Origin of the sequence: Brevibacillus fluminis (genome assembly GCF_003710825.1) — a bacterium.
Taxonomy (GTDB): domain Bacteria; phylum Bacillota; class Bacilli; order Brevibacillales; family Brevibacillaceae; genus Brevibacillus_D; species Brevibacillus_D fluminis.
This window is the reverse complement of record NZ_RHHQ01000019.1, coordinates 57672-114307: the sequence shown is the minus strand read 5'-3', so window position 1 is coordinate 114307 and position 56636 is coordinate 57672. Positions and strand designations below refer to the sequence as shown.

At 50.9% G+C, this 56636-nt stretch carries 61 protein-coding genes (2 of these 61 cut by a window edge); 5 read left to right on the top strand and 56 right to left on the bottom strand.

Going from position 1 to position 56636, the window contains the following annotated elements:
• From EDM56_RS23140 to EDM56_RS23115, 6 genes are all read right to left on the bottom strand, one after another.
• On the bottom strand, window positions 1-76 hold the beginning of the coding sequence (locus EDM56_RS23140; protein WP_122920295.1) for a pilus assembly protein. 101 nt of this gene lie to the left of the window's left edge; 76 of the gene's 177 nt are visible here — the first part of the coding sequence; the start codon lies at window positions 74-76; the stop codon falls past the left edge of the window.
• A gap of 69 nt (window positions 77-145) precedes the next feature.
• The gene (locus tag EDM56_RS23135; protein WP_122920294.1) at window positions 146-1054 is read right to left on the bottom strand and encodes a type II secretion system F family protein; all 909 of its coding nucleotides are present in this window, start codon (window positions 1052-1054) and stop codon (window positions 146-148) included.
• Window positions 1055-1058: 4 nt separating this feature from the next.
• Window positions 1059-1970: a type II secretion system F family protein gene (locus EDM56_RS23130; protein ID WP_246009500.1), complete on the bottom strand. Its 912-nt coding sequence runs from the start codon at window positions 1968-1970 to the stop codon at window positions 1059-1061.
• A 10-nt stretch (window positions 1971-1980) separates the two neighbouring features.
• Window positions 1981-3471 (bottom strand): TadA family conjugal transfer-associated ATPase, encoded by a 1491-nt coding sequence (locus EDM56_RS23125; protein ID WP_122920293.1) that lies wholly within the window; start codon window positions 3469-3471, stop codon window positions 1981-1983.
• A 13-nt stretch (window positions 3472-3484) separates the two neighbouring features.
• Window positions 3485-4888: a CpaE/TadZ family protein gene (locus EDM56_RS23120; protein WP_246009499.1), complete on the bottom strand. Its 1404-nt coding sequence runs from the start codon at window positions 4886-4888 to the stop codon at window positions 3485-3487.
• Window positions 4885-5622 carry an RcpC/CpaB family pilus assembly protein gene (locus tag EDM56_RS23115; protein ID WP_122920292.1) on the bottom strand — a complete coding sequence of 246 codons (738 nt, stop codon included), beginning with the start codon at window positions 5620-5622 and terminating at the stop codon, window positions 4885-4887. The genes EDM56_RS23120 and EDM56_RS23115 overlap by 4 nt, the downstream gene beginning before the upstream one ends.
• A 147-nt stretch (window positions 5623-5769) precedes the next feature.
• Between EDM56_RS23115 and EDM56_RS23110 the strand changes: the two genes are divergently transcribed.
• From EDM56_RS23110 to EDM56_RS23095, 4 genes are all read left to right on the top strand, one after another.
• On the top strand, window positions 5770-6435 hold the full coding sequence (locus tag EDM56_RS23110) for a PspA/IM30 family protein (protein ID WP_122920291.1): 666 nt from the start codon (window positions 5770-5772) through the stop codon (window positions 6433-6435).
• A 73-nt stretch (window positions 6436-6508) separates the two neighbouring features.
• Complete coding sequence (locus EDM56_RS23105; protein WP_425456355.1) at window positions 6509-6895, top strand: DUF350 domain-containing protein; 387 nt, start codon at window positions 6509-6511, stop codon at window positions 6893-6895.
• Between the two features lie 21 nt (window positions 6896-6916).
• Window positions 6917-7423: a DUF4178 domain-containing protein gene (locus EDM56_RS23100; protein ID WP_122920289.1), complete on the top strand. Its 507-nt coding sequence runs from the start codon at window positions 6917-6919 to the stop codon at window positions 7421-7423.
• Window positions 7424-7438: 15 nt separating this feature from the next.
• The gene (locus EDM56_RS23095) at window positions 7439-8209 is read left to right on the top strand and encodes a DUF4247 domain-containing protein (RefSeq protein WP_122920288.1); all 771 of its coding nucleotides are present in this window, start codon (window positions 7439-7441) and stop codon (window positions 8207-8209) included.
• A gap of 115 nt (window positions 8210-8324) precedes the next feature.
• Here the strand turns inward: EDM56_RS23095 and EDM56_RS23090 are convergent, their stop codons facing one another.
• The 15 genes from EDM56_RS23090 to EDM56_RS23020 form a co-directional block, all read right to left on the bottom strand.
• Window positions 8325-9242, bottom strand: coding sequence for a DUF7916 family protein (locus EDM56_RS23090; RefSeq protein ID WP_122920287.1), 918 nt, complete (start codon window positions 9240-9242; stop codon window positions 8325-8327).
• A 78-nt stretch (window positions 9243-9320) separates the two neighbouring features.
• Window positions 9321-10766: an N-acetylglucosamine-specific PTS transporter subunit IIBC gene (gene nagE, locus EDM56_RS23085; RefSeq protein ID WP_122920286.1), complete on the bottom strand. Its 1446-nt coding sequence runs from the start codon at window positions 10764-10766 to the stop codon at window positions 9321-9323.
• A gap of 131 nt (window positions 10767-10897) precedes the next feature.
• Window positions 10898-12607, bottom strand: coding sequence for a phosphoenolpyruvate--protein phosphotransferase (gene ptsP, locus EDM56_RS23080; protein ID WP_122920285.1), 1710 nt, complete (start codon window positions 12605-12607; stop codon window positions 10898-10900).
• Between the two features lie 27 nt (window positions 12608-12634).
• Window positions 12635-12898 (bottom strand): HPr family phosphocarrier protein, encoded by a 264-nt coding sequence (locus EDM56_RS23075; protein ID WP_122920284.1) that lies wholly within the window; start codon window positions 12896-12898, stop codon window positions 12635-12637.
• Window positions 12892-13656: a glucosamine-6-phosphate deaminase gene (gene nagB, locus EDM56_RS23070; RefSeq protein ID WP_246009498.1), complete on the bottom strand. Its 765-nt coding sequence runs from the start codon at window positions 13654-13656 to the stop codon at window positions 12892-12894. The genes EDM56_RS23075 and nagB overlap by 7 nt, the downstream gene beginning before the upstream one ends.
• Window positions 13653-14822 carry an N-acetylglucosamine-6-phosphate deacetylase gene (nagA, locus tag EDM56_RS23065; protein ID WP_122920283.1) on the bottom strand — a complete coding sequence of 390 codons (1170 nt, stop codon included), beginning with the start codon at window positions 14820-14822 and terminating at the stop codon, window positions 13653-13655. The genes nagB and nagA overlap by 4 nt, the downstream gene beginning before the upstream one ends.
• Window positions 14823-14835: 13 nt before the next feature.
• Window positions 14836-15333 (bottom strand): PTS sugar transporter subunit IIA, encoded by a 498-nt coding sequence (locus EDM56_RS23060; protein ID WP_122920282.1) that lies wholly within the window; start codon window positions 15331-15333, stop codon window positions 14836-14838.
• Between the two features lie 197 nt (window positions 15334-15530).
• Entirely contained in the window at window positions 15531-16382 is an 852-nt protein-coding gene (glcT, locus tag EDM56_RS23055; protein WP_122920281.1) for a glucose PTS transporter transcription antiterminator GlcT, read from the bottom strand.
• Between the two features lie 207 nt (window positions 16383-16589).
• A complete protein-coding gene (locus EDM56_RS23050) occupies window positions 16590-17354 on the bottom strand; it encodes a type III pantothenate kinase (RefSeq protein ID WP_122920280.1) in 765 nt (254 codons plus the stop codon).
• 13 nt (window positions 17355-17367) lie between these two features.
• Window positions 17368-18216: a carboxylating nicotinate-nucleotide diphosphorylase gene (gene nadC, locus EDM56_RS23045; protein WP_246009497.1), complete on the bottom strand. Its 849-nt coding sequence runs from the start codon at window positions 18214-18216 to the stop codon at window positions 17368-17370.
• A complete protein-coding gene (nadB, locus tag EDM56_RS23040) occupies window positions 18213-19820 on the bottom strand; it encodes an L-aspartate oxidase (protein ID WP_122920278.1) in 1608 nt (535 codons plus the stop codon). Before nadB ends, nadC begins: the two co-directional genes overlap by 4 nt.
• A gap of 126 nt (window positions 19821-19946) precedes the next feature.
• The gene (locus EDM56_RS23035) at window positions 19947-20363 is read right to left on the bottom strand and encodes a Fur family transcriptional regulator (protein WP_122920277.1); all 417 of its coding nucleotides are present in this window, start codon (window positions 20361-20363) and stop codon (window positions 19947-19949) included.
• 21 nt (window positions 20364-20384) lie between these two features.
• Window positions 20385-21224 carry a metal ABC transporter permease gene (locus tag EDM56_RS23030; protein ID WP_122920276.1) on the bottom strand — a complete coding sequence of 280 codons (840 nt, stop codon included), beginning with the start codon at window positions 21222-21224 and terminating at the stop codon, window positions 20385-20387.
• Between the two features lie 98 nt (window positions 21225-21322).
• Complete coding sequence (locus EDM56_RS23025) at window positions 21323-22099, bottom strand: metal ABC transporter ATP-binding protein (RefSeq protein WP_122920275.1); 777 nt, start codon at window positions 22097-22099, stop codon at window positions 21323-21325.
• A gap of 17 nt (window positions 22100-22116) precedes the next feature.
• Window positions 22117-23100, bottom strand: coding sequence for a metal ABC transporter substrate-binding protein (locus EDM56_RS23020; protein ID WP_246009496.1), 984 nt, complete (start codon window positions 23098-23100; stop codon window positions 22117-22119).
• A 233-nt stretch (window positions 23101-23333) separates the two neighbouring features.
• Here EDM56_RS23020 and EDM56_RS23015 point away from each other — a divergent pair, with 233 nt between their 5' ends.
• A complete protein-coding gene (locus EDM56_RS23015; RefSeq protein ID WP_122920274.1) occupies window positions 23334-23819 on the top strand; it encodes a PCYCGC motif-containing (lipo)protein in 486 nt (161 codons plus the stop codon).
• A 66-nt stretch (window positions 23820-23885) separates the two neighbouring features.
• Here the strand turns inward: EDM56_RS23015 and clpP are convergent, their stop codons facing one another.
• The 35 genes from clpP to rsmA form a co-directional block, all read right to left on the bottom strand.
• Complete coding sequence (clpP, locus tag EDM56_RS23010; RefSeq protein ID WP_122920273.1) at window positions 23886-24467, bottom strand: ATP-dependent Clp endopeptidase proteolytic subunit ClpP; 582 nt, start codon at window positions 24465-24467, stop codon at window positions 23886-23888.
• 23 nt (window positions 24468-24490) lie between these two features.
• A complete protein-coding gene (locus EDM56_RS23005; RefSeq protein ID WP_122920272.1) occupies window positions 24491-24763 on the bottom strand; it encodes a hypothetical protein in 273 nt (90 codons plus the stop codon).
• Window positions 24760-25314 carry a helix-turn-helix domain-containing protein gene (locus tag EDM56_RS23000; protein WP_425456354.1) on the bottom strand — a complete coding sequence of 185 codons (555 nt, stop codon included), beginning with the start codon at window positions 25312-25314 and terminating at the stop codon, window positions 24760-24762. The genes EDM56_RS23005 and EDM56_RS23000 overlap by 4 nt, the downstream gene beginning before the upstream one ends.
• A gap of 254 nt (window positions 25315-25568) precedes the next feature.
• Window positions 25569-26513 (bottom strand): quinolinate synthase NadA, encoded by a 945-nt coding sequence (gene nadA / locus EDM56_RS22995; protein WP_122920270.1) that lies wholly within the window; start codon window positions 26511-26513, stop codon window positions 25569-25571.
• A 121-nt stretch (window positions 26514-26634) separates the two neighbouring features.
• Window positions 26635-27495 carry an HAD family hydrolase gene (locus EDM56_RS22990; protein ID WP_122920269.1) on the bottom strand — a complete coding sequence of 287 codons (861 nt, stop codon included), beginning with the start codon at window positions 27493-27495 and terminating at the stop codon, window positions 26635-26637.
• A 142-nt stretch (window positions 27496-27637) separates the two neighbouring features.
• Window positions 27638-29545 (bottom strand): ATP-dependent zinc metalloprotease FtsH, encoded by a 1908-nt coding sequence (ftsH, locus tag EDM56_RS22985; RefSeq protein WP_122920268.1) that lies wholly within the window; start codon window positions 29543-29545, stop codon window positions 27638-27640.
• A gap of 70 nt (window positions 29546-29615) precedes the next feature.
• Window positions 29616-30155, bottom strand: coding sequence for a hypoxanthine phosphoribosyltransferase (hpt, locus tag EDM56_RS22980; RefSeq protein WP_122920267.1), 540 nt, complete (start codon window positions 30153-30155; stop codon window positions 29616-29618).
• Window positions 30152-31582, bottom strand: coding sequence for a tRNA lysidine(34) synthetase TilS (gene tilS / locus EDM56_RS22975; RefSeq protein ID WP_122920266.1), 1431 nt, complete (start codon window positions 31580-31582; stop codon window positions 30152-30154). Before tilS ends, hpt begins: the two co-directional genes overlap by 4 nt.
• The gene (locus EDM56_RS22970; RefSeq protein WP_122920265.1) at window positions 31554-32015 is read right to left on the bottom strand and encodes a threonine/serine exporter family protein; all 462 of its coding nucleotides are present in this window, start codon (window positions 32013-32015) and stop codon (window positions 31554-31556) included. The genes tilS and EDM56_RS22970 overlap by 29 nt, the downstream gene beginning before the upstream one ends.
• A 4-nt stretch (window positions 32016-32019) precedes the next feature.
• Window positions 32020-32769: a threonine/serine exporter family protein gene (locus tag EDM56_RS22965; RefSeq protein WP_122920337.1), complete on the bottom strand. Its 750-nt coding sequence runs from the start codon at window positions 32767-32769 to the stop codon at window positions 32020-32022.
• Window positions 32770-32868: 99 nt separating this feature from the next.
• Window positions 32869-33876, bottom strand: coding sequence for a protein kinase domain-containing protein (locus tag EDM56_RS22960; RefSeq protein ID WP_246009495.1), 1008 nt, complete (start codon window positions 33874-33876; stop codon window positions 32869-32871).
• A complete protein-coding gene (locus EDM56_RS22955) occupies window positions 33770-34543 on the bottom strand; it encodes a vWA domain-containing protein (RefSeq protein WP_122920263.1) in 774 nt (257 codons plus the stop codon). The genes EDM56_RS22960 and EDM56_RS22955 overlap by 107 nt, the downstream gene beginning before the upstream one ends.
• Before the next feature lie 95 nt (window positions 34544-34638).
• Window positions 34639-37113, bottom strand: a complete 2475-nt coding sequence (gene spoIIE / locus EDM56_RS22950) for a stage II sporulation protein E (protein ID WP_122920262.1) — start codon at window positions 37111-37113, stop codon at window positions 34639-34641.
• Window positions 37114-37531: 418 nt separating this feature from the next.
• Window positions 37532-37909: a S1 RNA-binding domain-containing protein gene (locus EDM56_RS22945; RefSeq protein ID WP_122920261.1), complete on the bottom strand. Its 378-nt coding sequence runs from the start codon at window positions 37907-37909 to the stop codon at window positions 37532-37534.
• A gap of 20 nt (window positions 37910-37929) precedes the next feature.
• On the bottom strand, window positions 37930-38241 hold the full coding sequence (locus EDM56_RS22940; protein WP_122920260.1) for an FtsB family cell division protein: 312 nt from the start codon (window positions 38239-38241) through the stop codon (window positions 37930-37932).
• A 25-nt stretch (window positions 38242-38266) separates the two neighbouring features.
• The gene (gene yabQ / locus EDM56_RS22935) at window positions 38267-38839 is read right to left on the bottom strand and encodes a spore cortex biosynthesis protein YabQ (protein ID WP_122920259.1); all 573 of its coding nucleotides are present in this window, start codon (window positions 38837-38839) and stop codon (window positions 38267-38269) included.
• A complete protein-coding gene (gene yabP / locus EDM56_RS22930; RefSeq protein ID WP_122920258.1) occupies window positions 38836-39120 on the bottom strand; it encodes a sporulation protein YabP in 285 nt (94 codons plus the stop codon). The genes yabQ and yabP overlap by 4 nt, the downstream gene beginning before the upstream one ends.
• A 190-nt stretch (window positions 39121-39310) precedes the next feature.
• The gene (locus EDM56_RS22925; protein WP_122920257.1) at window positions 39311-39604 is read right to left on the bottom strand and encodes an RNA-binding S4 domain-containing protein; all 294 of its coding nucleotides are present in this window, start codon (window positions 39602-39604) and stop codon (window positions 39311-39313) included.
• 12 nt (window positions 39605-39616) lie between these two features.
• A complete protein-coding gene (gene yabN, locus EDM56_RS22920; RefSeq protein ID WP_122920256.1) occupies window positions 39617-41083 on the bottom strand; it encodes a bifunctional methyltransferase/pyrophosphohydrolase YabN in 1467 nt (488 codons plus the stop codon).
• Window positions 41084-41115: 32 nt separating this feature from the next.
• A complete protein-coding gene (locus EDM56_RS22915) occupies window positions 41116-42750 on the bottom strand; it encodes a putative polysaccharide biosynthesis protein (protein WP_122920255.1) in 1635 nt (544 codons plus the stop codon).
• Between the two features lie 175 nt (window positions 42751-42925).
• The gene (spoVT, locus tag EDM56_RS22910) at window positions 42926-43468 is read right to left on the bottom strand and encodes a stage V sporulation protein T (protein ID WP_122920254.1); all 543 of its coding nucleotides are present in this window, start codon (window positions 43466-43468) and stop codon (window positions 42926-42928) included.
• A 229-nt stretch (window positions 43469-43697) separates the two neighbouring features.
• Complete coding sequence (locus EDM56_RS22905) at window positions 43698-44771, bottom strand: peptidylprolyl isomerase (RefSeq protein ID WP_122920253.1); 1074 nt, start codon at window positions 44769-44771, stop codon at window positions 43698-43700.
• Window positions 44772-44785: 14 nt separating this feature from the next.
• Window positions 44786-48358, bottom strand: a complete 3573-nt coding sequence (mfd, locus tag EDM56_RS22900; protein WP_122920252.1) for a transcription-repair coupling factor — start codon at window positions 48356-48358, stop codon at window positions 44786-44788.
• Between the two features lie 125 nt (window positions 48359-48483).
• Entirely contained in the window at window positions 48484-48714 is a 231-nt protein-coding gene (locus tag EDM56_RS22895) for an anti-sigma-F factor Fin (RefSeq protein ID WP_122920251.1), read from the bottom strand.
• 61 nt (window positions 48715-48775) lie between these two features.
• Window positions 48776-49354, bottom strand: coding sequence for an aminoacyl-tRNA hydrolase (gene pth / locus EDM56_RS22890; protein ID WP_122920250.1), 579 nt, complete (start codon window positions 49352-49354; stop codon window positions 48776-48778).
• 94 nt (window positions 49355-49448) lie between these two features.
• Window positions 49449-50072: a 50S ribosomal protein L25 gene (locus EDM56_RS22885; protein WP_122920249.1), complete on the bottom strand. Its 624-nt coding sequence runs from the start codon at window positions 50070-50072 to the stop codon at window positions 49449-49451.
• A gap of 80 nt (window positions 50073-50152) precedes the next feature.
• The gene (locus EDM56_RS22880) at window positions 50153-51103 is read right to left on the bottom strand and encodes a ribose-phosphate diphosphokinase (RefSeq protein WP_122920248.1); all 951 of its coding nucleotides are present in this window, start codon (window positions 51101-51103) and stop codon (window positions 50153-50155) included.
• Between the two features lie 29 nt (window positions 51104-51132).
• Window positions 51133-52512: a bifunctional UDP-N-acetylglucosamine diphosphorylase/glucosamine-1-phosphate N-acetyltransferase GlmU gene (glmU, locus tag EDM56_RS22875; RefSeq protein ID WP_122920247.1), complete on the bottom strand. Its 1380-nt coding sequence runs from the start codon at window positions 52510-52512 to the stop codon at window positions 51133-51135.
• Between the two features lie 162 nt (window positions 52513-52674).
• Entirely contained in the window at window positions 52675-52962 is a 288-nt protein-coding gene (gene spoVG, locus EDM56_RS22870) for a septation regulator SpoVG (RefSeq protein WP_122920246.1), read from the bottom strand.
• A 112-nt stretch (window positions 52963-53074) separates the two neighbouring features.
• Window positions 53075-53461, bottom strand: coding sequence for a RidA family protein (locus EDM56_RS22865; RefSeq protein WP_122920336.1), 387 nt, complete (start codon window positions 53459-53461; stop codon window positions 53075-53077).
• Between the two features lie 21 nt (window positions 53462-53482).
• Window positions 53483-54301 carry a pur operon repressor gene (purR, locus tag EDM56_RS22860; RefSeq protein WP_122920245.1) on the bottom strand — a complete coding sequence of 273 codons (819 nt, stop codon included), beginning with the start codon at window positions 54299-54301 and terminating at the stop codon, window positions 53483-53485.
• Between the two features lie 57 nt (window positions 54302-54358).
• Window positions 54359-55237 (bottom strand): 4-(cytidine 5'-diphospho)-2-C-methyl-D-erythritol kinase, encoded by an 879-nt coding sequence (gene ispE / locus EDM56_RS22855; protein WP_122920244.1) that lies wholly within the window; start codon window positions 55235-55237, stop codon window positions 54359-54361.
• 230 nt (window positions 55238-55467) lie between these two features.
• Complete coding sequence (locus EDM56_RS22850) at window positions 55468-55659, bottom strand: small, acid-soluble spore protein, alpha/beta type (protein ID WP_122920243.1); 192 nt, start codon at window positions 55657-55659, stop codon at window positions 55468-55470.
• Between the two features lie 139 nt (window positions 55660-55798).
• Window positions 55799-56071, bottom strand: coding sequence for a biofilm formation stimulator Veg (gene veg, locus EDM56_RS22845; protein WP_122920242.1), 273 nt, complete (start codon window positions 56069-56071; stop codon window positions 55799-55801).
• Between the two features lie 147 nt (window positions 56072-56218).
• Window positions 56219-56636 carry the 3' portion of a 16S rRNA (adenine(1518)-N(6)/adenine(1519)-N(6))-dimethyltransferase RsmA gene (rsmA, locus tag EDM56_RS22840; RefSeq protein ID WP_122920241.1) on the bottom strand. Its footprint extends 479 nt past the window's final position, so only the last 418 of its 897 coding nucleotides appear in the window; its start codon lies beyond the right edge, outside the window; its stop codon occupies window positions 56219-56221.

Genomic DNA, 56636 nt, shown 5'->3' with positions numbered 1-56636 from the left:
TAATCACCATCTCAACAATCGTTACCGCATCCTCCTCCCTCATAAACCGCTGTACATACCCAATAACTGCGTTCATGTTCAACCCTCCTTTGGCTATATCCTGAATTTGCCAAAAGACAGTGGGGTCGTGCAAAAATATTTCTTGCTACAGCTTTTCTCCAATCCCCATGAATGCAGGCCCCATCACCAAAAACATCAAGGGAATTCCCATAAACACGATGAGAAAAGGCAATAATCTCACCTGAAGCCGATTGATCCCGGCCTCAGCCTCGCTCTCCTGCTGCCTCAGTTGCTCCTCCACTTGATCCGCAAGCAGCTTGGAAATGCTGATTCCTTTCGTCAGCGCTTCATTGATCTCCAGCGCAATCGCCACAAATCCGTCGACCTCCCAGCGGTATGCAGTCTCCTCGAGCGCTTTGCGCCAGTTTCCGTATTGCCTTTCCTCTACATCCATCCAGGCAAGCTCGCGACCGAGACGAGATGGATCGCGCCGCGCCGTAGCCTTCACCGCCGAATGGATCGGCATGCCTGCCTCGACCAGTGCTTGGACAATGCTAAAAAAAACCGGAATCTGCTGCTGGATCTCCTGTTTGGCTTTTTTGTCTGCCCATTCAAGGTATTGTGTGGGCAAAAGAAAAGCGACCAACGCCGCAATGAGCGGCAATAATTGGTCGTAGGAAATGTTTTGTCCCATTTGAAAAGCAAAATACAAATAAATGAGCGCGGCCAACACCAGTAAAGCACCGCACAGCTTGGCCAGCACAATCTCCTCAAGTGTCGTCTTCCACCGCAATCGCACCAGACTAGCCGAGACCTGCTGCTTGTCCACCCCTACATATCGGATAAGCCTCTCCATTACATGTGGATTACGTGTCAGCAGAGAAAGACCAGGCAGGTTCCGCCTGTTTTTTGCAAAGCTGTCTGTAAACCGCGCGTTCTGTTCAATTTCAATGCGGTTGTGCAACCCAGACTGCTGCACGCCGCTTGACCGAAATGCGCCGGGTAAATACACCAGCAGCACAGCAACTCCCAACCCAATTACTGCGATCAGCATTAGTTCACCCTCCTCGGTAAGCTTGTTTCAAAGCGATGAATCGAATCAATTCGCCGCCCAACAATATCATGAGAAACGCGCCCAAAATCAAAAATCGTCCGCTCATGGTTGCCAGCAGCGGATCAAAATGGTGAGGATTATTAAGAAACAACGTTGCTACAAACACAAAAGGCATGGCTGAAAGCAGGTTAACCTGCGCGAGGATTTGAGACATCGCCGCCCGTTGCTTACGAAGCAACTGTTTTCTGCGCAAAATGGCACCGGCCGCTTGATCCAACGTTTTTGCCATATCTCCGCCAAGCTCTCGCTGAACTTGCACGATTGTTGAAAGATAGGAGATATCCGCCGAACCTGTCCTGGCATAGAAATCGGCCATTGCCTTGTCCAAGGGCACCTGACCGCGCAGCAGCTCAACCACGCGCAGATACTCTCTCGCCACACGCTTTTCCACGAATGCGTGATGGGCAACCTGCTCGAAAGCCATCAAATAAGAAGGCGACGTACGGAGCGAGCTCGCCATAATTCGAACTGCCCTCAAGTTTCCGGCTTCAAACCGCTCCTTGTGCTTTGCGCTCTTATATCCGATCACCCTCTCGCTGAAAATGATCCCGGCAAAAAGGGCCGGGATCGGCATCCACCATGATTGCAAAACCATTCCGCACAACAAATAAAAAGCCATTCCAGAAAAAGCCCCAATCAGCGCATACTGCCCCAACGTCACATTCGACTGGGACTGGCGTAGCCGTCTCGCCAATTTTTCACGCACTGAAAGTCGCCCCTGCTGCACTTGCACCATCACAGCATGGTCCCTCTGTGAATCAATCAACCTTGCCCATAGAGAGCTAGGCAGACAAATGAGACAAATTGCCACCGCCAACAATCCCACACATATGATCGGCAACGCTTCAGCAATCATCGGTATCCCCCTAGGCGCGGATCGGCGTAGTGAAAAAGACTTTGTCCATCTCCTCTGCGCGCAGCCCTTTCGCGATCCAGCTTCGAATCAGCCGTTCCGGTTTATATCCAGTCCATCGATAGTGACCCACTACCCGACCGTTCACAACATCTGTCGGCTCATACACGTAAATATCCTGAAGGTAGACCCGCTCTGGCACCACATGCTTTACGTTGCACGTTCGCCGTATGCGCTCCTCATGCGAATCACCCGTTCCTACCACCTCTGTGATCGCTACCACTTTACGGCTTCCGTCTTCCTCAAATCGTTTTACTTGCACGATCAGCTGCAAGGCTGAGCCGATCATGAGATTGCGCTCAAAGCTACTGTATTTTTCATCCGATTTCGCAAAAAGAATGGGCAATGTCGAATCGACCAGAGCCCGTGGGGAATTGGCATGAGCGGTGCTCCAGCTGCCTGGATGATCGGTATTCATGGCCCAAAACAAATCGACAATCTCCCCTCCCCGCGACTCTCCGACGATGATGACATCTGGTCTTTTCCGCAAAGACAACCGCACGCAATCTCGGATCGAATAGCCTCCTTTCCCCTCGTGGTTGGGCGGCTTTGCCAAAAAACGGCGGACATACGGATGTTGCAGCTTTAGCTCCAGCACATCCTCGATCGTAATCACGCTCAAATGATCGGGAATGAACGCGGAGATCAGGTTCAGCAGATGAGTTTTTCCGGAACCCGTCCCCCCGCTAACAATGCCGGAAGCCCGGCCCAATCCAACCGCCCATTTCAAAAATTGCAGCATCGGCGGACAAATGGATCCGTATCTAACATAATCCGACTCAGTCAGTAGATCGCGGTGTTTACGTATGGTCAGCATATGACCGTCTGGCGAAATGACACGATGGGAGGCGGCGATTCGCGAGCCGTCCGGAAGCTGGGTATGCAGCTCTGCTTTCGTTTCATTAAACTCGCGACCCATCGATGAGGCGATTTGCTCGATCAGTCGCAACAGCTCCTCTTCATCTCGAAAAACTTTCCCTGAAATTGCTTCCAGCCTGCCCAAGCTTTTGCGTTCTACAACAAGCTGATCGTAGCGGTGAAACATGATTTCGGTGATGTCATCATCGGCCAAAAGCGGGTCCAACGGCCCCCAGCCGACCAGCTCGTGAAGCAGCTTACGCGCGAGTTGTTCCAGCTGATAACCCACTATCGGCGCTTTCATTTCCAGCAGCAAGCGGATATCCTTTCCCAACTCATCCAGGAACTCTATGCTCTCTTTTTCTTCCCATAGCCTTGTCCCGTATTTTTCAACAATCTGCACCTTCACTGCAGATTCGATATCCTTCGATACGATCGCCTCTACCTCATGCGCACTCCCGCCAAAAGCTGATTCGCCGATCATCGCCGGGACGCGCCCACTTTGCCTTCCCGTTTGTCGCAGATCGTACAGCATGGATGGTGTTTGCTGCGTAAGCCCTAACAATCGATTCCGGTAAAATGACATGGAAACCTCCCCTTTATCTGCGCAGCCAACTCCACATGGAAGAACGCGCTTTTTCCTTCGGCTTAGCCGTTTTTTTTGCCGCTGTTTCATCCTCCATCGTAACGATTGATTTGGCCAGCTTCTCGATTGCATCCCTGGCCGCCGACCGTTGCTGACCCAGCATAATCGGCATCCCTGCATTGATCGACCGCTTCACTTCATCGTCATCTGGAATGGAAAAGATCGTTTTCCCCGGATGCAGCTGAAAATACGCGCGAATCTCCTCGAGCGTGAACATTTCCTTGCGTTGGAGTCGATTGATGCATACTTGAATGCGTTCCTCGGGGTATTCCGCTTCGCGTAAAAGCTTGAGCAGGCGCTGGATGTTTTCGATCGCATCCACGACGGGCGTCCCCACCAGAACCACCCGTTGAGAAAAAAACAGTGCTTGAATCGTTGCATCCGATGTATCCGGAGCCGTATCGATCAGAATGACATCGTAATCGCTCTGTTTCAGCGTTTCGAGCATCACATACAAATGGTAATCCTTGATCTCAAAGCTTTGCCTGATCTCTCGCGGTGAAGTCAGGATGTGGAGGCCCGACTGCTCGTGCACCACAATGAATGGCTCGACCTCATCGGCACCCAAGCGAAGGGAGGTGGCATAATCCTGCCATTCCTGCGGGCCTGCTGTCTCGCTGTCGATTCCTTCCCGCTGCATCATGGCCACAATCTGTTGATCGATCGCTTGCGCCCATGTGAACAAATTGGGCGTCCGCGGCAAATTCAGCGAAGTCGCAAATGTCCCCAAATCCAGGTTGAAGTCGACCGCCAGCACTTTCAGTGGACGCCCATTTTGCGGTACCTGCCGGAAATACACAGCCAATTCCCGAGACAGAAACGTCTTGCCCACACCCCCTTTTGGCCCATACACCGTGATCAAATGCTTTGGCTTTTCCTTTTTTGCTAGATAGGCAGGTGTCGCAACCGGGGATTCAGCGACTGCAAATGCAGACGGTGAAGATTGCATCGGTACGAGGGGCGCACCCGTCCCCATACCGGATTGCATATAGGAAGAAGGCGACGGTTGCATGGAAAGCAGCTCTACTTGTTCCGGCTGAACCGGTTTGGCCAACACCCAGATCTGCAAATTGCGCAAGAACGGCTCCCAATGCAGTTCTTTTGCAGAACATGTTGCAATGACCGTCACTTGCGGGCACACGAATCGGATCTGCTGGCACAGAACCCCGATCTCCGCTTGGCGCAAGCTACCGACCAGAATCAGGTCCGGTTGTTCCGTTTGCAGCACCTTCCACACGTCTTCGATTTGATGCGCCTCGCCGATCACCGATAAAAATTGACTGGCGATCATTCGCTGCTTCAATTCCGTGAGGGCAAGCACATCTTCATCGATCAGCACCAAACGTTTTTTTATCATTTTGCTATGTCTCCCCCTTCACTCCACCGCTTCTTCGTCCGCATCAACGCCGCTGCAAATACCTCATCTCCAATTCCGGCCCCTTTTTTGTCCAATGCCGATGCCCTCCCCAGATGAATTTTCCCGTAATGCAGCGCATGTGTAAGCAGAACCGCTTCCTGAACTTTCAGCGCGATTGTCACGCCGCTGAGCTGCGGTTCCGCCGTCTCGAACTCCCGCTGCAGCGCGATGATCGGCATCTCACGCAGCAATAGCCCGCTGTGCGCCCCCTCCTCATCCTCGAACGAGGCGTACAGGTGGACCTTGTCACCAACCATCAGCTGCGGCGAGATGCCAACGATGTTATCGACCGGGATGCTCATCCCTGTCATCCCTTCCCCAAGCGCTGCACTGCCATCTCCGCTTATCGCAAAATCGCTCTCCATGAGCGGCGTCTCCCCACTCAGTCGGCGAACGACAGGCATCGCCAAAAAAGCCGATGCTTTCGAATACGGAAGCAGCCCCGCAATTGGCGCCGTCTCGCCGGGGAACAGCCGATTGAGAGGCAAGGAAACAGCCTCGATATCTTTTGCCTGCAAAAAAGCGCCGCTCTCCACCACCACTCCTGCTTTCAGCTTGGCGTACACAAACAGCTGTGGCTTCACGTATACATACGCCCCATAAGCGACAACAAGAGCCAGAATCATGACGCCGACCAGCCGGATCGGATGAATGGCCGGCATGCGAAAGCTCATACGCATCCCCCTCCCCTTTCGTGTCTTTTCGCTAGTTTATCTCCATCTTTTGGGACAAAAAAATTCTTTGCATTTCCGAAACCATTTTTTAGCCCCCACGTATTACAATGATAAAAGCAGGTAACCACCACAAGGAGGGTGCTCGATATGTCTATCTTTAAACGTTTGCGTGATCTAACCATGTCCAATCTGTATTCCCTGATCGAAAAAGCAGAAGATCCGGTGAAATTGACGGATCAGTATTTGCGCGACATGCAGGATGACCTGGAAGAAGCGGAAAAAGCGGTAGCAGCACAAATCGCACTGGAGAAAAAATTCAAGCAGCTGTACGAAGAGCAGGAAGCATTGGTTGCGAAGCGTGAAGAGCAGGCTCACATCGCCGCACAAGCGCAAAACATCGATCTGGCTCGCCGCGCTCTGGAAGAGAAGAAGACCGCTGCCAGCAAAGCTGCCGAGTACAAAGCAAGCTACGAACAGAACAAATTGGCTGCTGACAACCTGAGAGAAAAACTGGAGGAAATGCGCAAGCAAATCTCCGAGCTGAAAAACAAACGCGAAACACTTGCTGCTCGTGTAAATGCAGCGAAAGCGCAAAAGAAAATCAACCAAACCATGTCGGGCTTCAGCAACGATTCGGCTATGGCCGGTCTCAAGCGTATGGAAGAAAAGGCGCTTCAGCTCGAAGCCGAGGCAGAAGCAAGCGGCGAAGTTTACAAAAAGGAAAAATCGCTGGATGACGAAATCGCATCGCTCAGCAAAGACAAGCAAGTGGAAGATGAACTTGCAGCCTTGATGAAAAAATACGAGGGGTAAACCGCTGCGGCGGTTCCCCTTTTCTTTTCAAAGAAAGGAGTGAATGCGATTGTTGGGTATTGATTTGTTGAGAATGCTCGTATGGACTGCATGCGGAGCAGTGCTTCTTTTTATTCTCATGTGGATTGATTCTTTTTTTACCAAGTACAAAGATTTGGATGAAATCAAGCGAGGAAATACCGCAGTAACAACCCGTTTTGTCATGAAATTATACGCGCAAGGTTATATCTTGGCGCAATCATTAGCCGTCTCCAGCGATTTGTGGACCGCATTGTTCGTATCCGTCGCTTCCTTCATCATCTTGTTTATCTTGGAGAAGCTGGTGACGCTCTTATTGAAAAACATCGCGGGACTTGATCTGGATGAAGGCACGCAAAACGGGAAGGTGGCGCATGCCCTTGTTGCCGGCTCGCTGCATATCACCGGTGCCTTGGTAATCACATCGAGCTTGAGCTTGTAGGTAGAGACAGGAGGCCATGCAATGAGCTTGTTTGAACGAGTGAAAAATATATTTAAAACACCCGAGCCCCCGAAGCCAGAGAAAAGCATCCTGACCGTTGGCGTGGGCGACGTGGTCGAGGTCTCCCTCGTCACGTACCAGGTGATCGGGAATGTCCGCAATTTTCAGCGCAAAGCGGTCGTGCTGACCTTGCAGGACGGCAATACCATCCGTTATCTGAATATCGAGGACCGGGAGCGTACGATTTATCACTTGTATTCGCCCATCGATGGCCGCCTGGATTCGCCTGACGAAGTGCCGACAACCATCGAAATGGATGATGTCATGTACCACCTTGAGGAGCAGTTCTCAGGCAATGTAACGACTGTCGGAAAAGCCCCATTCTCTGCCGCAGGCGAGCAGTACGTCTGGCAATTCCAGTCGGATAATCGCAAGCTGTTGCGGATTGAATGGCAAGATGGTCGGTTTATGCTGTATGAAGGAGAGTTCGTGCTCCCTGCCGACGTGCAAGTGTTGCGCGGAACTTAGGGGGGGATTTCGTTTATGTGGAAACGGCTGTTAAAAGGGATGAAAGCGGCGCTGGTTGTCTCGCTGGCGGTAACTGTTCTGGCAGGCTGCGGCGGACAATCGGTCAGCTCCACGTACCCGCTTGAATCCGTCGTCGATAAGGGCGGCGAAACCTCCCGCGTCTATCGCGCCGAGAACAAAACCGTCCCCGTGGTCGCCAAAGAACTGGCGGATCAGAAAACACCGAAGGAAATCTCCAAAGAAGACAATGATCACATGTTCCTGGTCTATTCGGATGAATGGTACCACCTGCAAAAAGACCCCAAGAAACCAGAAGACACGCTCATTGAAGTCGACAACCAAAAGTTTGTTCAGCAAAATTACAGTTCGTCCTTTTTGCAAGGATACATCACCGCCACGGTGATCAACGGGTTGTTCGATCTGGCGAAAAGCTACGCCGGCAATTATCGCGGCTATGGCAGCAGAGACACGTACAAACCAACGGTCGTATACCATACGCCAACGAAGCAGGAGAAAAAAGCGGCACCGCCAATCACGACATCGGGCAGCGGCTCAATCATCAAGCGCAGCTCCTCTGCGGATACCTCGTCCAAATCGAGCAGCGGCAGTCTTTTTAAAAAGAGCGACTCGTCATCTAGCAGCGGAAAGATCATCCGCAATTCGTCGGATAGTTCCTATTCCAGCTCCTCCTCAAGCAAATCAGGCTCCTCGATTTTTTCGCGGCCAAAGAGCAATTCACCCCCGAAAACATCGAAAGGCTTTGGCAGCTTGAAGAGGCGAAGATAGCGCAAAACAACCAAAAACCTCTTCAAGCAACTGCTGCCTGAAGAGGTTTTTTTGTGGTGCAACCGCGGCTTAAGCCAAAAGCTTGGCGAAGCCGGGCTTTCTAATATGCGTGACATCATCGATTAACCGATGCGGCCATTCTTATGTAGGTGTGGCGTTTGCCGCGCAAAACGATCGAGTATTGCATGATGTTTTCCGGCAAGGCGATGCCGCTTATGCCAGCATCACCGATGTGGTACAGATCGGCTCCTGCCATTTTACTGAACAAAGCGATTTGCCGCACCGTCGCTTCATCAGCGCCTTCCTGGCTGGTGCCGATGGCAAGCAGGCTGAGCGCGCCGGCTTTGCGTACGAGATTCACCAGCTTTTTGCAGCTTTCTACGGTAATTCCCGGAATGGTTCCAGGCGCCGGCAGCAAGATGACATCCGCGCCCGCTTCAACAAAATTCTGAATCTCCTTCTCGCTTACAATCTCCTCGCCCGCTTCGCCTTCCACGCCTGCGCCGTGCATTTTCCCAGCAATGATCAGCATGTCTTCTCCCATGATCTCGCGCGCTTTGGCGATGGCTTGCGTAATTTGGCTATTCGTCACGCCTGTTTTCGGATTTCCGGTCAGGCAGACAAAATCAAAGCCCAGTTCCTTCGCCTTTTGAAACGTCTCTTCTGTAGCAAGCCTGCCGACCGGCAGTTCGATCAGTTGTTCCACCTGCGACGCGTTCGGGTCAACCGGCTCCAGATTGAGCCCGATCGGACGCCCCGTATATCGCTTCAGCTGACCGATGATGTCGCCGTCCTCTGTAGGTCCGAGTCCGGTAATCTGCGGGTGAAACACATCGAAAAAGTTGAGCAAAAGCAGATCAGCACCGAACGCTGCGGCCATTTCTGCATTTGTCACATCGGGATACAACGCCATTCCTTCACAAATAATTTCGGCGATCAACGTCCTGCCTTCCGCTGCCTTGATCGATTGCTTCAATTCGTTTCCCATCATTTGGCGAAAATCCGACGCGCGGCAATCCAGCAACCTTTTCATTACATTTACTCCCCTTTTTTATAAAAATTGGAATCAAGGAGCCGTGATGTGCCACGGCCCCTTGTTGGTATGGAGGCTTTAAAGCTTTTTGATCTCGTCTTTCAGTTGCTCGGACTGTGTACCGAAAACGACTTGGACACTGCCTTGGCCTAAGCGCATGACACCTGCTGCCCCCAGTGCTTTTAGCCCCTTGTCATTAACCAGCTTCTCGTCTTTGACAACCAGGCGAAGGCGCGTGATGCACGCATCCACATCGACGATATTGGCTTTGCCGCCGATATTGGAAAGCACGTTGACCGCTTTGTCACGCATAGTGGACGAACCGCCGCCGCTCACTGCCGCTACTTCCACATCATCATCTTCGCGACCTGGCGTTTTCAGGTTGAGCTTAACGATCAAGATACGGAACAGGAAGTAGTACACAACCGCGAACGCAAGGCCGACCGGGATCATCATCCACGGATTGGTTGCCAATGGGAAGTTTACCGCATAGTCAATGAGACCAGCCGAGAAACCAAAGCCTAGCTTGATGCCCATCGAGGTTGTAATAAAGCCAGCCAAACCGGTCAAAATCGCATGGACCACATACAGCATTGGAGCCAGGAACATGAAGGCGAATTCGATCGGCTCAGTTATCCCTGTGAGGAAGGATGCCAGTGCCGTACCCATGAAGATGGCGGAAATCGCTGCGCGTTTTTCTGGTTTTGCGGTATGAATGATAGCGAGCGCTGCACCAGGCAAAGCAAACATCATAATCGGGAAGAAGCCTGTCATGAACATACCTGCCGTCTTGTCACCGGCGAAGAACCGAGTCAGGTCACCGTGAACCACTTTACCCGCTGCATCTGTGTAATCGCCGATCTGGAACCAAGCGATGGTATTGAGCACATGGTGCAAACCAAATGGGATCAGCAAGCGGTTAAAGAACATGAACAAACCAGAACCGACGGCACCCAAGCTGACGATCCAGTTACCGAATGTATCGAGCGCTTCTTGGATTGGTCCCCAAACCAGACCAACCAGCAAAGAGATGATAACCATGCTAAGCGAAGTCACGATCGGGACAAAGCGTTTTCCACTGAAAAAGCCTAGCCAATCCGGCAGCTTGATATCATGGTATTTCTTATAGAAGTATGCAGCCATCCCACCTGCGAGAATACCGCCAAGCACACCCATATTCAGTTTCAACTCATCCGGAATAAAGCCAAACGCGGCAGGTACTTTCGCCTGCACAGAGGTCAGTACTTGATAAGCAATAACCGCCGCCAACGCAGCAACTGCATCTCCGGCAAATCCAATCGCGACACCGACAGCAAAAATTAAAGGTAAATTATCAAAGATTGCACTTCCGCCTGCCGCCAAAAAAGGTGCCACGTATTGATTCAAAAAGCCGCCAAACGAATCACCGAAGTGAAACTCCTTGACGTAGTCAATCGCACCGAAACGCAAAAGCAAGGATGCGGCCGGTAGCGTTGCGACTGGTAGCATCAACGCTTTACCAATCTTTTGCAAAAAAGCCAGCATAGTGAGACCTCCCTTATCATGAATGTGATCTATCAGAAGTCCACCTTGAGCCCATGGAGCATGATGCCCAAGGTGAACGTTTCTGAACCAAGTGAAACCGCTTACGTCTCTGTTGAAAGAGACTAGCCTTTTTACAGGCTAGCGAGATACGTTTTTACTTCATCCGGAGTACTGAGCGCAAGCGCGTTTTTTGCGACTTCTTGTGCACTCTCGTAGCTCATGCGGCGAATCTGTTCTTTTACGCGAGGCAAGGAATTGGCATTGCAGCTGAATTCATCCAGCCCCATTCCTAAAAGCAGCGGTGCCGCCAGCGGGTCTGCTGCCATCTCCCCGCACATGCCGGTCCAGATGCCGTTACGATGGGATGCATCGATGACCTGTTGGATCAGACGGAGCACTGCTGGGTGGAAATAGCTGTAGAGATCGCTCAACCGCTCGTTCATCCGATCCACCGCCAATGTGTATTGCACCAGATCGTTCGTGCCAATGCTGAAAAAGTCGACTTCCGCCGCCAACGCATCGGCAATCAGGCATGCCGCAGGGATTTCGATCATGATACCGAGTGGAATCGCTTCGTCAAATGCGATTCCTTCCTGACGCAGCTCCTGCTTTACTTCTTCTACGAGCCCTTTGGCACGGCGGATCTGCTCCACATGGGAGATCATCGGAAACATGATCAAGGCTTTCCCAAACGCACTGGCACGCAGAATTGCGCGCAGCTGTTCCTTGAACAGGTCAATGCGGTCGAGCGAAATGCGGATCGCTCGCCAACCGAGGAACGGGTTCTCTTCCTTCGGCATATCGAGATAAGGCAGATGCTTATCGCCGCCGACATCAAGCGTTCGGATGATGACCGGCTTCCCCGCCATCCCGCTTATCGCATCGCGATAGGCAGCAAACTGCTCCTCTTCTGTCGGCAACTGTTCACGATCCATGAACAAAAACTCGGAGCGGAATAACCCGACACCCTCCGCGCCTTTAGCGAGAACGGCTTCCGTCTCCTCCGGTCGGCCGATATTGGCGACCAACTCGATCCGTCTGCCGTCGGTCGTTTGGGCTGGCAGATCGCGCAGCTTTTCCAACTGCTCCATTTCCGCTCGCTCTCTTTCCGCCTGCTTCTGGTAGCGAGCAAGCGTTTCTTCATCAGGATTGATGTGGATGCTGCCCGACGTCCCGTCCACGATCACTAGGTCTCCGTTAGCGGTCTGCGTCAAAAGCTCTGGTCCGGCGCCCATTACGGCAGGTATGCCGAGTGACCGTGCCAAAATGGCGGCGTGGGAGGTCGCTCCGCCTTTTGCCGCCACAATCGCGCGTACCAGCTGGCGAGGAAGCGAGATGGTATCAGAAGGCGTCACGTCTTCGGCTACGAGCACAAACGGCTCCGTATAAGCTTCTTGCGCGTCTCCTTCAGGGTTATTGATGTTTTTGATCATCCGTTTGCCTACATCGCGCACATCTGCGGCACGCTCGCGCATGTAAGAATCATCGAGGCTCTCAAAGATCGCCGCAAAATGCTCCATGACCTGCTGAACCGCTTGCACGGCATACAGCTGCTGCTCCTGAATCTGGGTTTTCATCTCTCCTGCAAAAGCGGGGTCCTGCAAAAACGCGAGGTGCGCATCCAAAATGGCCGCTTCCGCTGCGCCAATCTCTTGAGACACTTGCTCATGCAGCCGATTCAGTTCCGCTGTCGACCGCTCGATGCTATCGTGCAGCTTTTTCAGCTCCTGCTCGACATTGGCTGGCTGGCTATCGACATGGACGGCCTGCGTTTCCTTTGCAGACAAGCAAACCGCACGCGCGATGCCCACTCCGAATGAAACGGGTATTCCTTTTACCATGAGAGAGATTCACCTGCCTTCAAGCGTTTACACTTCAAAATTGTTTGCAAAGAGGTTTTGCAGTTCAGCGGATGCAACCTGTTCGTCCACGCCTTCAATTTGAATCGCCAAGGTTTCGCCTTTTTTAGCGCCGAGCGTCATTATGTTCAAGATGCTTTTGGCATCGGCGATTTTGGTGTCCTTCACTATTTTCACCGAGGACGAAAATTTGTTAGCCGTGTTTACCAGAAGGGAAGCGGGGCGGGCATGCAAACCGCCCTCCGCGTTGACTGTTACTTGAATGTTTACCATACACTTACGCCTCCCGTTTGAAATTCTTTATTGAGCAGGGATGCCGCCTCCCGATCGACCACCAGCGTTACGTCCGGGTGAAGCTGCAGAACCGTGGCCGGAATCTGCGGATCGACCTTTCCGCTGAAAATTTGCTGAACGGCTTCCGCTTTGTTGCGGTCGCTCGCTAAGAGCAGGATCGAGCGCGCATCCATGATGCTTTTGATACCCATTGTGATCGCGCTGCGCGGTACTTCATCCTCACTGCCGAAAAAGCGCGCATTCGATTCAATCGTCTTTTGCGCTAGCTCGACGATGTGTGTATACAAAGTGAAATGCTGATCTGGTTCGTTGAATCCGATGTGTCCATTCACGCCGATTCCGAGAATTTGCAGATCGACGCCGCCAGCTGCTTTCATGGCATCTTCATACGACTGGCAAGCTTGCCCGGCATCGGAGAAAATGCCTGGCGGGAACGATATTTTTTCAGGGCGCACATTGATATGAGAGAATAATTGCTCCTGCATGAAATGGTAATAGCTTTGCGGATGCTCGCGGGTCAGCCCGACATACTCATCCAGGTTGAACGTACTCATTTGGCCGAAATCGACTTCCTTGCGATTGTAGCTTTGGATCAGCTCTTTATACATGCCGATCGGTGTACTTCCAGTTGCAAAACCAATCACCGATTCCGGCTTTTTCTGCAATTTTGCGCTCAGCAATTGTGATGCTTTATAGCTCAGTTCCTGATAATCTTCCGTTACGATCACGCGAATCATTCTGATTCTCCCTCCTGATAAACCATTCGTCCTTTTACTACGGTTGCGCGCACGCTGTAATCCGGTGCCAATACGACCAGATCCGCATCCTTGCCTACCTCCAGGCTGCCTTTTCGCTCACTTACGCCCAGCTTCACTGCCGGTGCTGTAGCGGCCATATAGACAGCGTCCGGGACGGACAGCCGCAAAGTCTCGACCATATGGCCGATGGCCCGATTGAGCGTCAATGTGCTTCCTGCCAACGTTCCGTCTGTTAGGCGGGCAATGCATTTGCGCACATGTACGGTTTGACCACCCAGATCATAGGTTCCGTCCGGCATGCCAACCGCACGCATTCCGTCGCTTATCAGAAGTAGTCGTTCTCGCCCTTTCATCCGATAGACAAGCTCTACGGCGTTCGGGTGAACGTGAATAAAATCAGCGATGATGTCGCATGTCATACGATCATGTACCAGCGTCGCTCCGACGACGCCAGGTTCACGGTGATGCAGGCCGCGCATGCCATTAAACATATGAGTCGCATGGGATGCTCCCCGTTCTACGGCCTCGTTCACCTGCTCGATTGTCGCATCGGAATGCCCGATGGAGCAGATGACGCCCTGCTCGGTCAGCTTTTGAATCGCTGCCATGGCTTCCGGCATTTCCGGTGCGATGGTCACGACGCACAATTTCTCGCCGATCAGCCGCAAAATCGCGTCCACCCGCTCTTCGGTTGGATGAACGATATTTTCCTCCGCTTGGGCGCCTTTCATCTTCGGGTTGATCCACGGTCCCTCCAGATGAACGCCCAGCACCTCAGCTGCCAATTCGGGACTGCCCACTGTCTCGACTACCGCGTTCAACGCTCTCTCTATCTCTGCGAACGGGGCTGTCATCGTCGTGGCCAAAAAACCAGTTATGCCATAGCTGCTAAGGCTTTTACTGATCGCGACCAGCGCTTCCTTGGTTCCATCCATGACATCATGACCAGCGTTGCCGTGTACATGGATGTCAATCAGGCCCGGAATGATCCACTGACCGCTGTAATCTCGAATCTCTTCGTCTCCAGAATAGGCATAGCCGCCCTCTTCGCCCGCATACAGGATACGCTCCCCTTGCGTCACGACGATTCCATTCTCAACGACTCGTGTGGTCTCCACAACACTCCCACGATATACGGTGCGCATCGCAAACTCCTCTCTACTTCAAAACAAGTTCCATGATCTTGTCAGAGCCTGCTGTCACGCTGTTCCCCACCATAAATTGTTTTTGTTCAACTTTATCCAGATTGGTGATCAATACCGGTGTAACCGTTTTGTAGCCGGCTTGCTCCAACGCCTGTAGGTCGAACTCGATCAAAACGTCTCCCGCCTTCACTTCATCCCCCGCTTTCACATGCGGTGTAAAGCCTTGACCGTTCAGCTTGACGGTATCCAAGCCAATGTGGATCAGCAGTTCCAGCCCTTCTTCACTTTGCAAAACCAGCGCATGCGCTGTGTGAAAAATATGCCCTACTTTTCCATTCACGGGAGAGACCAGTTTTCCCTGCGTAGGTTCGATTGCAATTCCGTCACCAGCAATTTTTTGCGAGAAAACCGGGTCAGGAACCGATTCCAAAGGAACTGCTCTACCAGTCAACGGTGCGATCAGCACCGCTTCTTTTTCTTGCTTCTTCTTAGAAAACCATTTCGTAAACATAGTTGCCCTCCTATTCTCCAAACCGTTATCTTTACTATATCCGAATCGGCAATTCAAAAACTTTTTCGAGCCTGGCTTTTAGGTCCGTCTGCCATCCATTGAACAAAAAAAGCATGAGGCAAGATCAGCCGAAAAGCAAACAATGCTTTCCTTGCGCCAATCTTGGCTCATGCCTAGTCGAACTAGTAACACGCCATTTATTTATCCGGTTGTAAACGAAACAGGTGCATCGCAATGTAGCCGATCTCATCTTCAGGAACGACGACATCCATTCGCTCGGAGATGAGCTCTGCCAGCTTCACCGCCAGCTCATAGCTGTCCGGCAGTGTGATTTTGATCCGGTCCAAGAGCGGGTTTTTGATCGATTTGTTCTGGCGGATCCGCTCGACAGCAAAGCGCAGATGCGTAATCAGCCTGACATAGTCGATGCTGTCGCGCTCAATGGTGGTCGAGATTGATTCCTCAATCATTTTGACCATTTCACTGATGATATTGGTGAACTGAACCGCTTTCGCCACGGGAATGTGGCTCACAGCGGAGTGGATATGCAAGGCGAGAAAACCGACCTCACTCTCCGGTATATGGATCGGGAAGTTATTCGTGATCATGTCGGCCGCTTTTTGTGCAAGCGCGAACTCTTTCGGATATAGCGTCTGTATCTCGAACAAAAACGGGTTGACGATCTCTAGGTTATTGCGCAACCGCTGGATTGCAAAATGAATGTGGTCAGGCAACGCCACATGGACGTGCTCGTTTACCACCGGCCCAATCTCTCTACTAATCAATGCGATGATCTCTTCCGATATGCCAATCACCGCTTGGTCCACCTGATTCATCAGCGAGCGATATTGCTTGATGTGCTTCTCATCTTCGAGCCGGAACTTTTTTTCAATATCGGCGTGATCCCCGGATATGGTGTTGCCAATCTTTTTGCCAAATCCGATACCTTTGCCAAGCAAAATGATTTCAACGTTGGACGGAGGCTCGTGGACAAGCACAACGTTGTTATTGAATATGCGTTGAATCACATATTGTGCTTCTGCAGCCACCCTTCGTCACCAACTCTCTACCAAATAAATAAAAGCCAAAAAAGTATCTTTTCCACATAAAGAATGAAAGATCCTTTTCGGCTCATGCCTGGCAAACCAGTAACACGCCTCAAAAATGTAAGCGGTTTATTTAATTGACTTTATTCTATTCAAGTTTACGGGGATTGTCAAGAACCCCAAATGCTGTTCGACAGCTGGAAAATGACGCTATGTGTTGCGGCGGTAAATCAAGCAAAGCCCTTTGAGCGTCAAATTCGGATCAACTACATCGATGCAGGTCGCCTCGTTTGCAACCAGTGGGGCGAGCCCCCCAGTCGCGACCACTTTCGGCGTCGTTCCTACCTCTTCCATCATTCGGCGTACGATCCCTTCGACCTGGCCGACGAATCCATAAAAAATGCCCGATTGCATGGAAGCGATCGTATTGCGTCCGATCACCGAGGCCGGCTTGGCGATCTCGATGCGCGGCAGCTTGGACGCCCGGCTTACCAGTGCCTCTGTCGAGATACCGATACCCGGCGCAATCGCGCCTCCCCAATATTGGCCCTGCTTGTCGATATAGCAAAAGGTAGTCGCCGTTCCGAAATCGACGACGATCACAGGCGAACCGTACTCGTGCATGGCCGCGACAGCATTGACGATACGGTCGGTTCCGACTTCACGCGGATATTCCGCTTTAATATTCAGCCCGGTTTTGATCCCCGGACCAATCACCAGTGGCTTTTTGCAAAAATATTTGGTGCACATTCTGTCGATGACATGATTGAGCGGCGGTACGACGGAAGAGTAGATGACACCTTCAATCATCGAAAAAGCGAGACCGACGCTATCGAACAGGCTGCGCACAAGCATCCCGTACTCGTCTTCTGTTTTATTGCGGTCAGCGGAGACGCGCCAGTAATGCGCTAACGCGTCCCCTTCATACAGACCAAATACGATATTGGTATTGCCAATGTCGATCACCAAAAGCATGGCAGTTCCCCTTCTAACGCTTCCGCTGATTAAGATCAAGGCTAATGTCCAAGGCGCGAACTGAGTGCGTCAGGGCGCCGACCGAAATCACATCCACACCTGTCTCCGCAATCGCACGCACTGTCTCAAGCGTCACGCCGCCGGAAGCCTCTACAATTGCGCGGCCATTAATCAGTGACACGGCCTCACGCATCATCTCCGTCGACATGTTGTCGAGCATGATGATATCGGCTCCAACAGCCAGCGCTTCTTTCACCTGTTCGATCGTTTCGCTCTCCACCTCGATTTTCATCGTATGCGGAATGTTTGCTCGGGCCGCTTCTACCGCCTTCGTGATACTCCCCGCGCCTTTGATATGATTGTCCTTGATCATGACTGCATCATACAGCGCATAGCGGTGATTGTGCCCCCCGCCGATGCGAACCGCATATTTTTCGACCAGACGCAGACCCGGAGTTGTTTTGCGCGTATCGACAACGCGTGCCTTCGTTCCGTCCAGCACATCGACGAACTCGCGCGTACGAGTGGCGATTCCGGAGAGGCGCTGCAGTAAATTCAGCGCCAAGCGCTCGCCGCTCAAAATCGATTGCACTGAACCTGAGACTTCCACAATCGCCTGTCCTTTTTCGACGCGTTCGCCTTCTTTCACCAATGCCTTGAACGTCAGCCCCGCATCCACCGTTTCAAAAACAAGCTCCGCCACCGGCAAACCAGCGATGATTCCTGCCTCTTTTGCATACAGAATGCCTTTGCCTTGCTCATCTTCCGGAATCGTGCACTCCGAAGTGATATCGCCCGAGCCGATATCCTCCATCAGCCAATCTTCAATTTTTGCTCGCAGCTCCCGTTTGCTCCACATCACTCATTGCTCTCCTCTCGTACTCCATGCTCTAAGGACAATACAATATGCTTGCGCCAAATCAAGTCGTCTTTGCTCGGATAATCGATCCGATAGTGGCCGCCACGGCTTTCCTCCCGCATGAGCGCCGCTTTCGTCGTCAATCCAGCGGCGGTCAACAGGTTGAGGCTTTCAAACGCTTGGGTCGACCGATGCTCATAGCCAAAGAGGCGATCCATCCGCTCGATCTCTTTCAGTGCCTTTTCCAAACCATCCTCGCTGCGCTTTACACCCACATTGCGCAGCATCAGCTTTTGCAGCTTGAGGCGCTGTGCCACCATGTCAGGCGGATTTTGCTTGCGATCGATGGAATAAGACAGCTCCGGTATATCCGCCAGCGGCTGCAACTGCTTGATACGCTGAACGATCCGGTGACCGAACACGACCGCCTCAGACAGCGAGTTGCTTGCCAGGCGATTCGCTCCGTGCACGCCCGTGCAGGATGCCTCTCCACATGCAAACAGACGCTTAGTGGACGTTTCTCCATGCAAATCCGTACGTACCCCGCCCATGATGTAGTGGCACGCCGGTGCGACTGGAATCCAGTCTGTCACCATGTCGAGTCCATACTGGAGGCAAAACTTGTAGATCGTCGGGAATCGGTGCTTGATCAGCGTCTCCGATTCATGCGTAATATCCAGGTACACAAAGGATGAATTGGTCCGCTCCATCTCTGATACGATCGCCCGGGCCACGATATCGCGGGGCGCCAGTTCTTTTTGCGGATGGTAGTTCGGCATGAAACGCTCGCCGTCGATATTGCGCAAAATCGCACCCTCTCCGCGTACCGCCTCGGAAATCAGAAAGCGGGGCGCACCGGGATAGTAAAGTGCAGTCGGATGGAATTGAATGAATTCGACGTCCTTGATGTCAGCGCCCGCCCGGTATGCAATCGCGACCCCGTCGGCCGTTGCGATATCCGGGTTGGTCGTATAACGGTACAGCTGTCCCGCTCCGCCCGTGGCCAGCACGGTCGCCGAGCATTGCACGAACAGTAGCTCGCCATCCGGCTGCATCACAAGTGCCCCGACGCATTCCCCTTGATCCGTGATGACATCGATGACAAAGTGATCTTCCATCACTTTGATGCGGGCATTGTTTTTCACCTTGGCGGAGAGGGCGCGGACTATCTCTGCGCCTGTCGCATCCCCTTGTGCGTGCAAAATGCGCCGCTGACTATGCGCCCCCTCCTGTGTCAGCTCATAGCGGCCCTTTTCGTCCTTGTCGAACCTCGTGCCGTAGGCAATCAGCTCCTGCAAACGCTCCGGCCCTTCGTGAACCAGCACGTCGACGGCGTCATACGAGCAAAGTCCGGCTCCGGCAATCAGCGTATCTTGGCGGTGCAACGCAGGTGAGTCGGTCTTCGCAGTGACCGCTGCAATCCCGCCCTGCGCCCAACGTGTGTTGCTGTCGTCCAGCCCTCTTTTGCTGATCAGCACGACATCCGCAAACTCGCTTGCCTGCAAAGCCGTGTACAACCCGGCGATCCCGGCGCCGATGACGGCCACATCGGTCTTCAGCCGCGGCAAAGCCTTCAGGTCAAAATCTATCACGTAACGGGGAACCATCTTGTTTACCTTCTCTCTTCGTTTTCAACGTCAGGTAGTTCTATCTCGTCTCATTATAACAAATGGCCCCAAAAAGGAAAAAGCTCCCGAACACGCAAAACAGGCTGCATGTAAGGTAGCTTTTCATCATTGACTGCACTCTTTGCAAGTGCCATATACTTCAAACTTGTGTCCCGTCACCATAAAATCAGACGGAATCGTCGCCATCAAATTCATGGGGCAGCCCGGCAATGACGATGTTTTGCCGCATTCCGTGCAAATGACGTGATGGTGGTGATGACCGTTGTTGCTGCAAGCCAAGCGGAACTTACCCTCGCCATCCAGCTCGGTCTCCTCCAATATCCCCAGATCGACAAACGTGGATATATTCCGATATACGGTATCAAAACTAAGATTCGGATAATGCTCTTTAATTCTCTCTAAAATATCTTTAGCGGACAAATACCGCTTTTCGTCAGAGCAGATGCGAATGATTTCTTCGCGTTTTCCCGTATATTTATATCCCCGTTCCTTCAAAATCTGCAAAGCTTCTTCGACTGTCATGACGAAAGCCTCCTTGCTGATTTACCTGCGCAATACCCGCAGCTTTTTTACACCCAAGACGATCAGCAATATACCGACCGATACTAAAACAATTGTACCGCCTGAAGCCCAATCGAGCAAATAGGCAAAATAGAGACCGACCAGAACCGATGCTTCCGCAAACAGAATCGCGTAAATAATCGCCTGGCGAAAGCTTCCGGCAATTTGCAGGCTGGCCGCAACAGGCAGCGTGATCAGCGCCGAGATCAAGAGAACCCCTACGATGCGCATGGACGCCGCGATCGTGAGCGCCACCAAAACCATAAACCATAGATTGATCGTTTTCCGCGCAACACCGGAGACGCGGGCGAACTCCTCGTCAAAGGAGACCGCAAACAGTTCTTTGTAAATCAGCAGCACGGTTCCCAAGACGACCACCGCCACGCCGATCAGCGCAAACAGATCCTCTATGGTCACCGTCACGATTTTCCCGAATAAGTATGCATATAAGTCCGTATTGAAGCCTTTTGCAATGCTGACCAAAACCGTAAACAGCCCTAAGCCGGTCGATAGGATGATGGGAATCGCCAAATCCTGATACGACTTGTAGAGCTTGCGCAACCGTTCAATAAACAGTGAGCCGATGACGGAAAAAATCATCCCGAAAAACAGCGGGTTCACCGCTTGGAACAACGGGAACTTCTTCGCCAACAGCATGCCTGCCGCGACACCCGACAGCGTCACGTGAGACAGGCCGTCAGCCATCATGGACAAGCGCCGAACGATGAGAAAAGTACCGAGAATCGGGCAAATCAGACCGATCAGGATACCGGAAAACAGCGTATACCGCAAAAAATCATAGTTCCACCAATCAGCTAGCATGGGGACCCCTTTCTTTCGGCTCGAAAACTAAGCTACGCCAAGCAGGTGACGGAGCCTTCGTTGGTCACAGCAAAGACTTGCATGAGACACTCTTACCTCTAATGGTTGTGTGCCAGCAGGTGGACATTGCTGCCATACATCTGCTGCATGATTTTTTCTTGATTATGCACGAACTCGTGCGCCGTTCCGTGGAAGTGAAGCCCTTTTTGTAGGCAGGCGACCTTGTTGACCCACTGGGTCATGACGCTGACATCATGGCTCACGATCATCATAGTCAATTCGCTCTCTTCTTTCAGCGAACGCAGCAGTTCATAAAACTGTTCGATTGACTCCTGATCGACGCCCACCGTCGGCTCATCCAGAATCAAAAATTGTGGCTCGGCGACGAGTGCCCGAGCAATGAAAACGCGCTGCAGCTGACCGCCAGACAAAATGCCGATCCGTTTATCCAGCTTATCTCCGAGGCCGACGCGCTCTGCCGCTTGCGTTACCAACGCCTGGTGCTGCCGCGTGATACGGCGGAACAAGCCTACTTTTCCCACCAGTCCGGACGCGATGACCTCGCGCACGGTGGCAGGAAAACCGCCGGCACCGTGTGCTACCTGCTGCGCGACATACCCAATCTTGGACCAATCGCGGAACTTGTTAATCGGCGTACCGAACAGATCAATCTGCCCATGCGTTGCGGGTAACAGCCCCAGAATCAGCTTCAGCAAGGTGGATTTACCCGAGCCGTTCGGACCAACCAGCCCTAAAAAGTCCCCTTTTTGCAGCACAAAGTTGACATGGTCCAAAATCGTTTTCCCATCATCATATTGAAATGTAACGTTGGACAACTGTACGATCGCATCCTTTGTACCGTTTGTATCCTTCAAGACTCATCATCCTTTGTCTATTGCAGAGCCGTTTTTAACGTCTCCAGATTATCACGCATAATCGACAGGTAGTCCTTCCCCGCCTGCTGGTCAGCTTCTGTCAAGCCTTCCAGCGGATTCAGCATCGCCGTTTTCGCACCAGTCTCTCGTGCAATCACGTCGGCAACCTTGGTCGAAACCAACGTTTCAAACAGGATATATTGGATATGATGCTCTTTTACGCGCTCCACCAATTCCTTCAAGTCGGCAGGAGTAGGCTCATCAGCAGGCGATACGCCGGAAATGGCGATTTGCTCCAAACCGTAGTGGTGTGCCAAATAGCTGAAGGCACGGTGGGAAACCATGAATTCCTTCTTGGGCGCAGCAGCGACCATTTTTTTGAAGTCATTATCAAGTGTATCCAGATCAGCTGCCAATTTCTCATAATTTTTCTCAAATTCCGCGGCATGTGCCTGGTCTTTTTTTGCGAGCGCATCCTTCACTTTTTCAGCCTGCGCCTTCAACAGTGTAGGGTCTAACCATACATGTGGATCGAACTCGCCATGATCATGCTCCTCGGCTGATTCGCCGACATGCTCTTCTTCCGCATTTTTGAGCAATTGCAGGCCATCTGTAGCCTTCACAACCGTCATTTGACTCTGGTCGAAGCCTTGCAGTGCTTTCTCCACCCACGCTTCAAAGCCACTGCCATTGTAAATGAACAGATTGGCTTTGGACATATCTACGATGTCTTTTGCCGTCGGCTCGAAATCATGCGGTTCCACACCAGCCGGGACGATATTCTTCACATTGACATACTCTCCACCAATGCGCGTCGCCACGTAATAAAGCGGGTAAAATGATGTGAACACTTGCAGTTTGCCATCCGCCTTCACTTCCGATTGATTTTGGGCGGATCCTGATGTATTCTGTGATGGTGCTGTTTGCCCGCAAGCAGTCAAAAGCATCATCGTTGCGGTCAGCACGGCTATTATCGAAAACATGGATTGTTTACGAATCATGTGTCAATTCTTCCTCTCCTAGACGCTATCCAATCATAACGATTACGATTTATCTGTACATGAACCTATTATAGTGATATGCAATTCAAAAGTAAATAAGACTGATTACGATTTGCTTTTTTTGTTATTTCCAGATTTGGTTCAATTGAGCGTATTTTGTCACATACCCCCCCTCCGTTTCCTTTGGACAACTATGGTATAATCGCTTCGAATGATAAGGAGGTTACCCAGACATGAAAAAGCGTTCCCGTTTTGTTTACGCCGGACTCGTTGCCCTTTCGCTCTTAACCGGCTGCGCGAGCCAGGATTCGGCTTCGCAACATCAGTCTCACCAATTGCCAAACGGCGACTTGCAAGAAGTAACGGCATCCATTAAGACGCTCCCCACCTTCCTAGATAAGGTCGAACCGCAAATCAAGGACATTTACCAGATTGCTGCAGGCATTCAGGATGTGCTCAAATCGATACCGTGCTATTGCGGCTGCGGCGAGAGCGCGGGGCATCTGCACAATGGCAACTGCTTCATTAAGGAAGTAAAACAAGACGGCTCCGTTGTCTGGGATGACCACGGCACGCGCTGCGGCACCTGCATGGAGATTGCAGTGATTTCCGCGAAAATGACCAAAGACGGCAAAACGCCAAAAGAAATCCGTACATACATCGACCAGCAGTATAAAGAAGGCTACGCCAAGCCGACGCCTACACCAATGCCTATGTGATAGTTCGCTTGAGAAAACTGCATGAAAAAACCGCAGGACAGATACCCTGCGGTTTTGTTTTGATTTTTACAGCTTTTCGATGATCTTGTCGATGAGCCCGTATTCCTTCGCTTCCTTGACGTCCATGAAATAATCCCGTTCGCCGTCTTTCATCACTTGTTCCAGCGTCTTCCCGGATCGTTCTGCTGTAATGCGGAACAACATTTCCCGATGGCGCAAAATACGGTCCGCCTGGATTTTGATGTCGCTGGCCTGCCCTTGGCTGCCACCCCATGGCTGGTGAAGCATGATCTCCGCATTCGGTAGCGCATAGCGCTTCCCAGGAGCCCCAGCTGTCAACAAAAATTGTCCCATCGATGCTGCCATGCCGATGCAGATCGTCGATACATCCGGCTTGATGAATTGCATTGTATCGTAAATTGCTAAGCCCGCGGTGACGGACCCACCTGGAGAGTTGATATAGAGACTGATATCCTTATCTGGGTCTTCCGAAGCCAAAAACAGCAGCTGGGCAACGATCAGGTTCGCGATTGTGTCATCGATCGCACTCCCGATGAAGATGATCCGATCTTTGAGCAGCCGTGAATAAATGTCGTAGGACCGCTCACCTCTACTCGTTTGCTCAACAACAACAGGAACCAGATTCATTTCACTTTCCCCCTCCGAATGAGTTAGGCTGCCAAACGCATTTGCGTCGTGCCCGCAGCAGATTGTGGAGTGACTGCTCTGGCTTTCGTCGTAAAGCCAGAAGAAACCATAGTGATCGTGACAGGCTCCTCGGAGCCCTCACCGTTTTTGCCGGAGCCTGCTTTCCACTCCGTTCGAATCGATTCCTGCTCCACGACCTCCCCTAACCGATTACGCTCAAACGGGATTACATTGCCAGAACGCTCACCAGGTTCAGCCTTTTTGCGATTTGTCTCCCAGACCAGAACAGGTTTCATTTCGTTTCCCCTCCCAGGTTGAGTTGCGGATACACCGCCAGCACCACATTGAACGCCTCTTCTTCCTTGCTGCCTGATCTCGCCTGATACTTCTCGACCAGACCTTTCACCAGTGACACATATTCCTCTACAAAAGCTTGCCGCTGCTCCTGATCTTGCAAGCGGATGCTCGTTTCGAGCGTTGCACTCGGAATCTCTGCATTCTCATCGGACCGCTCCATCAAAACGAGCGCATCCCGCTTCATTCGTTCCGTCATCGTGATCAGATGTGACAATGAGCCTTGATCCTTCATTTTTTGCACAGTTTCCGGGTTCCAATTAAGCGACTCGGACAAAACAAACGTCCGAGCGATTGCCTGGTACAACACCTCCACCAGATTACGCACCTGGCGCGTGCCGACCCGGCGGGCCAGACCCACTTTCTCCAACGCTTTTAGATGGTAATTGATCCGTTGTGGGGTCTCATTAATCATACGCGCCACCTCTGCGGCTGAAGCCGGTTCCGTCAAACGGCCCAAAATCTCCGCGCGCAGCGGATTGAGCAGTACCATCGCATGCTCCGGCGTTTCCACAACAAAGGTCTCCAAAATATCGGGTTGCAAGGAATCACCTCTTTTCATAAAACGATTGATTCACGTAAAAATATATTATTACGTGAGATTTCTTTTGTCAAATGGCTCTGCACATCGGCCACAGCTCTTTCCATCCCATCACTACAGCATTTCTGGCGCAATTCTTGTCCTTGCAATAAAAAAAGGGCAGTGCCCAATTGGTTTGAGCTCTGCCCTCTGTATCCATATTATGATTAAGCTGGAGCAACCGCCAGCATGCGCTCCAAGGAAGCGCGAGCTGCGTCTGCCACATCTTCCGGAACATAAATTTCCGGCTTCATATTTTCCAGCGCTTCTACGCATTTTTTCAAGTTGTTTACCTTCATATTCGGGCAAACCAAATATTTGGATGCAAACACAAAGGTTTTGTCTGGACTGTCTTTTTCCAGCATGTATCGAGTACCATCCTCGGTACCGATGATGAATTCTTTGTGCGACGATTCGCGGCAATATTTCAGGATGCCTGTCGTCGAACCGACATAGTCAGCCAAAGCAACCACTTCCGGACGGCACTCGGGATGAACGACCACATGCGCGTTTGGATGCTGCTGCTTCATGTTCATGATATCTTCAACGGAAAGCTGATCATGCGTATTGCAGTAGCCTTCCCAAATGATCATTTTCTTGTCAGTGAACTGGGATACGTAGTGGCCCAAGTTTTTATCCGGAACCCAGATGATTTCATCGGTATCGATCGACTCAATGACTTTACGCGCATTTGACGACGTGCAGCAAATGTACGTTTCCGCTTTCACATCTGCAGACGTATTGATGTAAGCAACAACTTTGGCATTCGGGTGCTGTGCTTTCAGCTTGCGCAGCCCATCGACATTCACCATGTCTGCCATCGGGCAGCCGGCACGCTCATCCGGGATAATCACCGTTTTGGAGGGATTGAGAATTTTTGCACTTTCTCCCATAAAGTGAACCCCGCAGAACAAAATCACGTCTGCATCCGTTTCTTTCGCCTTTTGGGCCAAACCGAACGAATCCCCAATAAAGTCCGCTACTTCCTGAATTTCTGGGCGTTGATAAAAGTGAGCAAGAATGATTGCGTTACGTTCCTTCTTAAGTTGCAAAAGCCGTTCGCGTAATTCGGCGTCACGTAACGCCTTTTTTTCCAACGCTAAGGCATCCATAGTGAAATCCTCCTAGTGTATAGTCGCTCATTGACGAATAGGTCAGCATGTACGGTCATTGTATCCCCTGTTCATTTGCCTTGTCAATCAGCACAAACTGGTCAAACTTTTTTCTTGTGACTTATTTCACGATATATTTGTTGATAAATTGTGCGACCCCGTTTTCTGTATGATTCCCGGCGCGAAACTTGGCAACCCGCTCGACATTGGCTGAACTGTTTTCCATCGCCACGGATGCGCCTGCATACGTCAGCATTTCCAAGTCGTTGTCGGAATCGCCGAAGGCCATGATTTCTTCCGCTGAGAGCTCCCATTTACGGCAAAAGTATTTCAGCCCTTCCCATTTGCTGACCCCAGGTGGAATCATCTCCAGATTGTGCGGGCCCGAGGTGGTAATCAATGCTTTTGACCCCCAGCGCTCTAAATCATTCCGCACCCCGATCAACACTTCTGGCTGAGCGTGCCAAATGAAAATTTTCACAATCTCCAGCTCACCTGATCGAATGCGAGCGAATAACTCCTCACGGCTGGCCGATGCCGTCATATTGTAAAACGTGAAGCGGCGCCAATTGATTCCCTCGATCAGCTCGTCTTCACCGATCATATCCTCCATCCGTTGCCGATCTTCCTTCACAATCCATCGGTTGCTCTCGATGTCATGCATTTCGTAGTACAGGGGCAATTCATGAAGCTCCTCCAGAATGCCAATCACGGCTTCTGCTTCTAGCTTGTGATAATGTACCATCGATCCGTCGGCTTCATACACGGTCGCTCCATTGCTGCACACATACCCGTCAAAAGCGAAGCCGTCCAGCGGAAGCTGCGCGGACTTGTATGTACGGCCTGTCGAAATCAAAATCTTGCGCCCACTTGCGCGCAACGCTTCACAAGCTGCCCGGTTTTCTTGGGATAGCTCAGAACGCCCATCTAAAAGAGTTCCATCCATATCAAACGCAACTGCTTTTATGTGAGAAAATGTCATCCTGATCCTCCTCTCATTATGATGCCTATTATACAGAAAAATGAACGCTTTGGAGCGATTCATCAAAAACTTGGCCACGCCAAACTGTTTTATTCATATGTACAAAAAAGGAGCGCATGTGCACTCCTTTTTTGCTTGCATCTTATTCTTCGTTTTTGTTCTCTTCCGCTTTTGGCTGGATATGAACAACCACGTCTTTGTTTTCCGTTGGTTCTTTGTCAAGCTTGCCGTTTTCGATCAGTTGTCTGATCTGTTCGGCATCGAGCGTTTCCACACGGAGCAATGTTTGAGCGATCAATTCGAGCTGGTCGCCAAATTTGGTAAGAAGCTCTTTGCATCGATCATACTGCTCGGTAATGATGCGCTGCATTTCCTGGTCGATCTCATATGCGATCTGTTCGGAGTAGTTCCGCTCATGACCAATATCGCGTCCCAGGAAAACTTGGCCTTGTCGTACACCGAATTGCATTGGACCCAAACGGCTCATCCCGTATTCGGTGATCATCGCGCGGGCGATGCCAGTAGCACGTTGGAAGTCGTTGTGGGCACCAGTACTGATGTCTCCCAAAACCAATTCCTCAGCAACACGTCCACCAAGCAGACCGACGATTTTATCCAGCAAATCGGTCTTGGTAGCAAAATAACGGTCTTCTTTTGGTAGCATTACAGTGTATCCGCCTGCTTGGCCGCGAGGAATGATCGTTACTTTATGTACCATATCGGCATTTTTCAAATGATAGCCAACGATTGTATGTCCTGCTTCATGGTAAGCGACCAGACGTCTTTCATCCTCGGTGATAACGCGGGATTTTTTCGCCGGACCTGCGATGACGCGGTCGATGGCTTCGTCGATCTCATCCATGTTGATCGTTTTCTTGTTTTTACGAGCTGTGAGCAATGCCGCCTCGTTCAGCAGGTTTTCCAGATCAGCTCCGGTAAATCCTGGCGTTCGGCGAGCAATGACATCGATATCCAAGTCATCGCCCAACGGCTTGTTGCGCGCATGAACTTTCAGTACGGCTTCGCGTCCTTTTACATCCGGACGGTCTACCGTGATCTGGCGGTCAAAGCGTCCTGGACGCAACAGCGCAGGGTCAAGAATGTCAGGGCGGTTCGTAGCGGCAACCATGATGATTCCTTCGTTGGCACCGAAACCGTCCATCTCAACCAGCAACTGGTTCAGCGTCTGTTCTCGCTCGTCGTGTCCGCCACCCAAACCGGCGCCGCGTTGACGACCAACCGCATCGATCTCGTCGATGAAGATGATGCACGGAGCGTTTTTCTTTGCGTTCTCAAAGAGATCGCGCACGCGGGATGCCCCAACCCCGACGAACATTTCTACGAAATCCGAACCGGAAATGCTGAAGAACGGAACGCCTGCTTCACCAGCAACAGCGCGCGCCAAAAGCGTTTTACCGGTACCCGGAGGCCCCACCAAGAGAACACCCTTAGGAATGCGGGCGCCCACCGCAGCGAATTTGCGAGGGTCTTTCAAGAATTCAACGACTTCTACGAGCTCCTGCTTCTCTTCATCAGCGCCCGCTACGTCGTCAAACGTAACCCGTTTCTTCTCGTCGTTGTACAGCTTCGCACGGCTTTTGCCGAAGTTCATGACACGGCTTCCGCCACCCTGCGCCTGGTTCAACAAAAAGAAGAAGAGAATAAAGATGATTACGAAAGGAATGATCGAGGTCAGGAAGGTGAGCCAAATATTGTTTCCTTCCTGCGGTTTGAACTCTACCTTATTCACTTTCTTATCATCAATTTTTGCATTTAGAATGGACACGATGTCCGTCTCATAAAGCGGTACGTTGGTGGTAAAGGATTCTTTACCTGCCTCCGCCTTACTCAACTTACCTTCCACTCGGTATGTACCGCCTTCAGGGCGTAATGCAACTTCAGAAACATTGTCGTTAATCAGCTGTGAACGAAATTCTTGATACGTGAGCTGTATCGTCTTGTCGGTTCCGGAGAGGACGAAATTGACAATCCCTACCGTGACAAGAAAAATGAGTAGATAGAAGCCTGTATTGCGGAAAAAGCGATTCATTCCTTACCTCCTCTCGCGAAAAAGACACTTTTCATATTTTATCATATGCAGTGTGTTCTTCACAACTTGACTACTTGGCATAAACCTCTGGTTTCAGCACGCCGATGTAAGGCAAGTTCCGATAGTTCTCTGCATAATCCAAACCATAGCCAACGACAAACTCATCCGGAATATCATAGCCGCTGTAATCTGGGGTGATTTCCACCTTGCGACGGTCCGGTTTGTTCAAGAGAGTAACCACTTTTACGGATGCTGCCTCGCGGTGACGCAGAAGCTCTACCAGGCGACTCAAAGTAAGGCCGCTGTCCATGATGTCTTCCACCACAATGACGTGGCGATCTTGTACGGACGTGTCCAAATCCTTTAGAATTCGCACCATGCCGGAGCTTTCGGTGCCGCTGCCATAGCTCGATACAGCCATGAAATCCATTTCGCAGCGAATGTCCATTTGCCGGATCAAGTCAGCCATAAAAATGATGGCTCCCTTCAGCACGCAAATGAGCAAAGGATTTTTGTCCCGATATTCCTCAGCCAGAATGCCGCCCAGTTCTTTCACTTTGACAGCGATCTGCTCCTCACTGATCATAATTTTCTCGATGTCGCCGTTCATTCAAAAACCTCCTGCCACTCTTCTCCATACTCTACTTCCACTTGCAACACGCGTGTCGTATTCCCGTCAACAACTGCAACGGATGATCTGCGCACGCCCGGAACCCATATGATCTCGTCGCCGCTCACCACAACAGGCAAGCGATCGCGGAGATGTCGTGGAACCTTTGCATCAATCATTGCTTCCTTTAGTTTGGTCGATCCGGCCGATCCTAATAAAGAAATTCGGTCACCATTTTGCCGATTGCGCACGGCAAGTGCTCCCGGTAAACGGTCCAAATCGAACAGGGCTGCGCATTTTCCCAGACGGGGCAATGCCTCTATCGAGCTCTGTATCGACAGTCGGAACTCCAGGCCGCTTTCTTTGATAAAAGTCACTCCAGGCTTATCCAAATCGTATCGGAATGGACCTGTATGCTGCTCCAAAAGAAGGCTGCCTTCGCTAAAATGCAATTGATTGTACACCCGCTTGACAGCGAGCTTATTCGGCAAATAATACACGGCTGAAGGGTTTTCCCCTATACCAACACGTAAAACGGCCTCCACATGCTGCGAAGACCACTCTATTCTACTTGACAGATAACTTAATATTAGTGTAATCATTCTCCTTTGTAAAGCAAGGTCACAACTTTGAAACTTGTTAAGCGAGACGACAATTCGATTGGGCTCCCATGTTTCCGCCACCTGCGCAAGAGCCTCTCTACTTTTCTCCATTAGATATGTATCTTCTTGGCGAATCGTATACGCCAATTGCAAAATATGCTCACGATACCGCGGATTGATCGAATCAAACATCGGCAGGACATCGAGACGCAGCTTATTGCGCTGATATTTGCGCGATTGGTTGCTACTGTCCTCGTGGGGAACGAGTCCCACCTGATTACTGTATGAAATAAGCTGCTCCTTATAGAACGGCAAAAGCGGTCGAATCAGCTCGACATCCTCGAAGAGCCGCCTGCGCATCGGCATGCCGGACAATCCGCTTGCACTCGTCCCCCGCAGCATCCGGTACAAAATCGTCTCGACCTGGTCGTCTGCATGGTGAGCGACCGCTACCTTTGTCGCCTTCACGTTCCGGGCAACTTGCTCGTATAACTCGTACCGCAAATTGCGGCTTGCCTCTTGTGCTCCCAGGCCCGTCTCTTCCATGTAGGCGGGAACGTCCTTTTCGAACAGATGGACATGGATCGAAAGCTCCTCACAGAAGCTTTTTACGTAGGCAGCATCCTGTCTGGCTTCCTCTCCTCGAAAACAATGATTCAGATGGACGGCATGCAGCTTCCAGCCGTGCTGATACATCACATTAAGAGAGTGTAGCAGATGCAGGAGCACCGTGGAATCGACACCGCCGGAGACGCCGATGACAATCGTTTCCCCGGGGGCGAGCAGCTGTTCCGTCTCAAGTTGCTTTTGCACGCTTCGCAGCATAGCGGGTCACGATTCCTTTCCAAACCGAGAAAATGGAGATGCCGAGTATCAGGCCAGCAGCGATCGCTCCCGCCGCGAATGCGGTCAACGTAACCAATGTCACGCCGTCGAGGTTTTCGCCGTTTACGAAAGCCAGCATCGCCTTGTAGGCCTTGGATCCGGGAACAAGCGGAATGATGCCAGAGACGCTGAAATTGGTCGATGGCACACGCAAAAAGATCGAAAGGAACTGGCTCAAGAGCGAGACCGTCGTCGCCGCACCAAACGTCGCCAGCGTCAGCGAGGCACCGTTCACCGTCATTACCTGGAACACGACCCATCCGGTCATCCCCACCATGCCCCCCGCAAACAAGGTGCGAATCGGCACATTAAACAAAATGCAATACGCTACCGTCGACATCAAACTAAAACTTAACCCTTGCCACCACGGCATCGTATCACCTCAAGAATGAAATTATGATAACAGTCGCCACCGCCACCGATAGTGCAGTAAGCATCGCCTCCACACCTCTGGCCATCCCAGCCATCAAATCCCCCGCCATCAGATCGCGCAAGGAATTGGTCACGGCGACGCCGGGAAATAGAGGCAGCATGGCGGAAATGATCATGGAATTGAAATGCAACGAGGGGATTAGCACAAAACTGAGCAGCACGAATAAACCGCCAATGAACCCAGCTAAAAATTCCGCGAAAAATTTAACCTGCAAAAAAGACGGGATCAACGTTGCGCCGATGTTCACCAACGTACCGGCGATTGCCGTCGGAATGAAATCGTATAAATCGCCGCCGATCAAAATGGCAAAAGAGCCGCTGGCTAAGCCAGCCGCCGTGTGTTGAAGCCAAACGGGATAAAGCGGCCGCTTTTGGTCAATTTCGCGCAGCCGCTGGTATGATTGAAGTAATGTTATTTTGCCCGAGACATATTGTCGGGAAACCTCATTGATCAAGGTCACCTTATTCAAGTCAAATGTCCGGTCATAAATGCGAATCATCCGGGTATGATCCCTGTCCCCACAACGGTACGAGAGGATAATGCTCGTAGGAGTAACCGAACTGTTTACGCTTTCCATACCGGCCGCTTTGGCGATCAATGCCATCGTTTCTTCCGCCCGGTAGGTTTCACCTCCGTTTTTCAGCATCGTTTCTCCGGCCAATAGGCACGTGTCCATTACGAGATCATCTGTGATCGCCATATCAATCCCTCACATCCGCGCAACATATTCGAAAAACTAAGCTTCTCGCGAGGCCAAATTGCGAATGTGGCAGTTTTTTCTTATACCTTCATCCTACATTCTCTGAAAGTACAAAAATCCGGCTGCCAGGAGCATCATTACGATCGCTACACTGCCAAGCCATCTACCTGCATTGCTTTTTTTACGCAATTTGGTTCCCTGCATGCGGACAAATGAATCCATGAGATCCTGCTTCATTGTTTCCGCGCGGGTGTATTTACCGTTCAGTGCTCGAACCAAAATGTACCGATACGGTTTGAGTAGCAGATTTTCTTGTATTATATCACAGAGCGTATGGACATGGCGTGTCCCCTTCTTAATTCTCCTCCATTCTTCTGCTGGCAAAAGCAGACGTATCATCACCATCGCTGCTGCAAACAAATCGTAGCCTACGTCTGCTCGCCTATCACCTGCATACCAGGCGGCCCGGTCATAATCCTCTGTAAACTGGCGCACGGCATTCCCGATTTTGGTGACTCCTCCGAAATCAATCAGTCGCAGTGACTTTTCCGGCCGCGCCATGATTGTATTTTCCGGCTTCAAATCCCCGAAAATCCAGCCTTGCGCATGCAACACCTCCAGGCGCGAAAGCAATTGGACCATTGCGACAGGAGTCCAATCCCTTCCAACGCGTTCGATATACAAATCCAGCCGTTCCCCAGCCAAGTATTCCATGCTGTAAAAGGTATACGTCCGATTGTTGATGACCACATCATCCACGTCGCACAAGGCCGGTCCTACCTGTTGGCCGGGCCGTTGATGGACGCTCTTTAGCATGTTCACCTCCATCAGCAAATCCATCGGGTCGGTTCCGATCTTTAACGCTTGCACCTTCCCTTCATTTATGACTTGGTAAACGACTCCGTTCGCTCCTTTCCCGATCTCATGAAGCACCCGGTAGACGCGACGATTCCATTTTCCGCTGAACTGGTGCGGGAGTGCCGGGATTTTGAGGTTAGAATACATGATCTTGCAGATACCCGTCGTTGTCGTTTTGCGCCCTGCGCCTTGGCTCTGCTTGCTGCCAATCCGCTCCTCCGGCAGACTTCTTATTCTGTTCAAACAATGCCATCGCTTCGATGATCGCTGGCCCCGTCGGCGTAATGCCGCTCATGACCAATCCGGTCGTCAACTGATGGGCTTGATCAATTTGGTCCGTCCATGGAATCCGCACCTCCATATGCGAATGTTTCCCAGGAAATGTGGACACCGCCATTTTGCTCGATCCGTGACGCGAACGCAGACTGATGCTGAAATCATGAATGGCCATTTGGACTGACGGCAATTTTGGTTTCATGCTTCCGGAGCTGTCGACGAGCATGACGACCTCCAAATTGCTTTCCTCACCCAGATCGTCCACCATCCCTGCCACCTGCATCCGTTTTTCCGGAGCCAAATCATCCAGTGGCACTTCCCCAAGAATCGCTTTGAGCTCCTGATTGACGACTTGATGGATCGTCCTCGTCATTGCCTTGCGCGTCAGCATCTGCACCGTTTGGGCCAGCTGCGTCGGATAGACGATATCGCTTAAGCCACCTCCCGCCTGTGCAATTTCACGAACTTCCTTTTCACCAGAAGCTCCCATCTCTTCCCGCTCCACCACCCCAATCACGTTGACGGTAATTCCTTGCTCGCGCGCCATCGCGGCTGCTGCCACCGGACTGATCCCGGAATTGGAGCACCCATCGGTTACAACCAGAATTTGACGTAAACTCCCTAATCGTTTCATGAAATACAGCCTCCCCGTTTTATTCTGAAATCCGTTACTTTTCTATCAGTATCGACGGGGGGACTTGCGTTCATACTTGCGAATTGACTCCTCCTTTAACTGACGACTCGCGGTCGTTCGATTCGGTCCATTCCCTTCACATGGATCGCCGACCATTGTGGAACGAAGCGGTCCACTCTTGCGACGAGCACGGTCATATCATCGACGATATTTCCGGAATGCTGGCGAATCACCCGCTCCAACAGCAAATCTGCCACCTCCTGGGGGTCATTCGTGGCCAGCTCGGAAATAATCCGCTTCATCCACATTTGCCTGTTTTCAATATGGCGCGGCGCCTCATAAATCCCGTCCGACATCATCACCAAAAGATCACCCGGTTTTAACGTACGCGACACTACGTCCACCTCGATCTCCTCGAGAATGCCTGCAGGCAAATTGTTAGCCGTCACCGTAATCACATCCGTGCCGCGCTTGATGAAGCTTGGCGTGGAGCCGATTTTGACAAATCTCGTATGAGCTGACTTCAAATCGATCAAAGCAAGGTCGACTGTCGCAAACATCTCCTCGGTGGAGCGCAAGGCCAATACGGAATTAACCGTCTTGATGGAGAGCTTTTCATCGATGCCTGCCTTGAGAAGCTGCTGCAAAATTTCCAATGCTGACTGACTCTCCATAAACGCACGCTCGCCATTGCCCATGCCATCGCTAATCGCCAAAGCCATCCTGCCATTACCGAGATCCATCGTTTTGAAACTATCGCCAGACAACAATTTTCCATCCTTCGCCGCTCCTGCTACTCCGATTTCGATTTCGTACGTGCGGGCAGAGGTTAAGCACATTTTGCAGTGGCCATCCTTGAACGCCTCACACTGCCGATCCTTCACTACAATATTTTCGCCTAAAATTTCCGAGAGCATGGGGGCCACGATTTTGGCGCACTCATCTCTTCCATAGCACGTAGGCTGACTGATCTCGATGTCCACATTACCTTCATCCAAACTGTGTATGTCAACCCTCCGCACGGAGAGACCCAACCCCTCCAATGCATGGGATACCTGTTTTTCCTGTAAACTCAGCTCCAGCCCTTCACGCTGGATCTCCTTGGCGAAATCGCTCATCACCCGCGATACGCCGGAAAGCTGATCAGCAACAAGCATGCGGCTTTCCAGTACCTGCTTCTTCAGCTGGTCATAGGCATGATTGCGCTCATATTCCTGTTCCATCAGCTCGATCATTTTGTCCGACTTGACGCATTTGCGTTCCCAGTCGCGAGGAACTGCCTGTCCTTGCAGCGTGCCGAACTCATAGACGGTCTCCGCCAGCGTCTTCATCGAATCATACGTCGACTTGGTTTCCCGCTCCCAGCACTGCTCCTTCTTCCAGCAGCGCTGGCATGAAAACCCGGTTACCCTACTGATGAAATCATCGATCTGTTTCTCCTTCAGCTCGCTCGTTGCTGCTGTCTGCGCAAAACTGCGAGATAATTGCGTAAATAAATCAGAAAATTTCCGAATCTTACCAGCGGTCACATCACGTATCCGCCTCATATAATCCTGATGAGACTGCAGGTTCTCAGGCGTTCCAGGAATGAAACGGGCGATTTTTTTCCAGATGACTGCCGGAGTAAGAACAAACAAAAGGATTGCCAAACTGCTTTCCACCAAGGAAACATACAGCATGTCCTCCGCACCGCCGTATATCGCCAAGATTGATGCGCCGATCAACAGACCGGTAGAAACACCGACTTTCCCTCCTTCCCGAAGCAAGCCTGCCAAAAGCCCGGCAAAGGCTAGCAAATTGATTTGCTGCAGTGCATTGACGTTGGCCAAACTTAGAATCAAACCGGTAACCACGCCAACAGCCGCGCCGATCGTGCCGCCCCCTGCGAATGCGAACAACAGGAGCAAATAACGGGAGAGCACGTGCTCCATCGATACGCCGCGAATCGTCCAGTCCACGGTCCCGGTCATCAAAGAAGCCAGCAAAATGACTAGGCAGACGATTTCCTCATTTTTCAGAGGCTCATACGGCTTGGACAGGTGGATGATGGAGAGCGACTGAATGAAGATCAAGGTGAGTACAAAGGAGAGGACTCCCTCTACACCGATCATCACTAGATTGTACGTGGTCACCTGGCCCGTCACGACATCGAACAACAGGTGGCTCACGAATAGCGATACCAAGACGATTATGGGTAATCGGGAAAAATCCTTTCGTCGGAACTTCCCCGCCACTCTGCACGCCATATACGCGATCACGATGCTTAAAAGCGATTCCAGTCCCAAAGGGACCGAATGTGTAAAAGCCCCCCCCAAAAGCGCGATCGTACTTATGAACAAGCTGTCTCGTTTCAAAAAAAACATCACCATAAAATAGGGGACGATAAACGGGGAGATTTCATCGAGGATTAACGCTCTACCTAAGAGGAAGCCCATCATCAACGGGAGCAGATGCCATTTTTGCACGGTGGCCGCCAGGCGGTCTCCCCATTGGGACCATTTGCTTGCCACTTGATTTTGATTCCAACTGAATTGCGTTGCGGAGATTACTTGGTTTTTGCTTGCCATCATACATGCACCACCCGTTTTGGATTTGTTAAGCGTGAGACTCATTATACGAATGGTTGCTTGTAAATTTTGTCAAAAGATTGAAATGTATTCCAAAAATCGTCCGACAAATTATCCAACGATTACGCGCGTGTCGGTACGTGCGCATTTATTCTCCTTCATCCAGCACCAGTCTTGATTGGAACCGAATAAGCAATAAAAATAACCAGCCTCTAGAATGGCTGGTCTCACGTATGATCCGAATCGTCTCGCGCAAAATTTGGATGCTGTCTCTTCCAAAGTAGACAAAAAAATAGCCGACGTTTGGCGTTCAACGTCGACTATCAGGTGATTCGCGCTTAGCGAAACGGGCTTACTTTATTATATTCTCCATCGCCCCAAAATGACCTTCTCTTTTTAAAAGAGATTTTTTTGATTTTCTTTACCGTCCTCGCCCTTTTTTGTCCGAGTTTTTGCGGACGGAGGATAGGCGGTCTTCACTTTCTTTCAGAAATCGGTTCAGCCTCTCTTCAAAGCCTTCAGTTCGCTCTTTGGCTTGGCGGGGAGGCTTGGCTGCCGGACGCGGCTGATCCACTGCTTTCTTGATGGAAAGGCTCACTTTACCTTCACGGATACCCAACACTTTCACCGTAACCGTATCGCCGACTTTCAAATGTTGATGAATGTCGGTGACATACGTATCAGCAATCTCACTGATATGAACGAGACCGGTTACGCCGTCTGGCAATAGCACAAATGCTCCAAACTTGGTGATGCCCGTCACTTTCCCTTCCAGCTTGCTCCCGATTTGGACAGTCATTCAGACCGCTGCTCCTCCTTTTATTTTTGCTCAGGCAAGATATAGATGATTTCACCCGGCTTGGTTAAATACCACTGTTTGCGCGCCAGCTCGGCAAGGTACTCTTTGTCGTTTAGCCGATTTGCCTTATAGGCCAGCTCAGCCTGCAGCTTCTGTTCCGCGACGGAAGCAGCCTGGAGCTGTTTCAGCTGTTCTTCTTTTTCCGTTAACAGCCCGCTTTGGAGATACGCGGTATAGCCCGTCCAGATTGAAAAAAGCAGCACAAAAAACATGAAGATGCGCATTCTGCGCTTTTGCCCTTTGTTATTGGCGGGAGCCTGATTCTTACTCATCTATTAATCCATCCTTGGTTAAAATTTACTCTCGTTTCGTCCTCTTGTGGATCCACTGCTTCAATAGTAGCCAAAATTTAGTGAAAGGTACATGCAATCTTTTCGCCATTTTCTGCCATACGACGATGAACGGATAAAGGAGGAAATAGACAATTTTCCAAACGATCCGCAAGATTGTCATAATGATTGTTAAGATAAAGCCGAGTATCATCACGATCAGTCGATAAACGAACTGAATCGGTTTGATGAGAAAGATGTCTATGATTCGCACAATCAGCCTAAAGATCCACTGAGAAAATCTTATCACGGCAAGTAGGAATTGAATATAATACTTACTTCCTACTACGAAATAGAGCCACGCTCCTACGATGACACCGAGATAGACCGGAAACCGAACAATGCCGTCGTTCACCTTCACAAGAATAATGAAGACCATGCCTGCACTTGCGATCCAAAACGCGAGATCGAAGAGAAAAATCAGCCAGCGGGGAATGCTGATTTTGCCCCGGAACACTTGATAGGTATCAAAACCGGTACCCATCAAGGCGCCGCAGGCACACATGAACGCGACGGTTTGCAGCTGTGTGGCGATGCTCACTTGAACAGCTTACCGAAAAATCCTTTGGACCGGTCCCCGCCGTGCCCTTGCTCCAAATACGCCATCTCATGGACAAGCCCCTCGATCGCCACTTCGCCTGTCTCCAAGCTCAAGTTTTTCATGTGCAGGTTTTGCCCCTTAATCGTGAGGAATCCGCCTTCCGTTTCCAGCAGGAACTCCTCGTTGTCAAAGCTCTCCACTTTTTTCACACCGGAAATCGCCAAGCTGCGGCGATTAATCATGACAACCTCGTGGCGAGGCCTTCTTGTATGATCGTTCATGCCAAGCCCTCCTACCCGCAAATTTACGTACGTTCACCTGACAAATTCGTACCCTTGTACAAGGTATGGATGGAGAGGGCGAATTAGAACCTGACAATAGAAAACCTGGCTACGCCATGCTTTTGGCTTAAGTCGCGGTTGCCCTTATACTGCATAAGAATTTTATAAATTCTTATCTGTAAAAAAAAGACTACCCTTTCAGGTAGTCGTCTTCTTCCTTCTCATCGCGCGGCACCGGAATTTCGCCGACCAAGCAGTACAGCGAGGCCGCCTCTTCCTTGCGCGGATTTTCTTTGATGTCCTCGATTTTCACGATGACGCGTTTTTGACCAAAACGAATGGACAGCGTATCCCCGATTTTGACGTTGCTCGAAGCTTTTGCCGGGCGATCGTTAATCTCCACGCGGCTTTGATCGCAAACATCCTTCGCCAATGTGCGGCGTTTGATCAAGCGCGACACTTTTAAAAATTTATCGAGTCTCATGTTTATCTCCCCTTATTCCGTAGCTTTCGCTTCGTCCCACCATTTGTCCAGCTCAGGCAAGCTGGACTCTGAAAATGTCTTCCCTGTTTCCTTCAGCTTTTTCTCAATGAATTGAAACCTGCGCGTGAACTTGCGGTTGGTCAGCCGGAGCGCTTCTTCAGGATCGACTTTGTAAAAGCGTGCCAGATTCACGACAGCGAACAGTAAGTCGCCCAGCTCCCCAGCGCGTTCCTCCGCAGTCGCTTGCTTCACTTCCTCATATTCCTCTTCAATCTTCTTCTCGACATCCGCTACATTGTCCCAGTCAAAGCCGACCTCAGCCGCCTTTTTCTGCAGCTTGTACGCGTACATAAGTGCAGGAAGCTCACGCGGAATGCCGTGCAGCTGGGAAAGCTCCTGTGGATCGATGCCTTTCGCCGCCTTTTCAGCTGCTTTTACCTCCTGCCATGTGGCAAAGGCTTCATTCGCATCGTCTGCGTGGCGTTCGCCGAATACGTGCGGATGGCGTCGAATCAGCTTTTCATTGAGCCCCAAAATGACATCGTCGATGCTAAAATCGCCGTTCTCCACCGCGATCTGCGAATGCAGCAGCACCTGTAGCAGCAAGTCGCCTAGCTCCTCACACATCCCATCTGGATCATCCTCGTCAATCGCTTCGAGCACTTCAAAGCTTTCTTCAATGAGGTTTTTACGCAGGCTTTGGTGCGTCTGTTCACGATCCCACGGGCAACCTTCCGGACTGCGCAAAATCGCGACGATTTCGCGAAGGCGGGCGAATTGTCGATTGCGCACCGTATCGGCCTGAGTCGGCTGTACATAAACGAGGCTCAAATTGCCGAACCCTTGATGGTGATCCAGCTCGTACAGCGGCACCGTTTCGACATGCTCCATTCCAGCTACTCCAACCGCTGTGACGATTGTGACCGGATGCTCATCCGGCAGCACTTCCATCAGCGTCAGCTTCACATCCGAAGCTGTCAGCTGGTCGTATACTTGCGCAATGACCGAATGTAGCTCAGGATTGATCTGTTGTGCGGTCAGCCGAGTGGCGTCGAGCAGAGCAAATCCTTCGATCGGGTCGATTGCCAAGCGTGCAAACAGCGGATCAAGAAAGCTTTGACCACCCAGCACCTGAATCTCCACTTGCTGGGACCGGGCTTGCTCAAGCAACAGCTGCACCGTGCGTTCCGCAACCAAGGGATGACCTGGAACCGCGTATAAAATTTCTTGCTCCTGCTCCGCCTTGTCCAACAATTCGCGGCTGATTTGCTCATAGACTTCATCAAATCCTCCGTGCTGGAGATACACATGGTCAAAAGACTCCACCTGTACACCTTCGCGGATAAGCTCATCGATGACCGGATGCTCTTTCGTGCGAACATACAGCTTTTGCACTTTTTTTATTTGTTTATACATGCCGAGCGGTAACTGTTCGAGATCGCCAGCCCCCAACCCCAATACTTGAATCCGTGCAGCCATTGCGGCATGCCTCCTTTTTCTAAATATCTATATCAACGAACCAAGCGTAGCTTGGCAAATAGCGCATGAAGTTTTTGCCCTTTTGGCATCAGCTTCAGATCGTCCCCGGTAATGCCTCCCGTCATCATCAACGCGACAACGTACACGATCCCACCTGTCGCCACTGCGAATAGGCCAACTAGCGTATACAGCATCCGCTCGCTTGCGATGAATGCCCCGAAGAAATGAGTCGTGATCCATTCGACGACGATGACCAATACCGACATGACCAAGACAGCGATTGTCGGCTTCACTAGGAAATGCTGGACATTCCATTTCATCTCAATATGGCGGCGAATCGCCATCATATTCAAAGCCATTGCCACTGCGTAAGCCAAAACCGTCGCCATCGCAGCGCCCGAAATTCCCCAAAGCGGGATTAATGCCAAATTCAGCACCAGCTTCACGACCACACCGATGAACAGATGGCGGGCAGGCAGCGTCACTTCCCCCAGCCCTTGCAAAATGCCAGACGTGGCAATGCTCAGCGTCGCAAATAAAATGGTGAACGATTGGATGGCCAATGCCTCGTTACCGTTCGTATCACCGTACAGCATGATATTGATCGGTTCAGTCAAAAGCGCCAGGCCGAATGAAGCCGGCAGCCCGAGCAGCATTGTGAGGCGGATCGCCACCTCCGTCCGCTTGACAATCACCTGCATTTGCTTTTTTGTAACAGCCTCGCTGATTGCTGGCACCAAGGCCAATGACAGCGATGTGGCGAAAAACGTACCGAATTGAATCAAAGGCTGGCCGCGGTCGTAAGCTCCCTTGAGCAGCTTTGCCAAATCTTCGGTCGTACCGCTCCACTGTAGCAGGTTTACGACGGTCATGGAGTCAACCAGCGGAATGAGCGGCAGCACCAACGCTCCCAAGCAGATCGGCAGTGCATAGAACAGCAGGCTCCGCACAATTGCCCGGTTGGACCATGTCTGTACGCTCGATACATGCGCGGCCGCGCTTTCTCTGCTTGTTTGGCCCAGATTGTTACGGCGCCAGTAAAACAGAAGCACAAAAATCGCGCCAAGCGCACCTGGCAGGGCCGCAAATACCGCGCCCGTCCCGGCCAAATAGGCATCATTATAAGCAGCCATCATCCAATACGCGGCAGCCAAAATGAAAATGACCCGAAACAGCTGCTCCACTACTTGCGACACGCCGGTCGGCATCATATTTTGCTGGCCCTGGAAATACCCGCGCAAAATCGCTGCAATCGGCACGAACGGCAGCGACCACGCGACGGCCTTTAGCGGTAGCGTCAAATGCTCGTCTCCCATCATTCTCGCAATCAACGGCGCTCCTAAATAGAGCAGTAAAAAGAAAAAGAGCCCCAGTATCACCAGTGACACGCTTGCAATGCGAAAGGCTCTGCGCGCACCGTCGGTATCTCCCAAGGCTAATCTCTCGGACACAATCTTGGAAATAGCGATCGGGAACCCGGCTGTAGCCAAAATCAGCAACGTTGTGTACAGCGGGTACACCTGCATGTATACGTATAAACCGATATCACCCGTGATGTTCTGATAAGGTATGCGGTAAAGCGCACCCAATAGCTTGGACAATAACCCGGCAATGCCCAAGATGGCGGCTCCTTTGACAAAGTGGTTGGAACCTCGTTCGCTTGACATCGTATGTACGTTCTCCTCTCGAACCCGAAACTGCGTACATTATACCACAAGCAAACGCAAAACTCCCAGTAGCCGATGACGAGGTCCCAGAGAACATGATTCCGCCTCTTTTGACGGGGATCCGAGTCTCCCATATACGAAAAAAACAGCCCCGCTCTTTTGCGAGGCTGCCTCTTCATTGCTCCATTTGTTTCGCTAAAAAGCCGGCTGCGGTTTCCGCCATCTTCATTTCCAGCTCAGCCATTTTCGTGGCTTCGTTTTTGTTGATCAAGATGACCGCACCGATGGGATCTCCGCCTGCCACGATCGGTGCGATAACGAAAGAGGAGTATTGCTCATTCAAGTCGCGAATGATCTCGTATTGGGCTGAGTTTTTTTCCAATCGCGTTTTGCGTTCTTCCAAGCTTTTTTCCACAATGCTGCCGATAGCTTTTTCCATGTATTCCTTCTTGGATGCCCCAGCAACAGCGATCACAGTATCTCTGTCAGAAATAAGGACCATATGATTCATGCTTTCGTACAAGGAATCCGCATATTCTTTTGCGAAATCACCCAACTCACCGATAGGCGAGTACTTTTTCAGAATAACTTCCCCATCACGATCGACAAAAATCTCAAGAGGATCACCTTCGCGAATGCGTAAAGTGCGGCGGATTTCCTTTGGAATCACCACTCGTCCGAGGTCGTCGATGCGACGAACAATACCGGTTGCCTTCATAGTCATGTTGCCTCGCTTTCTTGAGAAATTATTGTTAATTGAGGGTTACCTGTATGTTGTCCCAAAAGCCTATATTTAACTATTGATCAACCACTGGAAACTTTGCCAACTTTTTGGTGCTCTCTCCCCCGGCGGTAGTGAGTGGTTATAGTATTCACAGTGAATTGAAGAATATGCGACAAAACGAAAAAACAGGGAATCGGTTGATTCCCTGTCAGTTCTTCCAATATTACTTAGCCGCAGCTGGTTTAACCTCTGGAATGTTCCATTTGGTTACCAGCTTGTCCAGTTCAACCGAAATGAAATTTCCGTACGCCTTATTCAGCTCTTGCTGCTTCATTTGCTCTTTCGCTTTTTCAAACGGTTGTACTTCCCGTTTTTCTACACGAATGATGTGGTAGCCGTAATCGGTTTTTACAGGCGGATCACTGATCTGGTTGATCGGCTGGGTCAAAGCTGCCTTTTTAAACTCCGGCACCCAATCGTTCACATTGGCGTTTTCGTACAGACCGCCGCTCTCTTTGCTGCCTGGGTCGTCGGTGTATTCTTTTGCCAGCTTAGCAAAATCTTCACCTTTTTTCAGGCGCGCGAGCAAATCGTCAGCCAGCTTCTTCGCTTCTTCCGGTTTCCGGCTCTCTGTGGAGATCAGGATGTGACGCACAGAAGCGGTCGTGTACTGAGTTTTATCCGCTTTCTCATATGCTTGCTTCAAAGCATTTTCGTCGATGCCTTTTTCCAGCACACCGATGGAGCTGTCAATCAGCTGCATTTGCTTTAGCAGGTCGTCTTTGGTCAAGCCTTGCTGCTCCAGCATTTTGGTGAAGTTTTCTTCTTTTTTATCGAGACGCTCGACATATTGCTTTTTGTAGCTCTCAAAGCGCTCTTCAGCCTGTTTCATCGCCGCTGCTTTCATGGTGTCATCAGCGCGATCAAACAGGATTTTGGTTCCAGTATACTGGCGCACATAGTCCTTGATCGCTGCACTGTCCGCGAATTGCAGCGATGCGCCTTGCTGTGGATTGAGGAAGTTGATCGTGCGAAGGAACGTTTCAAAATCCTTCTCAACCAGCTTGCCGCCTTTGTATTCGGCTAGCACTGCGTTTGGATCATTGGTATAGGGAATCTTGACTGCTGGAAATTGCGCCAAAACGTCATTTTTCTCTGCTTCTGGTTTCGCTGCCTCATTGCCACCCGCTGCCGGTTTGGTAGTCTCCGGCTTCGGTTGTCCAGCGGCTTGGCCGCAACCTGAGAGCAACGTCAGTGTCAATACGGTGGTCGATAAAACAGCCACGAATTTTTTCATGAATGGTCTCCCTTCTACTGACTGACTCCGAGCTGGTTTTCAATTTGGCCATTGGAGTCTTGTTGCACCTGATCAAATTGGCTGAGCAGTTTTTCAACGATCTTCATGCCTTGATCACTGGTCAACCCCTTTACTTTAACAGTTACAACCAGATGTTGTCCACTCGGCGCCACGGAGACCCCGATGCGACGGCCGTCCTCTCCTGCGATTTCGTAGATTTTCCCTGCATTGATTTTCTTGTTCTGGCTTGGGTCCAGCATCAGTTTGATGACGTCTGGGTCCTTTTGGTTAATTTCCGTAATGTGGTATTGCAGTGCATAAACGCGCAGACGAGAAATGGTCAGTAAGTTCTCCACCGGCTTCGGAATGTCGCCAAAACGGTCGCCAAGCTCGTCGGCTAAATCCATGACTTCCTCGAGCGTGGAGGTAGCCACGAATTTTTTGTACATCTCGATCTTTTGCCGGCTGTCCACGATGTACAGCGACGGGATATATGCATCGAGCTGCAGATTGATCTCCACCGGGGACGTGATTTGTTGACGAGGCTCTCCGCGCAGCTCATCGATGGCATCCTTCAACATTTGGGTATACATGTCGAAACCGACCGAGTTGATGAATCCGTGCTGCTCAGCACCAAGCAGATTACCCGCGCCACGGATAGACAAGTCGCGCATGGCGATTTTGAAACCGGAGCCGAGCTCGGTGAATTCCTTGATCGCCTGCAGGCGCTTTTCCGCTACTTCCGTCAGCACTTTGTCCGGCTGATAGGTGAAATATGCATAGGCAATTCGATTGGAACGCCCGACGCGTCCGCGCAGCTGATACAGCTGAGACAGACCCATCCGGTCGGCATTGTAAATGATCAGCGTGTTTACGTTCGGGATGTCTACGCCTGTCTCAATGATCGTCGTGCTGACCAATACATCGTAATTACCGTCAAGGAAGTCCAGAATGATGCTCTCCAGCTCGCCTTCGTTCATCTGGCCATGGGCCACGGCAACTTTGGCGTCTGGCACCAGCATGGACAACTGCTCCGCCATTTGCTCGATCCCTTGCACCTGATTGTACAGGAAGAAGACCTGGCCGTCGCGGGCGAGCTCTCGCTCGATCGCTTCGCGCACCAAAAGCGGGCTGTACTCCATCACGTACGTCTGCACAGGGAAGCGGTTTTCCGGCGGCGTTTCAATGACAGACAAATCACGCACGCCCAGCATCGACATGTGCAGGGTACGTGGAATCGGTGTCGCAGTCAGCGTGATGACATCGACATTGTTTTTCAGCTGTTTAAGCTTTTCTTTATGGCTTACCCCGAAACGCTGCTCCTCGTCGACGATCAGCAAGCCTATATCGCGGAAAATGATATCTTTGGACAGCAGTCGGTGCGTCCCGATGACAACATCGACGGTCCCTTCTTTGATCCCTTTCATGGTTGCCGTCTGTTCCTTACGGGAGCGGAAACGGCTCAACACCTCGACACGGATCGGATAATCGGCAAAACGCTCGCGGAATGTCTCGTAGTGCTGCTGCGCCAAAATCGTCGTCGGCACCAGCACAGCGACTTGCTTGCCATCCATCGCCGCTTTGAAGGCAGCGCGAATCGCCACTTCCGTTTTCCCGTAGCCTACGTCACCGCAGACCAGACGGTCCATTGGACGCGCTCGTTCCATATCCGTTTTCACCTCAGCGATTGCGCGCAGTTGATCGGGTGTTTCCTGATACGGGAACATAGCCTCGAATTCACGCTGCTCCAGCGTATCGGTGTTGAAGCCGTACCCTACTGCCTGCTCGCGCGCCGCATACAGCTTGATGAGGTCTTCCGCGATATCTTTGACAGAAGACTGCACCTTCGTTTTGACACGCTTCCACTCGCTGCCACCCAGACTGTACACCTTCGGCTCGTTTTCCTCGCTGGCCACATACTTTTGCACATGGTCAATCTGCTCGATCGGCACGAACAAGCTGTCGCCACCGGCATAACGGATATGCAGATAGTCTTTATGGATCCCGAGAATTTCCTTCGTCTCAATGCCCAAGTACTTCCCAATCCCGTGGTTGATATGAACGACATAGTCGCCGGCCTTCAGCTCCATGTAGTTCTTGATCCGCTCGGCATTGCTCATGTTTTGCTGCACTTTGCGCGCTTTACGCTGTTTGGCGGTGAAAACCTCGCCCTCCGTGATAACGACAAGCTTGTTTAACGGCAGCTCAAAGCCAGTCTGCATGTTCCCCATGATGATGACGGGACGTCCCGGCGGAACCACCTCGACCGACCCCAGCAGCAAGTCGGCTTCCATCTCATAATCGCTCAAGACGCGCTCCAAACGCTTGGCGCGCTCCTGATCGGCGGCGACGAACAAAATCTGGTTCTGCCCTTTCACCCAGCGTGCTAGTTCGCTTTTCAGGACATTCATCTGTCCATGGAAATTCTGCATCGTCCGACAATTAATATTCACAATGTTTTGAGGCTGTGTTTTTGGCGATTGACGCAGGAACAGCGACAAATACACAAGCGGACGCTTATGGGACAGGATAACCTCATCATACGTACAGGAAAATGGCAAATTGGCCATGAACTCGCCTTCCAAGATGCGTGCAGTCTGCCATTCGCCCTCTTCTTTTTGCAGCTGTGCCGCCGTCTCCAAGACACGCGACGGCTCATCGATGATCAGCACCGTGTCCTCTGTCAAATAATTGAGCAATGTCGCCTGCTCCGGATATATAGCGGATATATAGGTAGACAGACGCGGAAAGCGCTGTCCTTCTTGCATGAGCTCTATGTCTGCACCGATGTTGTGCAGCACTTTTTCCTTCGATTGCCCCTCTTTGAGCTTCGCCAGCGTTTCGCCAAGCTTGCGCTCCAGTCGGACAGCCGCTTCTTTCAGCAGCTCGTTTGTCAAAATGAGCTCCTTGGCCGGGCCGATCGTATATTCGTCGACTTTGTCATAGGAACGCTGCGTCACCATGTCAAACGTGCGGATCGAATCGATCTCCACATCGAAAAGCTCAATGCGCACAGGCCATTCAGAATCATGCGGAAACAGGTCGATAATCCCGCCGCGCACGCTCAGCTCGCCTTTGCGCTCAACCATCTCCACCCGTTCGTAGCCCAGCTCAATGAGCCGCAGCAAAAAGCTGTCGACATCCAGCTCCTGATCCTTGTGCAGCGTGATCTGCGCGTCTTTCCACACATTCTGCGGCACGACCATGCGGCGCAAACCGGCAAAAGGCACAACCAAAATACCCGTAAAGCCCTTGGCTAAACGGTTGAACACCTGTATGCGTTGCGCCAGCATCTCTGGACTAGCTACAGCCAGCTCTGATCCAATCAGTTCATTGGCCGGAAAGAGGAGCACTTGATCAGCTGGAACCAGCTCCGCGAGATCCTCGTACACTTTCTGCGCTTGAAACATGTTATGGGTAACGACGCATAGTGGACGGCCCAGTTGCTGATACAGCCCAGCCATCATGACCTGACGCGCTGATCCAGCGAGGCCGGAAATCAGCTGTTCCTTCAGACCTCGTGCGATTCCCGTCGCAATTGTTCCAAATTGGGAATCTTGTTTAAATGAATTGATAATGACTTGCATGCATCCTAGCTCCTCTCCAACCCTTCTCTCATGCGAAAATAAGCCTTGGCTTAGACAATAAGCCAAGACCTCGTCCGTGCAAGCCGTTTGCGGACATCTATCGCCTATCTCCCTTTGCCTGACGATTACTGCAAAGGACTCCCCACCAACGAAAGCTCCGGATGTTCATTGAAAGCATCGCGGCAATAATCGCAGACGATGCGGATAACCGTATCTCCATTTTGTTCTTTGGATATTATATGGTGGCGTTCTTCAGGGGTCAAGGCATCAAGACCCAATTGAACTTCCGTCACCATGGATTGATCAAACTCGACAATTTTCATGCCGCAGCAGCGACAAACATAGCGAAAACTCATCTTTTTCCACCCCCACTTGATACTCCCTAGTATCCCCAAAAGGTGGAAAATCATACGATTGCTATTTGTCACCCAGCTTGACGGAATGGATGTGATTCATCACCTTGACGAAGCTTTCCTTGAGCCACATGACGCTCGCCTTTGCCGACAATTCAACCGCTTCTGCGATCAACGGCTGCTCACTTTTGGAAAATTCGCTCAACACGTAATCGCTTACACTCCGGCCAGGCAACGGACGGTTGATCCCGATTTTGGCCCGTTTGAATTCTTGTGTACCAAGATGTGCGATCAATGACTTGATCCCGTTATGGCCACCGGCACTGCCTTTTTCGCGCAAGCGGAGCTGCCCCACAGGCAAATCAAGATCGTCGTAGATTACAAGTATATCGTCTGGAATCAATTTATAGAACTTCATGATTTCCGCGACAGACTCTCCGGAGAGATTCATGTACGTAAGCGGCTTTACCAAAAGCACGCGCTCCCCTTCGATTCGGCCTTCTCCAACCAATGCGCGGAATTTTTCTTGCGCGACTGGGATACTCCACTGCTCGCTAATTTTATCGATGGCCATAAAGCCTACGTTATGTCTGGTGTCTTCGTACTTCTTACCGGGGTTTCCCAGCCCGACGATCACTTTCACGATTTGCTCCCTCCCATTTTTTCTATTGTACCGCATGAGAAACCCACCCGGCTACAGCTAACGCTCGACCGGGTGGTTCCCTCTTTCGACTTGCCTATACTTTGTGCGCTTCCTGAGTCTTGGCAGCTGCATCCTCCGCCTGCGCCTTGGCCTCCAGCTCTGCGTCTTGCGCTTCTTCCGATTTTGCCTTAGGCGGCAGAATGCTGATCACGACCTCTGTCTCATCAATTCCGAGCTCGATATTTGCTGGAATATGGAGATCGCTCACCAAAATGACATCGCCGATATTGAGATCATCGACGTTGACAGAGAATACTTCCGGAATCTCGTTTGGCAAGCATTTCACCTCAACGCTGTGACGTACCAAGGTGGCAACACCAAGCTCCGGTGCACCCGTAAGCACGATCGGTACGGATGTATGTACTTTTTCATTCATATTGATTTGTTTGAAATCCGCATGAAGTACGTTACCTTTCAAAGGATGACGCTGCAGCTCGTACACCATCACCTGATATTGCTGTCCATCAATCTGCAGACTGAATGGTTTGTTCGTCGTTTGATGGCGAAGCGCCTGGTCCAAGGCGAGCGCATCCATTTGGATCGAGAGGTTATTCACTTCATTTCCGTAGACTACGCCCGGAACCATCCCGCTTTTACGCAATCTCAGGTTGGCCCCTTTGTTGCCTGTTTGTCGAACGGTTGCCTGAATCGCTTCCATATGAAAAAGCCTCCTTATAGACAAGCTTGAAGTCCAATCCTTTTCTAGCTTGTCCAGCGGAGGCTTTTCGAATCCATTTTTTAGTCAAACAGTTTGCTTACCGACAGTTCTTCATGAACGCGGATAATTGCTTCACCGATGATCGGTGCAACAGACAGCACTTTGATTTTGTCGATATGTTTTTCTTCTGGGAGCAGGATCGTGTTAGTTACGATCAATTCCTTGATATTCGAATTCTCGATACGAGAGATTGCTGGGCCGGACAGGACAGGGTGCGTACAGCATGCATATACATCACGTGCACCCGCTTCTACCAATGCGCTAGCAGCCAACGTGATCGTACCCGCTGTATCGATAATATCGTCGATGATGATCGCCGTTTTTCCTTCGATATTCCCGACAATGTTCATGACTTCCGCTACGTTTGGTTCAGGACGACGTTTATCGATGATCGCAATCGGCGCTCCCAAGCGCTCTGCCAATTTGCGCGCACGCGTAACCCCACCGTGGTCAGGCGACACGACGCAAATGTCTTCGAGGCCTTTTTCTTCAAAGTATTTTGCCAGAATTGGCACACCAAGCAGATGATCAACAGGGATGTCGAAGAAGCCTTGGATTTGGGTTGCATGCAAATCCATTGAAATGATGCGGTGTGCACCTGCGGTCTCGATCAGATTGGCAACCAGCTTGGCTGTAATCGGATCGCGAGCGCGTGCTTTGCGGTCTTGGCGCGCATAACCATAATAAGGAATAACTACGTTGATGCTTTTTGCCGAAGCGCGTTTCAAAGCGTCTACCATCACGAGCAGCTCCATGAGGTTCTCGTTAACAGGAGCACTGGTTGGTTGAATGACATACACGTCACAGCCGCGCACGCTTTCATTCAGTTTGATTTGGCATTCGCCATCGCTGAATTGAATCGCCTTGGCATTTCCAAGCGGCAGCCCAATATGCTCCGCGATTTCTTGAGCGAGCTGCGGATTTGCGTTACAAGTAAAGACCTTCAGTTTCGGGTCGCGATAGTTAGCCATTATCTTAAAGAACCTCCCGTAATTATTCCTTATTTCTTTGCTTTTCGCGGCATTTTGGCCGCGTAGCCAAGTTTATTGGTTTGCCGTTCACGCGCGATTGCCAGCGCATCTTCAGGCACATCCTGGTTAATGGTGGAGCCTGCAGCAACATAGGCGTTGTCGCCGACCTTCACAGGTGCGACCAAGTTAGTGTTGCAGCCGATGAAGGCGTTATCGCCCACGATTGTCTTGTGCTTCTTCTCGCCGTCATAATTGACGGTTATGGAACCGCAGCCGATATTGACATTATCGCCGATTTCAGCATCGCCCACATAGCTCAGATGAGGCACTTTCGATCCTTTGCCTATCTTGGCGTTTTTCAATTCGACAAAATCACCGATTTTTGCGCCGGCGCCAATGTGAGATTGCGGACGCACATAAGCGAATGGCCCCACGTTCACGTCGTTTTCGACCACCGAGTCAACCAGCACCGAATAGGCGATTGATACACCGGCACCGACTTGAACATTTGTTAAATCCGCTTGTGGACCCAGCACAACATCTTGCCCGATCACCGATTTGCCACGCAAATGCGTGCCCGGCTGAATCACTGTATCTTGACCAATCACAACATCTGCTTCAATATATGTCGAGCTTGGATCGATAATGGTAACACCGTTTCTCATATGATGCTCGTTAATCCGTCTGCGCATATAGGCCTCGGCAAAAGAAAGCTGCACGCGGTCGTTTACACCCATTGTTTCGTCCGGGTCCACCGCTTCAAATGCCAGCACCTTCTGCCCTGCTTGGCGCAAAATCTCTACGCAATCGGTTACATAATATTCCTTTTGCGCATTTTCATTTTTGACTTGGCCGATTGCCTTGAGCAATTGTTCATTATTATAACAATATATGCCCGTATTTATCTCACGGATCGCCCGTTCCTCAGGGCTCGCATCCTTCTGCTCGACAATACGAACGACTTCCCCTGATTCATTCCGTACAATACGTCCATATCCGGTCGGGTCAGGCAGCACAGCCGTTAGGACCGTTGCCGCAGCCTGCTGTTCCAGATGGAAATCCAGCAGCTCTTGCAGCGTCTCCTTGGATAAAAGCGGTACGTCACCGTATAGCAAAAGCGTCGTTCCTGTCTTTCCCGTCAAGAAAGGAATCGCCTGTTGAACGGCATGCGCCGTTCCCAATTGTTCCGCTTGCAGCGCATACGAGACGGAATCCCCCAAGGTTTCCTTGACTGCATCTGCACCATGGCCTACCACAACGACAACATCCTTCACCTGCATGTCCGCCAGCGTATCGACGACATGTTGCACCATCGGCTTCCCACAGACAGGATGAAGGACCTTATACAGCTTCGACTTCATCCGTGTTCCTTGCCCAGCAGCAAGAACCACGGCATGTATATTTGACATGGTAACCCTCCAGCATATAAGTTCCACAATGACTATATCTTAATCGTATGTTGTTTTCAAGAGAAGTTTGATGGGCAAACGTTCGGGAAATGATCAAATTTGCTAAGATGGGCTACCTATCGGCCGCAAAAAAAAGCACTCCGCGGAGTGCCTTTTTTCATGTTATGCGCCTGCTTCTACTTTTTCTTCTTCTTCCAAACCGACGCGCTCATATTCATTCAGGACAGCCGCTTGTATTTTCTCACGAGTGGCAGAGGAAATGGGATGAGCGATGTCACGGAATTCACCATCTGGTGTGCGCTTGCTCGGCATTGCGACAAACATGCCGTTGTTGCCATCAATCACGCGGATATCGTGAACCACGAATTCGTGGTCGATCGTAATAGAGGCAATCGCTTTCATTCTTCCATCCGTATTGACACGGCGGAGTCGTACGTCTGTTACTTCCATCATGTTCACTCCCTTTATCTGTATAAGGATGTAGAAGTATTTCCACATGATGGTTAAATATTCCTTCTCTGGTTCCGAAAATTTGTAAAAAAAATAAAAAATATTTTTCCGGTTATTTACCCAGGTAAGCGACGATTTCGATCTCAACCAAAACGTCTTTTGGCAAGCGCGCTACTTCTACAGTAGAACGCGCAGGGCGATGGTCGCCAAAATATTCGCCGTATACCTCGTTCAGCTTGGCAAAGTCGTTCATATCCTTTATAAAGACGGTTGCTTTGATAACATCACCAAGTGACAGGCCTTCTGATTCCAGCACGCCTTTGATGTTAGAAAACACTTGGTGGGTTTGGACGGTAACGTCTCCTTCAACCAGAGTGCCGTCCGGGCGAAGCGGGATTTGTCCGGATGCAAACAGGAAATCCCCTGCCTTTACCGCCTGGCTGTAAGGACCGATCGCTGCTGGTGCCATATCGGTTGCAACATACGTAAGCTTACTCATCAAAATCATCCTTCCCCTTTATTATTGAAAGTAACTACCCAATTCGATCTGGATGTGTTTTTCTTTGATGTCAACTTCGTTCAGCTTTGCCAGTGATATGTATTCGTCGACTAAGCGCTCAGAAACATCCGCTGTTTCTACCATAACACCACAGCCGACAACTGTCGCGCGGAATTCTTGTAACAGATCGATCATCCCGCGAACGGTTCCGCCTGCTTTCATGAAGTCGTCGACGATCAGCACCCGGGACTGTTCAGGCAATGCGCGGCGAGCCAGCGACATCGTCTGGATTCGTTTGCTGGAGCCCGATACATAGTTGATGCTCACGACGGACCCCTCCGTCACTTTGTTATCACGACGCACGATCACCACAGGCACATTCAAATAAGCCGCCGTTGCGTAAGCAAGCGGAATCCCTTTGGTTTCCACCGTCATGACTACCTCTACATCCTGATCGGCAAATGCACTTGCAAACAGTTTGCCGATTTGAGCGAGCGTGGTCGGATGACCCAAAATGTCTGACATGTACAAATAACCGCCCGGCAGAACGCGCTCCGGCTTAGCTAGCTGCTCAATCAGCGTTGCCATGAACGACTTCGAATGCTCTTGATTGACCTGAGGAATATACTTCACACCGCCTGCTGCACCAGCTACCGTCTTCAGTACACCGACACCTTGGCTTTCGAAGGCTTCCTTAATGATCGACAAATCCTCGCTGATCGAGGATTTTGCCGAACCGTATTCCTCTGAAAACAGGGTGAGCGGAATTAAGGTGTGAGGATGAGCGAGCAAGTATTGCGTCATATCGACCAAACGCGCACTCCTGCGTAATTTTTTCATTTCTCTTCCTCCGAAAATCCGAATATTATGATGTTAATTTAACACTTATGTGCGGAATTAGGCAAGTACCTTAACTTCTGCCCCACCTAACATTCGCGCTACGTACACTTCTTTCACGAAACCGCGTAGCGCGTTGTAGATTCGGTGGACCTTTGCTTCCTTTTGCACCAGCGCAAAGACGGTTGGACCGCTGCCTGACATCAGCACACCATCGGCTCCGGAGGCGAGCATTAATTCCTTGATTTGCCGTACTTGCGGATAGCGAGAGAGAGTAACCTCCTCGAGCACATTGCCGAGCGAGCTGCACATCAAGCCAAAATCTTGCTCATCGATGGCACGCACCATATCTTCCGTGCTCGGATGCGATTGGATGCGATCTACCGCCAAGTTTCCATATACATCTGCCGTCGATACGCCGATCGGCGGTTTGGCCAACACGACCCAGCACGGAACCGGCGTCGCAAGCGGCTGCAACTGAACCCCTCTGCCGCGAGCCAGGGCGGTCCCTCCGTACACGCAAAAAGGTACGTCAGACCCGATCTGCGCCCCAACCTCTGCCAGCTCATCCAGACTCAAACCCAAGTTCCACAATCTATTCAAACCGCGCAGCGTTGCCGCTGCATCGCTGCTGCCGCCTGCCAATCCTGCCGCGACGGGAATCTGCTTATCTATGTATAAATGTACGCCCTGCGAAACATTGTACTGCTCCTGCAAAAGCTGCGCCGCTTTATATGCATGGTTTCTCGAGTCATCCGGCACAAAGCTCGCCGAACACTCCAATTGAATTCGTCTGTCGGACAAGAGCGTCAGATCGATTCGATCTGCCAAGTCCACAGTGGTCATTACCATTTCCACTTCGTGATAACCGTCAGGCCGTTTGGCCAGCACGTCCAAGGTTAAATTGATTTTTGCCGGCGCCTTTTCGGAGAACTGCACTGGACGTTCACCCCTGCCTACTTTAAATAATTGTGAGATTTCTCCTGATCTGTTCTAGTAGTTCATTGTATCATAGGGAGAAACTGCCTGCTACTAACCTGAAAGAAAAGCTACTTTTTCAAATTCTCTTTAAGAAAACCTATTTTCAACAGTATCTCCCATGTTGCTAGAAAACGTACCCCTTTCCGGCTGTACAATAGAAAAAAGCCGGGTTTCCCCAGCTTTCTCATTTAACGAGACGAATTGGAATTTTGATTGGCCAGCGCTTCCTCCGCAATCTGGATTGCCCGCTTCACGAGGTTTCCGGCGTCGCGTGTGGTAATGCCGCCCCACCCTTCCTTTTGGACGGTGTCATAAATTCCTAAATCCTTGGCGATTTCCATCTTAAACTGATCGGACATGATGCCGCGTCTGCGACCCATCTGAACAGCCCCCTTTTCTCGTTAAACAACAGTAGTATGCGCCAAAATGCTCCGTCTCACTCCCGCGCCCAAATGTCGCTTCTTTTCAAACTTCCGGATTATTCGTTCACAAATGAAAAAACAGCAGAGCCACTAGGCTCTACTGTTGGATGTAGGTGATGCGAATATGTTCTTGTTCACGACAAACAGTAAGCTCAACTGTTTCCGTCAGGATGTCAGCGTAACTGTAAGAGACCCTTTCAAAAAGTTGATCATCGTCCAGCTTTACGATAAAAACAGATGGGTACGTTTCTTCGAGGATGCCTGATCGCTCAACGGTCTTACGGCGGCCGCCATTCGCCTTGAGCATGATGCGTTGACCAATGTGCCCGTCCAAACAGCGTTTAATATCAAGTAACGCGTTCCTAGCCATTTGTTTCATCCACCTCGCTTAATCCTATTGTAACAGCTCCTTACTATTTTGTCAAACAAATTTAAAATTATAGCAACGAAGTCGAGTTTTTGTCAACGGTCATTTTTGCAAAAAACATGCTGTAGCTTGTCGATTTTTTCATATTTTTTAACTATTTAGGTGCAATCCGGTACGGACGACTTCATTTGCCAGCTTTGCATACTCGTCTAATGAAAGCGTTTCCCCTCTGCGTGTGGGATCTATACCAATCGATTCTAACAACTGTATTACTGCTTCCTTTTGATCTTTCCTAAACAGATTGTGCTGCAGGTTATTCAGCAAGGTTTTGCGCCGCTGGGCAAACGAGGCTTTGACCACCCGGAAAAACATCGCCTCATCCAGGACATCGACGGCAGGCTTCTGGCGGATCGCCAGCTTGATCACGGCAGAGTCGACGTTGGGCTTGGGAACAAACACGCTGGCAGGCACGATCATTTCCACGCTTGCTTCTGCATAAAACTGCGCGGCCACGCTGAGCGACCCGTAATCCTTCGTACCGGGCTTGGCCGCAATTCGCTCCGCCACC

What these genes read in the sequence shown, in the direction of transcription:
- EDM56_RS23135 (WP_122920294.1), bottom strand. Translation starts at nt 1,054, where the DNA reads ATGCTGATCGCAGTAATTGGGTTGGGAGTTGCTGTGCTGCTGGTGTAT.
- EDM56_RS23130 (WP_246009500.1), bottom strand. Translation starts at nt 1,970, where the DNA reads ATGATTGCTGAAGCGTTGCCGATCATATGTGTGGGATTGTTGGCGGTG.
- EDM56_RS23125 (WP_122920293.1), bottom strand. Translation starts at nt 3,471, where the DNA reads ATGTCATTTTACCGGAATCGATTGTTAGGGCTTACGCAGCAAACACCA.
- EDM56_RS23120 (WP_246009499.1), bottom strand. Translation starts at nt 4,888, where the DNA reads ATGATAAAAAAACGTTTGGTGCTGATCGATGAAGATGTGCTTGCCCTC.
- EDM56_RS23115 (WP_122920292.1), bottom strand. Translation starts at nt 5,622, where the DNA reads ATGAGCTTTCGCATGCCGGCCATTCATCCGATCCGGCTGGTCGGCGTC.
- EDM56_RS23110 (WP_122920291.1), top strand. Translation starts at nt 5,770, where the DNA reads ATGTCTATCTTTAAACGTTTGCGTGATCTAACCATGTCCAATCTGTAT.
- EDM56_RS23105 (WP_425456355.1), top strand. Translation starts at nt 6,509, where the DNA reads ATGCTCGTATGGACTGCATGCGGAGCAGTGCTTCTTTTTATTCTCATG.
- EDM56_RS23100 (WP_122920289.1), top strand. Translation starts at nt 6,917, where the DNA reads ATGAGCTTGTTTGAACGAGTGAAAAATATATTTAAAACACCCGAGCCC.
- EDM56_RS23095 (WP_122920288.1), top strand. Translation starts at nt 7,439, where the DNA reads ATGTGGAAACGGCTGTTAAAAGGGATGAAAGCGGCGCTGGTTGTCTCG.
- EDM56_RS23090 (WP_122920287.1), bottom strand. Translation starts at nt 9,242, where the DNA reads ATGAAAAGGTTGCTGGATTGCCGCGCGTCGGATTTTCGCCAAATGATG.
- nagE (WP_122920286.1), bottom strand. Translation starts at nt 10,766, where the DNA reads ATGCTGGCTTTTTTGCAAAAGATTGGTAAAGCGTTGATGCTACCAGTC.
- ptsP (WP_122920285.1), bottom strand. Translation starts at nt 12,607, where the DNA reads ATGGTAAAAGGAATACCCGTTTCATTCGGAGTGGGCATCGCGCGTGCG.
- EDM56_RS23075 (WP_122920284.1), bottom strand. Translation starts at nt 12,898, where the DNA reads ATGGTAAACATTCAAGTAACAGTCAACGCGGAGGGCGGTTTGCATGCC.
- nagB (WP_246009498.1), bottom strand. Translation starts at nt 13,656, where the DNA reads ATGATTCGCGTGATCGTAACGGAAGATTATCAGGAACTGAGCTATAAA.
- nagA (WP_122920283.1), bottom strand. Translation starts at nt 14,822, where the DNA reads ATGCGCACCGTATATCGTGGGAGTGTTGTGGAGACCACACGAGTCGTT.
- EDM56_RS23060 (WP_122920282.1), bottom strand. Translation starts at nt 15,333, where the DNA reads ATGTTTACGAAATGGTTTTCTAAGAAGAAGCAAGAAAAAGAAGCGGTG.
- EDM56_RS23050 (WP_122920280.1), bottom strand. Translation starts at nt 17,354, where the DNA reads ATGCTTTTGGTGATCGACATTGGCAATACCAATATCGTATTTGGTCTG.
- nadB (WP_122920278.1), bottom strand. Translation starts at nt 19,820, where the DNA reads ATGGTTCCCCGTTACGTGATAGATTTTGACCTGAAGGCTTTGCCGCGG.
- EDM56_RS23035 (WP_122920277.1), bottom strand. Translation starts at nt 20,363, where the DNA reads ATGACAGTCGAAGAAGCTTTGCAGATTTTGAAGGAACGGGGATATAAA.
- EDM56_RS23030 (WP_122920276.1), bottom strand. Translation starts at nt 21,224, where the DNA reads ATGCTAGCTGATTGGTGGAACTATGATTTTTTGCGGTATACGCTGTTT.
- EDM56_RS23020 (WP_246009496.1), bottom strand. Translation starts at nt 23,100, where the DNA reads ATGATTCGTAAACAATCCATGTTTTCGATAATAGCCGTGCTGACCGCA.
- EDM56_RS23015 (WP_122920274.1), top strand. Translation starts at nt 23,334, where the DNA reads ATGAAAAAGCGTTCCCGTTTTGTTTACGCCGGACTCGTTGCCCTTTCG.
- clpP (WP_122920273.1), bottom strand. Translation starts at nt 24,467, where the DNA reads ATGAATCTGGTTCCTGTTGTTGTTGAGCAAACGAGTAGAGGTGAGCGG.
- EDM56_RS23005 (WP_122920272.1), bottom strand. Translation starts at nt 24,763, where the DNA reads ATGAAACCTGTTCTGGTCTGGGAGACAAATCGCAAAAAGGCTGAACCT.
- EDM56_RS23000 (WP_425456354.1), bottom strand. Translation starts at nt 25,314, where the DNA reads ATGGTACTGCTCAATCCGCTGCGCGCGGAGATTTTGGGCCGTTTGACG.
- nadA (WP_122920270.1), bottom strand. Translation starts at nt 26,513, where the DNA reads ATGGATGCCTTAGCGTTGGAAAAAAAGGCGTTACGTGACGCCGAATTA.
- EDM56_RS22990 (WP_122920269.1), bottom strand. Translation starts at nt 27,495, where the DNA reads ATGACATTTTCTCACATAAAAGCAGTTGCGTTTGATATGGATGGAACT.
- ftsH (WP_122920268.1), bottom strand. Translation starts at nt 29,545, where the DNA reads ATGAATCGCTTTTTCCGCAATACAGGCTTCTATCTACTCATTTTTCTT.
- hpt (WP_122920267.1), bottom strand. Translation starts at nt 30,155, where the DNA reads ATGAACGGCGACATCGAGAAAATTATGATCAGTGAGGAGCAGATCGCT.
- tilS (WP_122920266.1), bottom strand. Translation starts at nt 31,582, where the DNA reads ATGCTGCGAAGCGTGCAAAAGCAACTTGAGACGGAACAGCTGCTCGCC.
- EDM56_RS22970 (WP_122920265.1), bottom strand. Translation starts at nt 32,015, where the DNA reads ATGCCGTGGTGGCAAGGGTTAAGTTTTAGTTTGATGTCGACGGTAGCG.
- EDM56_RS22955 (WP_122920263.1), bottom strand. Translation starts at nt 34,543, where the DNA reads ATGAAACGATTAGGGAGTTTACGTCAAATTCTGGTTGTAACCGATGGG.
- spoIIE (WP_122920262.1), bottom strand. Translation starts at nt 37,113, where the DNA reads ATGATGGCAAGCAAAAACCAAGTAATCTCCGCAACGCAATTCAGTTGG.
- EDM56_RS22945 (WP_122920261.1), bottom strand. Translation starts at nt 37,909, where the DNA reads ATGACTGTCCAAATCGGGAGCAAGCTGGAAGGGAAAGTGACGGGCATC.
- EDM56_RS22940 (WP_122920260.1), bottom strand. Translation starts at nt 38,241, where the DNA reads ATGAGTAAGAATCAGGCTCCCGCCAATAACAAAGGGCAAAAGCGCAGA.
- yabP (WP_122920258.1), bottom strand. Translation starts at nt 39,120, where the DNA reads ATGAACGATCATACAAGAAGGCCTCGCCACGAGGTTGTCATGATTAAT.
- EDM56_RS22925 (WP_122920257.1), bottom strand. Translation starts at nt 39,604, where the DNA reads ATGAGACTCGATAAATTTTTAAAAGTGTCGCGCTTGATCAAACGCCGC.
- yabN (WP_122920256.1), bottom strand. Translation starts at nt 41,083, where the DNA reads ATGGCTGCACGGATTCAAGTATTGGGGTTGGGGGCTGGCGATCTCGAA.
- EDM56_RS22915 (WP_122920255.1), bottom strand. Translation starts at nt 42,750, where the DNA reads ATGTCAAGCGAACGAGGTTCCAACCACTTTGTCAAAGGAGCCGCCATC.
- spoVT (WP_122920254.1), bottom strand. Translation starts at nt 43,468, where the DNA reads ATGAAGGCAACCGGTATTGTTCGTCGCATCGACGACCTCGGACGAGTG.
- EDM56_RS22905 (WP_122920253.1), bottom strand. Translation starts at nt 44,771, where the DNA reads ATGAAAAAATTCGTGGCTGTTTTATCGACCACCGTATTGACACTGACG.
- mfd (WP_122920252.1), bottom strand. Translation starts at nt 48,358, where the DNA reads ATGCAAGTCATTATCAATTCATTTAAACAAGATTCCCAATTTGGAACA.
- EDM56_RS22895 (WP_122920251.1), bottom strand. Translation starts at nt 48,714, where the DNA reads ATGAGTTTTCGCTATGTTTGTCGCTGCTGCGGCATGAAAATTGTCGAG.
- EDM56_RS22885 (WP_122920249.1), bottom strand. Translation starts at nt 50,072, where the DNA reads ATGGAAGCGATTCAGGCAACCGTTCGACAAACAGGCAACAAAGGGGCC.
- EDM56_RS22880 (WP_122920248.1), bottom strand. Translation starts at nt 51,103, where the DNA reads ATGGCTAACTATCGCGACCCGAAACTGAAGGTCTTTACTTGTAACGCA.
- glmU (WP_122920247.1), bottom strand. Translation starts at nt 52,512, where the DNA reads ATGTCAAATATACATGCCGTGGTTCTTGCTGCTGGGCAAGGAACACGG.
- spoVG (WP_122920246.1), bottom strand. Translation starts at nt 52,962, where the DNA reads ATGGAAGTAACAGACGTACGACTCCGCCGTGTCAATACGGATGGAAGA.
- EDM56_RS22865 (WP_122920336.1), bottom strand. Translation starts at nt 53,461, where the DNA reads ATGAGTAAGCTTACGTATGTTGCAACCGATATGGCACCAGCAGCGATC.
- purR (WP_122920245.1), bottom strand. Translation starts at nt 54,301, where the DNA reads ATGAAAAAATTACGCAGGAGTGCGCGTTTGGTCGATATGACGCAATAC.
- EDM56_RS22850 (WP_122920243.1), bottom strand. Translation starts at nt 55,659, where the DNA reads ATGGGTCGCAGACGCGGCATCATGTCCGATCAGTTTAAGATGGAAATC.
- veg (WP_122920242.1), bottom strand. Translation starts at nt 56,071, where the DNA reads ATGGCTAGGAACGCGTTACTTGATATTAAACGCTGTTTGGACGGGCAC.